The 55373-nt window shown below is 71.1% G+C and carries 54 protein-coding genes and 3 pseudogenes (1 of these 57 running past the window's edge); 23 read left to right on the top strand and 34 right to left on the bottom strand.

The window, feature by feature from the left end:
• The first annotated feature begins 136 nt into the window (after positions 1–136).
• A complete protein-coding gene (locus tag OG844_RS11810) occupies positions 137–574 on the top strand; it encodes an SRPBCC family protein (RefSeq protein WP_406389842.1) in 438 nt (145 codons plus the stop codon).
• 100 nt (positions 575–674) lie between these two features.
• On the opposite strand, the gene OG844_RS11815 is transcribed toward OG844_RS11810, so the two are convergent.
• A complete protein-coding gene (locus tag OG844_RS11815; protein ID WP_406389843.1) occupies positions 675–1913 on the bottom strand; it encodes an FUSC family protein in 1239 nt (412 codons plus the stop codon).
• A gap of 126 nt (positions 1914–2039) precedes the next feature.
• Here OG844_RS11815 and OG844_RS11820 point away from each other — a divergent pair, with 126 nt between their 5' ends.
• Together OG844_RS11820 and OG844_RS11825 are read left to right on the top strand one after the other, a co-directional pair.
• A complete protein-coding gene (locus OG844_RS11820) occupies positions 2040–2258 on the top strand; it encodes a hypothetical protein (RefSeq protein ID WP_406389844.1) in 219 nt (72 codons plus the stop codon).
• Complete coding sequence (locus tag OG844_RS11825) at positions 2255–2896, top strand: endonuclease (protein WP_406389845.1); 642 nt, start codon at positions 2255–2257, stop codon at positions 2894–2896. The genes OG844_RS11820 and OG844_RS11825 overlap by 4 nt, the downstream gene beginning before the upstream one ends.
• 13 nt (positions 2897–2909) lie before the next feature.
• Here OG844_RS11825 and OG844_RS11830 read toward each other — a convergent pair whose 3' ends face one another.
• The 7 genes from OG844_RS11830 to OG844_RS11860 form a co-directional block, all read right to left on the bottom strand.
• The gene (locus tag OG844_RS11830) at positions 2910–3659 is read right to left on the bottom strand and encodes a hypothetical protein (protein WP_406389846.1); all 750 of its coding nucleotides are present in this window, start codon (positions 3657–3659) and stop codon (positions 2910–2912) included.
• Between the two features lie 80 nt (positions 3660–3739).
• On the bottom strand, positions 3740–3934 hold the full coding sequence (locus OG844_RS11835; protein WP_329204393.1) for a hypothetical protein: 195 nt from the start codon (positions 3932–3934) through the stop codon (positions 3740–3742).
• Positions 3935–4071: 137 nt separating this feature from the next.
• On the bottom strand, positions 4072–4962 hold the full coding sequence (locus OG844_RS11840; protein ID WP_406389847.1) for a phosphatidylinositol-specific phospholipase C/glycerophosphodiester phosphodiesterase family protein: 891 nt from the start codon (positions 4960–4962) through the stop codon (positions 4072–4074).
• 240 nt (positions 4963–5202) lie between these two features.
• A complete protein-coding gene (locus OG844_RS11845) occupies positions 5203–6324 on the bottom strand; it encodes an acyl-CoA dehydrogenase family protein (protein ID WP_406389848.1) in 1122 nt (373 codons plus the stop codon).
• Positions 6321–7508, bottom strand: a complete 1188-nt coding sequence (locus tag OG844_RS11850; protein WP_406389849.1) for an acyl-CoA dehydrogenase family protein — start codon at positions 7506–7508, stop codon at positions 6321–6323. Before OG844_RS11850 ends, OG844_RS11845 begins: the two co-directional genes overlap by 4 nt.
• Positions 7505–8473, bottom strand: a complete 969-nt coding sequence (locus OG844_RS11855) for an NADPH:quinone oxidoreductase family protein (protein ID WP_406389850.1) — start codon at positions 8471–8473, stop codon at positions 7505–7507. The genes OG844_RS11850 and OG844_RS11855 overlap by 4 nt, the downstream gene beginning before the upstream one ends.
• Positions 8474–8575: 102 nt before the next feature.
• Positions 8576–9175, bottom strand: a complete 600-nt coding sequence (locus OG844_RS11860) for a helix-turn-helix domain-containing protein (RefSeq protein ID WP_406389851.1) — start codon at positions 9173–9175, stop codon at positions 8576–8578.
• Between the two features lie 294 nt (positions 9176–9469).
• Here OG844_RS11860 and OG844_RS11865 point away from each other — a divergent pair, with 294 nt between their 5' ends.
• On the top strand, positions 9470–10042 hold the full coding sequence (locus tag OG844_RS11865) for a rhodanese-like domain-containing protein (protein ID WP_406389852.1): 573 nt from the start codon (positions 9470–9472) through the stop codon (positions 10040–10042).
• A 15-nt stretch (positions 10043–10057) separates the two neighbouring features.
• On the opposite strand, the gene OG844_RS11870 is transcribed toward OG844_RS11865, so the two are convergent.
• Entirely contained in the window at positions 10058–11353 is a 1296-nt protein-coding gene (locus OG844_RS11870; protein WP_406389853.1) for an alpha/beta fold hydrolase, read from the bottom strand.
• A gap of 228 nt (positions 11354–11581) precedes the next feature.
• On the opposite strand from OG844_RS11870, the pseudogene OG844_RS11875 reads away from it, so the two are divergent.
• Positions 11582–12334: pseudogene (locus OG844_RS11875) on the top strand (aldo/keto reductase); the annotation flags it as partial.
• Positions 12335–12604: 270 nt separating this feature from the next.
• Here the strand turns inward: OG844_RS11875 and OG844_RS11880 are convergent.
• Positions 12605–12880, bottom strand: a complete 276-nt coding sequence (locus tag OG844_RS11880) for a DUF2087 domain-containing protein (RefSeq protein ID WP_406389854.1) — start codon at positions 12878–12880, stop codon at positions 12605–12607.
• A gap of 289 nt (positions 12881–13169) precedes the next feature.
• Between OG844_RS11880 and OG844_RS11885 the strand changes: the two genes are divergently transcribed.
• The 3 genes from OG844_RS11885 to OG844_RS11895 all read left to right on the top strand — a co-directional run bounded on the left by OG844_RS11885 (position 13170) and on the right by OG844_RS11895 (position 16344).
• Complete coding sequence (locus OG844_RS11885; RefSeq protein WP_406389855.1) at positions 13170–14144, top strand: acetylxylan esterase; 975 nt, start codon at positions 13170–13172, stop codon at positions 14142–14144.
• Positions 14145–14263: 119 nt separating this feature from the next.
• The gene (locus tag OG844_RS11890) at positions 14264–15418 is read left to right on the top strand and encodes a Gfo/Idh/MocA family protein (RefSeq protein ID WP_406389856.1); all 1155 of its coding nucleotides are present in this window, start codon (positions 14264–14266) and stop codon (positions 15416–15418) included.
• Positions 15415–16344, top strand: coding sequence for a PmoA family protein (locus OG844_RS11895; RefSeq protein ID WP_406389857.1), 930 nt, complete (start codon positions 15415–15417; stop codon positions 16342–16344). The genes OG844_RS11890 and OG844_RS11895 overlap by 4 nt, the downstream gene beginning before the upstream one ends.
• Positions 16345–16384: 40 nt before the next feature.
• Here the strand turns inward: OG844_RS11895 and OG844_RS11900 are convergent, their stop codons facing one another.
• Positions 16385–16828, bottom strand: a complete 444-nt coding sequence (locus OG844_RS11900; protein WP_406389858.1) for a nitroreductase family deazaflavin-dependent oxidoreductase — start codon at positions 16826–16828, stop codon at positions 16385–16387.
• A 303-nt stretch (positions 16829–17131) separates the two neighbouring features.
• On the opposite strand from OG844_RS11900, the gene OG844_RS11905 reads away from it, so the two are divergent.
• Positions 17132–18493, top strand: coding sequence for an FAD-dependent oxidoreductase (locus OG844_RS11905; protein WP_406389859.1), 1362 nt, complete (start codon positions 17132–17134; stop codon positions 18491–18493).
• A 120-nt stretch (positions 18494–18613) separates the two neighbouring features.
• Entirely contained in the window at positions 18614–19234 is a 621-nt protein-coding gene (locus OG844_RS11910) for an L-threonylcarbamoyladenylate synthase (protein ID WP_406389860.1), read from the top strand.
• A gap of 15 nt (positions 19235–19249) precedes the next feature.
• Here OG844_RS11910 and OG844_RS11915 read toward each other — a convergent pair whose 3' ends face one another.
• Complete coding sequence (locus OG844_RS11915) at positions 19250–20302, bottom strand: MsnO8 family LLM class oxidoreductase (protein ID WP_406389861.1); 1053 nt, start codon at positions 20300–20302, stop codon at positions 19250–19252.
• Between the two features lie 203 nt (positions 20303–20505).
• On the opposite strand from OG844_RS11915, the pseudogene OG844_RS11920 reads away from it, so the two are divergent.
• Positions 20506–21898, top strand: a pseudogene (locus OG844_RS11920) (basic amino acid/polyamine antiporter); the annotation flags it as partial.
• Positions 21897–22230, top strand: a pseudogene (locus OG844_RS11925) (arginine deiminase family protein); the annotation flags it as partial. The pseudogenes OG844_RS11920 and OG844_RS11925, both read left to right, overlap by 2 nt.
• Before the next feature lie 90 nt (positions 22231–22320).
• On the opposite strand, the gene OG844_RS11930 reads toward OG844_RS11925, so the two are convergent.
• The 11 genes from OG844_RS11930 to OG844_RS11980 are packed head-to-tail and all read right to left on the bottom strand — an operon-like array spanning position 22321 to position 32357.
• A complete protein-coding gene (locus OG844_RS11930; protein WP_406389862.1) occupies positions 22321–23337 on the bottom strand; it encodes a Rieske 2Fe-2S domain-containing protein in 1017 nt (338 codons plus the stop codon).
• A gap of 2 nt (positions 23338–23339) precedes the next feature.
• The gene (locus OG844_RS11935; RefSeq protein ID WP_351182283.1) at positions 23340–23564 is read right to left on the bottom strand and encodes a recombinase-like helix-turn-helix domain-containing protein; all 225 of its coding nucleotides are present in this window, start codon (positions 23562–23564) and stop codon (positions 23340–23342) included.
• A gap of 29 nt (positions 23565–23593) precedes the next feature.
• On the bottom strand, positions 23594–24532 hold the full coding sequence (locus tag OG844_RS11940; protein ID WP_406389863.1) for a PDR/VanB family oxidoreductase: 939 nt from the start codon (positions 24530–24532) through the stop codon (positions 23594–23596).
• Positions 24533–24570: 38 nt separating this feature from the next.
• Positions 24571–26196: a thiamine pyrophosphate-binding protein gene (locus OG844_RS11945; RefSeq protein WP_406389864.1), complete on the bottom strand. Its 1626-nt coding sequence runs from the start codon at positions 26194–26196 to the stop codon at positions 24571–24573.
• A gap of 9 nt (positions 26197–26205) precedes the next feature.
• A complete protein-coding gene (locus OG844_RS11950) occupies positions 26206–26994 on the bottom strand; it encodes an SDR family oxidoreductase (protein WP_406389865.1) in 789 nt (262 codons plus the stop codon).
• Positions 26995–27013: 19 nt separating this feature from the next.
• Positions 27014–27769 (bottom strand): SDR family oxidoreductase, encoded by a 756-nt coding sequence (locus tag OG844_RS11955; RefSeq protein WP_406389866.1) that lies wholly within the window; start codon positions 27767–27769, stop codon positions 27014–27016.
• Positions 27762–28283, bottom strand: coding sequence for a cupin domain-containing protein (locus OG844_RS11960; RefSeq protein ID WP_053930186.1), 522 nt, complete (start codon positions 28281–28283; stop codon positions 27762–27764). The genes OG844_RS11955 and OG844_RS11960 overlap by 8 nt, the downstream gene beginning before the upstream one ends.
• 11 nt (positions 28284–28294) lie before the next feature.
• Positions 28295–29095, bottom strand: coding sequence for an alpha/beta fold hydrolase (locus tag OG844_RS11965; RefSeq protein ID WP_406389867.1), 801 nt, complete (start codon positions 29093–29095; stop codon positions 28295–28297).
• Positions 29092–29889 carry an aspartate dehydrogenase domain-containing protein gene (locus OG844_RS11970; RefSeq protein ID WP_406389868.1) on the bottom strand — a complete coding sequence of 266 codons (798 nt, stop codon included), beginning with the start codon at positions 29887–29889 and terminating at the stop codon, positions 29092–29094. The genes OG844_RS11965 and OG844_RS11970 overlap by 4 nt, the downstream gene beginning before the upstream one ends.
• Positions 29886–30830 (bottom strand): VOC family protein, encoded by a 945-nt coding sequence (locus OG844_RS11975; protein WP_351181257.1) that lies wholly within the window; start codon positions 30828–30830, stop codon positions 29886–29888. Before OG844_RS11975 ends, OG844_RS11970 begins: the two co-directional genes overlap by 4 nt.
• A 42-nt stretch (positions 30831–30872) precedes the next feature.
• Positions 30873–32357, bottom strand: a complete 1485-nt coding sequence (locus OG844_RS11980) for an aldehyde dehydrogenase (RefSeq protein WP_406389869.1) — start codon at positions 32355–32357, stop codon at positions 30873–30875.
• Between the two features lie 291 nt (positions 32358–32648).
• On the opposite strand from OG844_RS11980, the gene OG844_RS11985 reads away from it, so the two are divergent.
• Entirely contained in the window at positions 32649–34013 is a 1365-nt protein-coding gene (locus tag OG844_RS11985) for an MFS transporter (RefSeq protein WP_406389870.1), read from the top strand.
• A 45-nt stretch (positions 34014–34058) separates the two neighbouring features.
• Here OG844_RS11985 and OG844_RS11990 read toward each other — a convergent pair whose 3' ends face one another.
• Positions 34059–35309 (bottom strand): TetR family transcriptional regulator, encoded by a 1251-nt coding sequence (locus OG844_RS11990; RefSeq protein WP_406389871.1) that lies wholly within the window; start codon positions 35307–35309, stop codon positions 34059–34061.
• Positions 35310–35357: 48 nt separating this feature from the next.
• The gene (locus tag OG844_RS11995) at positions 35358–36449 is read right to left on the bottom strand and encodes an XdhC family protein (RefSeq protein ID WP_406389872.1); all 1092 of its coding nucleotides are present in this window, start codon (positions 36447–36449) and stop codon (positions 35358–35360) included.
• A gap of 142 nt (positions 36450–36591) precedes the next feature.
• On the opposite strand from OG844_RS11995, the gene OG844_RS12000 reads away from it, so the two are divergent.
• From OG844_RS12000 to OG844_RS12020, 5 genes are all read left to right on the top strand, one after another.
• Positions 36592–37461, top strand: a complete 870-nt coding sequence (locus OG844_RS12000; protein WP_406389873.1) for an FAD binding domain-containing protein — start codon at positions 36592–36594, stop codon at positions 37459–37461.
• Complete coding sequence (locus tag OG844_RS12005; protein ID WP_406389874.1) at positions 37461–37997, top strand: (2Fe-2S)-binding protein; 537 nt, start codon at positions 37461–37463, stop codon at positions 37995–37997. Before OG844_RS12000 ends, OG844_RS12005 begins: the two co-directional genes overlap by 1 nt.
• A gap of 5 nt (positions 37998–38002) precedes the next feature.
• On the top strand, positions 38003–40390 hold the full coding sequence (locus OG844_RS12010) for a xanthine dehydrogenase family protein molybdopterin-binding subunit (protein ID WP_406389875.1): 2388 nt from the start codon (positions 38003–38005) through the stop codon (positions 40388–40390).
• 61 nt (positions 40391–40451) lie between these two features.
• The gene (locus tag OG844_RS12015) at positions 40452–41084 is read left to right on the top strand and encodes an SRPBCC family protein (RefSeq protein ID WP_406389876.1); all 633 of its coding nucleotides are present in this window, start codon (positions 40452–40454) and stop codon (positions 41082–41084) included.
• A 99-nt stretch (positions 41085–41183) separates the two neighbouring features.
• Positions 41184–41723, top strand: a complete 540-nt coding sequence (locus tag OG844_RS12020; RefSeq protein WP_406389877.1) for a MarR family winged helix-turn-helix transcriptional regulator — start codon at positions 41184–41186, stop codon at positions 41721–41723.
• Between the two features lie 18 nt (positions 41724–41741).
• On the opposite strand, the gene OG844_RS12025 is transcribed toward OG844_RS12020, so the two are convergent.
• The 4 genes from OG844_RS12025 to OG844_RS12040 all read right to left on the bottom strand — a co-directional run bounded on the left by OG844_RS12025 (position 41742) and on the right by OG844_RS12040 (position 45626).
• Positions 41742–42581: an alpha/beta fold hydrolase gene (locus OG844_RS12025; RefSeq protein WP_406389878.1), complete on the bottom strand. Its 840-nt coding sequence runs from the start codon at positions 42579–42581 to the stop codon at positions 41742–41744.
• 89 nt (positions 42582–42670) lie between these two features.
• Positions 42671–42898: a hypothetical protein gene (locus OG844_RS12030; RefSeq protein WP_406389879.1), complete on the bottom strand. Its 228-nt coding sequence runs from the start codon at positions 42896–42898 to the stop codon at positions 42671–42673.
• The gene (locus OG844_RS12035; RefSeq protein WP_406389880.1) at positions 42895–44475 is read right to left on the bottom strand and encodes an amidohydrolase; all 1581 of its coding nucleotides are present in this window, start codon (positions 44473–44475) and stop codon (positions 42895–42897) included. Before OG844_RS12035 ends, OG844_RS12030 begins: the two co-directional genes overlap by 4 nt.
• A 206-nt stretch (positions 44476–44681) precedes the next feature.
• Positions 44682–45626 carry an NADP-dependent oxidoreductase gene (locus OG844_RS12040; RefSeq protein WP_406396087.1) on the bottom strand — a complete coding sequence of 315 codons (945 nt, stop codon included), beginning with the start codon at positions 45624–45626 and terminating at the stop codon, positions 44682–44684.
• Between the two features lie 114 nt (positions 45627–45740).
• Between OG844_RS12040 and OG844_RS12045 the strand changes: the two genes are divergently transcribed.
• Complete coding sequence (locus OG844_RS12045; protein WP_406389881.1) at positions 45741–46700, top strand: GlxA family transcriptional regulator; 960 nt, start codon at positions 45741–45743, stop codon at positions 46698–46700.
• Here the strand turns inward: OG844_RS12045 and OG844_RS12050 are convergent.
• Positions 46658–47782: a saccharopine dehydrogenase family protein gene (locus tag OG844_RS12050; protein ID WP_406389882.1), complete on the bottom strand. Its 1125-nt coding sequence runs from the start codon at positions 47780–47782 to the stop codon at positions 46658–46660. The two genes, OG844_RS12045 and OG844_RS12050, sit on opposite strands and share 43 nt — an antisense overlap.
• Before the next feature lie 108 nt (positions 47783–47890).
• Here OG844_RS12050 and OG844_RS12055 point away from each other — a divergent pair, with 108 nt between their 5' ends.
• The gene (locus OG844_RS12055) at positions 47891–48850 is read left to right on the top strand and encodes a helix-turn-helix domain-containing protein (RefSeq protein WP_406389883.1); all 960 of its coding nucleotides are present in this window, start codon (positions 47891–47893) and stop codon (positions 48848–48850) included.
• Between the two features lie 12 nt (positions 48851–48862).
• On the opposite strand, the gene OG844_RS12060 is transcribed toward OG844_RS12055, so the two are convergent.
• The 3 genes from OG844_RS12060 to OG844_RS12070 all read right to left on the bottom strand — a co-directional run bounded on the left by OG844_RS12060 (position 48863) and on the right by OG844_RS12070 (position 51423).
• The gene (locus OG844_RS12060; protein WP_406389884.1) at positions 48863–50041 is read right to left on the bottom strand and encodes a GDSL-type esterase/lipase family protein; all 1179 of its coding nucleotides are present in this window, start codon (positions 50039–50041) and stop codon (positions 48863–48865) included.
• Positions 50042–50089: 48 nt separating this feature from the next.
• Complete coding sequence (locus tag OG844_RS12065; RefSeq protein ID WP_406389885.1) at positions 50090–50659, bottom strand: TetR/AcrR family transcriptional regulator; 570 nt, start codon at positions 50657–50659, stop codon at positions 50090–50092.
• 173 nt (positions 50660–50832) lie between these two features.
• Complete coding sequence (locus OG844_RS12070) at positions 50833–51423, bottom strand: TetR/AcrR family transcriptional regulator (RefSeq protein WP_406389886.1); 591 nt, start codon at positions 51421–51423, stop codon at positions 50833–50835.
• Positions 51424–51576: 153 nt separating this feature from the next.
• Here OG844_RS12070 and OG844_RS12075 point away from each other — a divergent pair, with 153 nt between their 5' ends.
• The 3 genes from OG844_RS12075 to OG844_RS12085 all read left to right on the top strand — a co-directional run bounded on the left by OG844_RS12075 (position 51577) and on the right by OG844_RS12085 (position 54818).
• Positions 51577–52596 (top strand): aldo/keto reductase, encoded by a 1020-nt coding sequence (locus tag OG844_RS12075; RefSeq protein WP_406389887.1) that lies wholly within the window; start codon positions 51577–51579, stop codon positions 52594–52596.
• A gap of 70 nt (positions 52597–52666) precedes the next feature.
• On the top strand, positions 52667–53497 hold the full coding sequence (locus OG844_RS12080) for a class I SAM-dependent methyltransferase (RefSeq protein ID WP_406389888.1): 831 nt from the start codon (positions 52667–52669) through the stop codon (positions 53495–53497).
• A 118-nt stretch (positions 53498–53615) separates the two neighbouring features.
• On the top strand, positions 53616–54818 hold the full coding sequence (locus OG844_RS12085) for a cytochrome P450 (protein ID WP_406396089.1): 1203 nt from the start codon (positions 53616–53618) through the stop codon (positions 54816–54818).
• Between the two features lie 32 nt (positions 54819–54850).
• On the opposite strand, the gene OG844_RS12090 is transcribed toward OG844_RS12085, so the two are convergent.
• A protein-coding gene (locus OG844_RS12090) for a DUF2470 domain-containing protein (RefSeq protein WP_406389889.1) crosses the window boundary here: on the bottom strand, positions 54851–55373 show its 3' portion. 191 nt of this gene lie beyond the right edge of the window; 523 of the gene's 714 nt are visible here — the last part of the coding sequence; the start codon falls outside the window, past its right edge; the stop codon is at positions 54851–54853.

Genomic DNA, 55373 nt, shown 5'->3' on the forward strand with positions numbered 1-55373 from the left:
CGTATGGCGTAATTCCGCCGTCGGTGAGGTGACTCCCGGACCCCCACCTCGCCGGGCGAAAGGCGGGACCGGGCAGGCCGACCTACGCTGAGAGTGCCGGGAGGACCGATCGCACCGCCAGAAGCCGGAGAAACTCATGGCTGTACGGCACAAACTGATCAGGAAGAGCGCGGACGCGGTCTGGGCCGTCCTGTCCGACGGGGAGCGCTACGACCGGTGGGTCGTCGGCACGTCCGACTCCCGTCCCGCGAAGGGCCGGTGGCCGGAAGTCGGCTCCACCATCGCCTATCGGGTCAGGATCGGGCCCTTCGCGCTGGACAACGAGACGGTCGTGCGCCGATGTGAACCGCCGCGGACCCTGGAACTCGAGATTGACAGCGGGCGTCTGGGTACGGCGAGGGTCGCGTTCGATGTCCGCCCGTGGGGCGACGACACCCTTCTGATCGTCGACGAGCACCCCCTGCGAGGCGCGGGTGCCGCGCTGCACAACATGGCCGTCGACGCGGTGATCCAGCTGCGCCACCGGGCCATGCTCGATCGGCTGGCCAAGGTCTGCGAACGCGGCGCGAGCTGAACCACCCTTCCGAAGGCGCGGGTGATCGGAGCCCTCTCTCCCGGACTCCGATGAACAGTCTGCATGCCGCCTTCTGAGTAAATCTCGCCCTTGCGTCCCCTCAGACCTCTGCCCGCCACTTGGTTCGCGTAGCCCCGCGCAGCCGGCGGAGCACCGACTGGATACGGGGGTGGCGCGCGTGCATCTCCGCCGAGTGGCGGTCGAGTTCCTCACCGAGGCGTTCCGTGCGCTTGCCGATGTCGAGTTCGTCGAGGATGCGGTCCACCTCGGCGAGCAGGGCTCCGTGCAGCTGCCACTGTCTGGGATATTCCTGAACGTCCTCGAGCAGCAGGTCCGCCACCCGGTCGCGTGTCGCGCGACTGCGGCCGAGTGCCTCGGCGAGGCGCTCCTCGGCCTCCTCCCCGCTGGCCGCGATCGGTGTCGTGATCATCACCGCGAAGCCCTCGATCGCGTCCGACATATGTCCGAACAACTCACGCAGGGATACGGCCACGTCCTCGGGGAATAGCGACTCCTCCGTGCGCGCCTTGGCCAGGTCGGTCAGGGTGCGAGTCAGTACACGGAGCACCACGGCGCAGATCTCCAGTGTGTCGAGTCCGGTGCGCAGCACCACGCGGTACAGCATCCCCTGCCGTACCCGGGGATTGAGCATCAGGCTCTCCTCGGCCTGCCGCAGCGAGGCGTCCACCTCCACGATGTCGTGGTCCAGCCTGCGTGCTTCGTGCAGGCGTGCGGCGGCCTCCGGCACGGGGTGGTTGCCGCCGATCTCCTCGCCCAGAGCCCGGAACATGCTGCCCATCCGCTCGCCCAGGCCGCCGATGGAGACGCCCGCCGTCTCGACCCAGACCGGCGGCGCGAACAGGAGGTTGAACAGGAGTCCGACCCCTGCGCCGATGAGCGTCTCGAGCACCCGCTCCCAGGCGGTGTCGGCGACCTGCGCGACGCCGAGGACGAGCATCGCGCTGATGGCCACCTCGGGCACGAACTCGTTCACTCTGACAAAGCGCCCGATCAGCAGCGAAGTGAAGATCGTCAGCCCCAGACTCCACCAGCTCAGCCCCACCAGGGAGCTGAAACCGCTGGCGATCAGCACCCCCACGACGACCGAGTTCACCCGTCGGATCCCGGTGGTGAGCGTGGCATAGAGGGTCACCTGGACCACGAGCAGAGCCGTGAGCGGAGCGGTCAGGGGTGCTGGATGGGGCTCGGGCAGAACCCACTGGGCCACAGCGAAGGCGATGACAGCCGCAGCGGTGGACCGCAGCAGCTGCGCGGCGGCAGGCTCGGTGGTGCGCTGCACGAGTTTGATGACGGGCGCGGGCGCAGATACTCCAGGCATTCCTTGACGGTGCCCCGAACCGGGGTGCCGCAGCGCTTCGGAGGGCAGGCAGACTCCGTACGGAGGTACCCGCGCCCCTCCAGGACCTGCGATGCGGGGCGGGCTCTGCGGGAGGATCGTGGAGGTATGGCTATCTCACACACTCCCCCGGCCTCGCTGTCATCCGCGCGCACCCGCATGCCCCCGGGCGAAACGCCTCCGGGTGAAGGGTGCATCAGCGAGGCACACGTCGAACGCGCGGACGGCGGCATCTGGGAGCACCCGGCCTTCTGGGCCGCGTTGGTGCTGCTCGGCTCGGCCGTCGTCGCCGGATACTTCATCGCGCGCATCTTCGGTTTCACATGAGTGCACGCGAGACGCTGGACGCGTTGCTGGAGCGGCACGGCAGGACGTACGCGGACGAGGCGGGTATCCGGCTGCGCGACACCCCTCAGCCCTTGTACCAGCTCCTTGTGCTGAGCGACCTGCTGAGCGCCCGTATTCGCGCCTCCGCGGCGGTGGCCGCGGCCCGGGCGCTGTACGCGAACGGAATGCGCACCCCGCAGCGGATGGCCGACGCGACGTGGCAGCAGCGCGTCGACGCGCTGGGTGAGGGCGGGTACCGCCGGTACGACGAGCGGACGGCTACCCAGCTCGGGGACGGTGCCGACCTGCTGCTGACCGCGCACGGCGGAGATCTGCGTCGCCTCCGCCGGGACGCCGATGGTGACACCGACGCACTCCGCACCATGCTGCAGCGCTTTCCCGGCGTGGGTCCCACGGGAGCGGACATCTTCCTGCGCGAGGTGCAGACGGTGTGGCCGGAGACGGCCCCCTACCTCGACGCGAAGGCACTACAGGGCGCCGAACGGCTGGGCCTGCCCGGCTCGCCGGCCGGGCTGACACGGCTGGCGGAGGGCCGGGATCCCGCGGTGCTCGCCGCGGCTCTGGTGCGGACCGCTCTGGACAAGGACGTCGCGGACGCGGTCCGGACCGCGGCCTGAGCACGCCGGAGCGTCAGCGCGGCGGACGCGGCTTGCCGGGCTTGGTCGAGCGGCCTTCCAGGAGGGCGCGTCTGATCTGGGCGGCGGTCTCCCTCGCGTGGGCCGAGGTCGACGTGTGGTCGGCCACGGAGGTGACGAACCGGTGGGTGGGGCGCAGGCACTGTCCGCACGGCGTGTCGGTGGTGACCAGGTAGCCGTCCTCGCACTGCGGGTTCGTGCAGTGGCCCGGGCTCAGCAGCGCTTCGGCGACCTCCTGCGCGGTCCAGCGGCGCCGGCCGTCCTCGTCCTTCTCGTGGAGGGCGTGCGCCCAGCGGACGTTCCACCGGCGCTCGAGGCGGTCCAGGAGCTGGTCGGGGGTCCGCCGGGCGAGTTCCCGGTGGATCAGTTCGTGGACGGACTGCGGGGTGCGGTGGCCGAGTGCCTGGACCAGCGGTTGCGGGAGCGCCTGCAGGATGTAGTTGACCGGGTCGGAGCCGGCCCGCTCGCGCCACTTGCGGCACACGCAGGGGCCGGCGAGGGGCAGCTGTCGCTGGCACCGGCCGCACATGCCGCGGCACTCGGCGCAGAGCCCTTCGTCGAGCCCGTCCAGGTGGGGGGCGGGAGCACGGCCGCAGTCGCGGCAGCAGGCGGCACAGAGGCCGCAGAGGCGTTCGTCGCCCAGCTTCGTCGTCCACTGCCGCTGCTGGCAGCGGCAGCAGAGGGCCGTGTTGCAGTACTCGTGGTGGGCGGCGCCCGATTGCCGTCCGGGTGGCGGAAAGGACATCGCTGCGTTCCCTCACTGGTCCGGTGCGGCGTTCTGCCACGATCAGCCGCCATTGTCCCGCACCCGGACCGTGCGTGGGGTCAGGGCTTCAGACCGCTGACGACGTTCGCCGTGGCGGCGATCCCCTCATGGATGGTGGGCGCCATGCTCGTACCTGCGAGAAAGAAGCCGAGCAGGGCACAGACGATCGCGTGCGAGACCTTGAGTCCGCCGTTGCGCAGGAAGATCACTGCCAGGATCAGCAGGAGCAGCACCAGTGAGATCGAAATGGCCATCGCCAACCTCCTCCGCCGCGCCGGAATTGCGGCATTCGGCCGCCAGTGTGGCGCAGCGGAGGGGCCATCCGGCGGACTGGCGTGTCCGCCGAACGGGTGTTGACGCACGGTGATCGGAGCCGCTTGCCGCGAGGCGGTCAGCGGCTGGTGCGGCCGTCCCTGTCACGGTGGCGGAGAAAGGCTTCGAGCCCCACCAGGTCGTCGGTGTTCAGATGGTCGACGCCGACGGCGAGGAGCTCCGTCCACACGGCGTCGCGCTCCGGCCCCGCCACATCGGGCGTGGCCCAGAACCGGACCCGCTGACCGCTCCCGCGGGCGGCGGAGGTGAGGGTGCGCAGCCTGTCCCGTTCGGCGGCGGGGAAGGGACCGGTGCCGAGCCAGCTGAAGCTCTGGGTCCAGTTGCTGCTGATGAGCGGGATGAAGGAGGCGGGGGCGGCGGTCCCCAGATCGTCGAGCCGGCCGTCGTAGAAGGCGTAGCGGGTGCTCTGTGCCTCCATCGGGACGCGAGCGGCGCGGTCGCCCGAGATGACGGGCGTCACCGCACCGGTGCGGACCCTGCCGTGGCTGAAGCGGGTGAGGATCTGCCGGTAGCGCCGGAGCACCGCGTCGAGTGCGAGGTAGGTGGCGGCGCCGTCGTTCTTGATGTCGATCAGCAGTTGCAGCGGGGGGCGGTATCCGGCGTACACCGAGCCGTGGTTCGCCCTGACCCGGGCCAGCAGCGGGTCGAGGTAGAGCGAGGTGAGGGTGCGGGTGGGATCGAGGCCGGCCTCCTCGTGGGCGACGAGGAGTTCGCCGTCGACGAGGAAGATGTCCGCCTCGACGCTGGTGAACCCGTGTGCCAGCGCGTCGTGGAGGGGACGCGGGTGCAGGTAGTCGTTGTGCGCGTGGGCGCGGGCCAGGGGGCGCGGGCCGTGGGGGCGGCCGGGGACGGCCGGCGCCGCGGTTGCCGACTGGGCGGGGATGAAGGCGCCTGCGGCGGCGGTGGCCAGGGCGGTGGTGACGACTCTGCGGCGGGTCAGGTGTGCCATGGGGTCTCCCTGAAGCGTTGAGCGGGCAGAGCGGGCGGGTGGACGCGACGAGTATGGAGCCGAGAGCGACTCGAAAGGCAGGTACCTGCCAAGAGTTGGACCCGTCGTCGTCCGCCCGTCGACTGCGCTGCGTCTGCTGTTACCCGCGTGATCGGGGCAGGTGGGACCGGGCGCGGGCACGACGGAGCGGGGGTACGTGAGCACGTACCCCCGCTCCTGGCGTGATCCGGACGAGGGGCTCTACGGTGCGGCCAGCTCCACCAGCTCGGCGACGGCTTCGCGGTGGCGCCCCGCCGTGCCGTACGCGATCGAGTCGGCCTTGGCCCTCTTCAGGTAGAGGTGTGCCGGGTGCTCCCAGGTCATACCGATCCCGCCGTGCAGTTGGACGCACTCCTCCGCCGCGTGCACCGCGACCTTGGAGCAGTAGGCCTGGGCCACGGCCACCGCGAGCGGTGCGTCCGGGCTGCCGGCCGCCAGCGCGTCCGCGGCGTTGCGTGCCGCCGCGCGTGCGGAGACGACCTCCAGCCAGAGCTGGGCCATCCGGTGCTTGAGCGACTGGAAGGAGCCCACCGGCCGGTTGAACTGGTGCCGTTCGCGGGTGTGGCGGACCGTTTCGGTCAGGCACCACTCGGCGATGCCGAGCTGCTCGGAGGCGAGCAGTCCGGCTCCGGACAGCAGCCCCCTCTCCACGGCGAGGGCCGCGGGCCCTGCCTCGGCGAGCTTGGTACCGGCAGCCCCGGCGAGGGTGACCGTGGCGAGTGGACGGGTGAGGTCGAGCGGAACGAGCGACTCGACGGTGACGCCGTCGCCGGCCCTGTCGACGGCGTACAGCCCCTCGGCGGTCGGCACCAGCAGCACATCGGCCGCCACCGCCTCGGCGACACCGGTCACCGTCCGGTCGAGGGTGCCGGTCGTCGCCGCGGCGGCATCGGCGGCGGGCGTGGCGAACGGCAGGGCGAGGACGGCGACCTTGCGGCCCGCCGCGAGGTCGCCGAGCAGTTCACCCACCGGACCGTCCTGCGTGTCGAGCGCGAGGAGGATCTCCGTGGCGACGACGGCACTGGTCAGATACGGAGCGGGGGCGACGCTGCGGCCGAGCTCCTCCAGGACCACGGCGGCCTCGCGGTGGGAGGCCCCCTGGCCGCCGAGCTTCTCGGGCACCAGCAGTCCCGCTGCCCCGATGCCGGCGGCGAGCGATTCCCACAGCCGCAGGTCGTACGGCGTGTCGGACTCGATACCGGCGATGACCGTCGGCGCGTCGGCCCGGTCGGCGAGCAGCGAGCGCACCGCGGACCTCAGGTCCTCCTCGGTCTCCGAGTAGAGCAGGTCGGGAGCGTGGACTGCTTCGGTCTGTGCGGTCATCGGGAGAGATCCTTCCAGGCGACGTCCTTGTCGTTGCGCGGTTCGACGGGCAGACCGAGGACGCGCTCCGCGACGATGTTGAGCAGGACCTCGCTCGTGCCGCCCTCGATGGAGTTTCCTTTGGAGCGCAGATAGCGGTAACCGGCGTCGCGTCCGGTGAAGTCGACGATCTCCGGGCGGCGCATGGTCCAGTCGCTGTACAACAGGCCTTCGTCGCCGAGCAGTTCGACCTCCAGGCCGCTGATCTCCTGGTTGAGGCGGGCGAAGGCGAGCTTCATGCCGGATCCTTCGGGGCCCGGCTGCCCGGCGACGAGCTGCTGGCGCAGCCGCTCACCGGTGAGCCTGGCGACCTCGGCCTCGACCCACAGCGTGACCAGTCGCTGGTGGAGATCGTGGGTGCGCAGTTCGGGGCGTTCGCGCCAGGTCCTCGCGACCGTGCCGATCATGCCGCCCTCGCGCGGGATACGGGCTCCGCCGATCGAGACGCGCTCGTTCATCAGGGTGGTCTGGGCGACCTTCCAGCCTTCGCCCACCGGGCCGAGGCGCCTGCTGTCCGGGATGCGCACCCCGGTGAGGAAGACCTCGTTGAACTCCGCCTCGCCGGTGATCTGGCGCAGCGGCCGCACCTCGACACCGGGGTCGGTCATGTCGCAGATGAAGTAGCTGATGCCCCGGTGCTTGGGCACGTCCGGGTCGGTGCGGGCGATGAGGATCGCCCAGCGGGCCACATGGGCGCTGGACGTCCAGACCTTCTGCCCGTCCACCACCCAGTCCTCGCCGTCACGGACGGCGCGCGTCCCGAGGGCGGCCAGGTCAGATCCGGCGCCCGGCTCGCTGAAGAGCTGGCACCACACCTCCTCGCCGACCCACAGGGGGCGCAGGAAGCGCTGCTTCTGCTCGTCGGTGCCGTAACCGAGGATCGTCGGCGCCGCCATGCCGAGGCCGATGCCGATGCGCCGCGGATCGTTGTCGGGGGCGTCGGCGGCGGCGAGTTCGGCGTCGACGACCTGCTGCAGGGAGCGCGACGCGTCGAGTCCGCCGAGGCCGACGGGGTAGTGCACCCACGCGAGACCGGCGTCGAAGCGTGCCTTGAGGAAGTCGGTGCGGTCCGTCGTGGCCGGCGGACGGGCGGCGAGCAGTTCCTGCGTACGCCGACGGATCTCTGCTGCGTCGATGGTGGTCATCGGGCACCTCCTGCCGGCAGAACGACGATGCGGCCGGTGCTCGTGCCGTCGGCGACACGCTGGACGCCGCGCGCGGCCTCGGCCATCGGGAGCCGCTCACTGACCAGGGGCTTGACGACGCCCTGTGCGGCCAGCTTGGTGAGCTCGTCGTGACAGGCGCGGACCGCGGCCGGGTCCTTGGTGTTGTAGAGACCCCAGTGGAGCCCGACGATCGAGTAGTTCTTCACCAGGGCGTGGTTGAGGCCCGGGGTGGGAATGGAGCCGCTCGCGAAGCCGACGACGACGACGCGGCCTTCGAAGGCGATGCACTTCACGGACTTGGCGTAGGCGTCGCCGCCGACGGGGTCGTAGACGACATCCGCGCCGCGTCCCGCCGTGGCTTCCTTCACCGCGGCGACGATGTCCTCGCTCCGGCGGTCGATGACCAGGTCACAGCCGAGTCCACGGGCGATGGCGGCCTTCTCCGGTCCGCCGACGACTCCGATGACCGTGGCGCCGGCCGCCTTGCCGAGCTGGACGGCGGCGCTGCCGACGCCACCGGCCGCCGCGTGCACGAGCAGCGTCTCGCCCGCCCGCAGATGCGCGCGGCGGTGGAGTCCGAACCAGCCGGTCTGGTACCCGATGTGCAGTGCGGCCGCTTCGGCGTCGTCCAGGGCGTCGGGGGCGGGCAGCAGGGCGGCCTCGTCCGCGACGACGTAGTCGGCGAAGCCGCCGTTCGGGAGAGCGGGGGTGGCGAGCACACGGCGCCCGTCCTCCGTCTCGCCGCAGATCTCCACACCCGGGGTGAACGGCAGCGGGGGCCGGACCTGGTACTGGCCGCGGCAGAGCAGCGCGTCGGGGAAGTTGATGTTCGCCGCGCGCACCTCGAGCAGCACCTGCCCCGGTCCGGGACTGGGCCGGTCCGTCTCTTCGAGCTCCATCACCTCGCTCGGCTCGCCGTTCCGGTGCACTCGCCATGCCTGCATGAGGGGCCTCCACAACACTGTCGGCATTACCACTGCTCCGGCGCATACTAAGCGGTTGCTTGCCCGTCTGGGAACACCTGGCACCGGTCGATGACAGCTCCTTCACGCCCGCTTCGGCCGCGCCCGGACATGCATGCGCTCGCCCTGCGGCCCGAACAGGCTGAGGAACTCGACCGGCTCGTCGCCCACGGGTCCGAACCAGTGCGGCAAACGGGTGTCGAACTCCGCAGCCTCTCCGGGCACCAGAACCAGGTCGTGCTCGGCGAGCTTGAGCCGCAGCCGCCCGCTGAGCACATAGAGCCACTCGTATCCCTCATGGGTGCGCTGCTCGGGCTCCTCCGTGCAGGGTGCCTCCTGAATGACCTTGTACGCCTGGAGCCCGCCCGGCCGGCCGGTCAGCGGCAGGGAGGTCTTCGAGCCGTGCACGATGGGCTTCGCCCTGACCCGCGGGTCGCCCACGGGCGGCGCCCCCACGAGATCGTCGAGCGGCACCTCGTGGGCGCGGGCGATGGGAAGCAGCAGCTCGAGGCTGGGGCGCCTGCCCCCGGATTCCAGCCGCGACAGGGTGGACACGGAGATCCCGGTGGCCTCGGAGAGTGCGGCGAGGGTCACGCCACGGTCCTTGCGGAGCCGGCGCAGCCGGGGGCCCACACCGGTGAGCACGGCATCGAGTTCGGGGTCGTCCTGACTCTGTTCCTTCATGACCCCATTGCAGAATCAGCAAACGGCTTTGTCAATCGGCCGCGGCGTCCGCCCCCGCCGGGAAGACGGGACCGCCCTCCCGCGTTACACCCTGCGGGCCGTCCACGGACGGCCGCGACCTCGCGCATTCCGGAAACGGATCAGGGCAGGGTGAGAGAGGGAGCCGCTTGCCCGACCGAACCTGGTCCGGTCGAGCCACCCCATCCTCGGATACCCCGGTGGGTATTCTGGCGCGGGGTGAGTGAGACCCCGCCGCTCTCCGCGCCCCGGTGAACGAACGAAAGGAACCCGCTCGTGACCAGTCCCGCTTCCCTCTCCCCCGCCCAGGCCGCAGCCCGGTTGGAGGAGTTCACCGTCATCGACGTGCGGGCGCCCGGTGAGTACGCCTCGGGGCATGTCCCCGGTGCCCTGAACATTCCGCTCGACCGGCTCGGCGAAGCGGTACCCGCGCTCAAGGCCGCCTCGGCCCGCGGCTCCCTGCTGATGGTGTGCGCATCGGGTGTCCGCTCCACGCAGGCCTGCGAGGTCCTCGCCCGGGCCGACATCGAAGCCGTCACGCTGACCGGCGGCACCTCCGCCTGGGCGGGCGACGGACACGGTCTTGACCGCCCGGAGGGCGGCCGGGCCGTCTGGCCGATGGAGCGCCAGGTGCGGCTCGCCGCCGGTTCCCTGGTGGTGGCCGGTCTGCTCGTGGGCAGGCGTTTCCCTGCGGCGCGCTGGCTGTCGGCGGGCATCGGTTCCGGTCTCGTCTTCTCCGCGGTGACCAACACCTGCGGCATGGCAGCGGCGCTTTCGAAGCTCCCGCACAACCGCGCGCCTCGCACGGCGGCCGACCTGGACGCGACCCTGGACGCCCTGCAGCACTGACCTGCCCGCGTCGGGCTACCGGTCACTCTCGCCCCTGACGAGTGCGAGCAGGCGGTCCAGCACGCGTGGCCCTCCCGCCCGCAGGCCGTCGTGCTCGAACTCACTGGTCACCCAGGTACGGAGGCCTCTGATCGCGGCGGCCGTGCGCAGCGCGTGCTCCGTGTCCACGTACATGTCGTCGTGGTAGACCGCCGCGGCGACCGGAACCTCGTTGGCTGCGAGCCGCTCGGGGTCGTACAGGGCGGGCCAGTCCGTCCGGGCTGCAAGCAGTTCGGCGGTCTCGCGAAGGGGGCGCAGCGCTGGATCGACCTCGAAGTGCCAGGGGTGGATGCTCTCGCCGGTGAAGAACACGGGACCGTCGCCCACCGACGCGGCGTCGAACTGCGGGAACTCGGCGCGGACGCGTTCGGCGGCCCAGTCGGTCGGCCGGGCGCCCTGCCCGTAGATCGCCTCGTGCATCACGGCGTACAGCGGGTGGCCCGCGAAGGACGTGGCCGTACGCATGGCCTCCTGGAAGGTGTCGGAGAGTTCGATGCCGTGCGGGCCGCCGACGAAGGCGTTCTCCAGGAGGTGGTGGAGCTGGTGACTGCCGTTCCCGCCACCCAGCAGGATACCGAGGGACTGGAACCCTTCGGGTGTCAGGCGGTGCCCGCCGCTCGTGGGGCGGTGCTCGGAGAGGTACGCGGCGATCGCGCGGGCGCGGTCGATGTCCTGCGGGTAGCCGGCGTAGTGGGCCGCGACCTTCCGCTCGATCCGCGGATACGCGGCCCGGTAGACGTCATCGGCATGGGCGTCCAGGGAGGGCAGCCCGCCGGTGATCAGGACGGCCCTGAGCCCTTCGGGGGCGGCGGACAGATACCGGACGGCGCAGAAGCCACCGAAGGACTGGCCCAGAACGGTCCAGGGTGCGCCGCCGGTGAGCCGGGGGCGGATGAGCTCGCAGTCCCGGACGATGCTGTCGGAGCGGAAGTGCGCCAGGTAGTCGGCCTGCTCGCGCGGCCCCCCGCGCAACGGGAGAGTCTGCCGGTTGGCCGGGGTGGAGAGTCCCGTACCGCGCTGGTCGAGGAGCAGCACGCGGAACTCCCGCACCGCCCGCCCCAGCCACGCCTCCGTCCCGATGAACCTGCGGGCACCGAAGCCGGGACCGCCCTCCAGGTACACCAGCCAGGGCAGGTCCTCGTCCGACCTGCCGCCCGCCACGACCTCCCGGCCGAAGATCTCGATGGTCTCGCCGCCGGGATCCTCGTGGTCGAGAGGGACCGTGAACCGACGGTCGGTGAGGACGAGGCCGGGGTGGCGATAGCTGTTCAAGGGTGCTCCTGGATCCGGTGTTTCCCGGACAGTTCAGCACATGACCCCGGCACGGACGGCCCCGGGCCGCGTCGCTGCGGCACCTGCCGTCCGCTCGGGACACCAGGACCTCGTTCGCCTGTCCGCGCTTACCATTAACCCGCGTACGCAATTATTGTTGACGCACGTAGTCATCGCACGCGGATCGACACAGCCCGGCGCAGCCGCAGCGCCGCACAGTCCGGTGCGGTTCCCGACGACGAGACCACCGCAGCGGTGTCCGCCGCGCTCGACGCGGGCTACGGCTCCATCGACACCGCCGCCGTGTACGGCAACGAGGCACGCGCGGGCCGCGCCCTGGCCACCTCCGGGATCCCGCGTGAGGAACTGTTCGTCACCACGAAGCTGTGGAACGCCGACCAGGGGTACCACTCGGCGCTCGCCGCATTCGACGCGAGTGCGGCGAAGCTGGGCCTCGACTACGTGGACCTCTACCTCATCCACTGACCCACGCCCGCCCGCGACCTCTACCCGGACAGCTGGCGTGCCCTGGAGAAGCTGCTGACCGACGGCCGGATCCGGGCAGCCGGAGTCTCCAACTTCCAGCCCGCCCACCTGCGCCGCCTGATCGAGGCCGGCTGCCTCGTCCCGGCCGTGAACCAGATCGAACTGCACCCGGGCCTTGAGCAGAAGGAACTGCGCACCCTGCACGCCGAGCACGGCATCGCCACCGAGGCGTGGAGCCCCTTGGCGCAGGGCGCGCTGCTGGACGACGGCGCACTGGTCGCGATCGCCGAACGCCACGGGAAGTCGACCGCCCAGGTGGTCCTGCGCCGGCACCTCCAGCTCGGCAACGTCGTGATCCCCACGTCGGTCACACCCGCCCGCATCCGGGAGGACATCGACGTCTTCGACTTCGGGCTCTCGTCCGCGGACATGGAAGCGATCGCCGGCCTCGACCGGGGCATGCGCACAGGCCCGGACCCCGACACCCCCGACTGAGCCCGGAACCGGTCCGTCAGTCGACCAGAGCCCGCAGGAAGGCGCGGAACACGCGCCCCAACGCCCCCAGGGCGCCCATCTCCACAGCGGTCTCACCGATGTCCGCAGCCGCCTCCGCCCGGTCCGCCCGGTGTTCCGCGGACCGGCACCTGCGGCAGGTCCCGCCCCTCGGCCGACGATGTCTCCCACACCGGGCGCACGTGCCCGAACGTCTCCCCATGCGGAGATCCTCTCACCTGACGCACCGCCGGCCGCGGTCCGGTACGGCCCTCAGCGGCCCCGCCGGTAACTGCTGCCGTCCTTCGGGCGGACCAGCAGCCCGGCGACCACCAGATAGCGGCGCAGGGCCGAGCAGTCCTCGTGCACGGTGAGGAGCGCCTCGTTGACCTCGCGCTCGGTGTAGGCACGGTCGCGCTCGAAGAGCGTGTCGGCGAGATGGACCAGCAGCTGTTCGCGGCGGGCCACCTTCCGGGGGATCGCCGTCAGGCGACCGTGCGAGAAGAGCGCTGCCACCTGGTGCGAACTGCGGTTTTCTGTATCGGGCATGCCGGAAGCGTGGCAGGCGCCGGCTGGTCGGGCAACGCGATTTCGGCGTTGACGGCCGGCCGGCGCCCGTGTCGCGGCCCTGCAGCCGGCGCGGTGTCGCTGCCCTTCAGCGCGCGCGACGGCGGCGGCGCCGCCCCCCGCCTCGTAGACCATGGACACGGTGCCGTTCTGCGTACCGAAGCTCCGGGCCGCGCTGCGCCCGTTGTGGAAACAACAAGTTCTTGACTGACGCCCAGCCGGTCGTACGGTGTGATCATCCCTATCGACTTCGCGACAAAGGCGGTCCCGCATGGCCCTGTTCGATCTGCCCCTGGACGAACTGCGCACCTACAGCAGCGGTTCGGCGGAGCCGGCCGACTTCGACGCCTTCTGGTCGGCCACCCTCGAGGAGGCCAGAACCCACGACCTCGATGCCACATTCGAACTGCGCACCGACACCGGCCTGACCACGGTCGATGTGTACGACGTGACGTTCGCCGGTTTCGGCGGCCATCCGGTCCGGGGCTGGCTCGTCATGCCGGCGGGCACGACTCGACCGCTGCCCGTGGTCGTGGAGTTCATCGGCTACGGGGGCGGGCGCGGGCTGCCGCATTCGTACCTGCTCTGGGCGTCGGCAGGCATGGCCCACTTCGTGATGGACACCCGGGGCCAGGGAAGCGGCTGGGCCCCGGGCGACACCGCCGACCCCGTGGGGAGCGGGCCGTCACTTCCGGGGTTCATGACCCGGGGCATCGAGGACCGGGACGCGTACTACTACCGGCGGCTGATCACGGACGCGGTACGTGCCGTGGAGGCGGCCCGCTCGCACCCGCTTACGGACGCGGCCCGCACCGCCGCGATCGGCGCGAGCCAGGGCGGCGGGCTCGCCCTCGCGGTCGGCGGGCTGATACCCGACCTGGCGGCCGTCGCCCCCGACGTCCCGTTCCTCTGCGACTTCCCCCGTGCGATCAGCCTGACCGACAGGCTCCCCTACCGCGAGATCGGCAACTACCTCAAGACGCACCGGGGGCGCGCCGACCAGGCGAGGGCGACGCTGGCCTACTTCGACGGGGTGCACTTCGCGGCCCGCGGCCGAGCGCCCGCACTGTTCTCGGTCGCTCTGGAGGACCAGACCTGCCCGCCGTCCACGGTCTTCGCCGCCTTCAACGCGTACGCGCACCCGGACAAGGAGATCGAGGTGTACGACTTCAACGACCACGAGGGCGGCGGACCGTTCCAGCAGGCGGTGCAACTCAAGCGGCTGCCTCGGCTGTTGAAGGCCTGACCTCCGCGTACGCGGCGCCGGACACTTGACCCGGCTCGCGTACGGAGCCTAGGTTTCCCCGGAGAGAAAGCGCTTGCTATCACTCGCCATCCGACAGGTGATCCTCCAGGGGGTACGTCATGCCCAGCCGCCCTTCCCACCGGGGACCTGTCCGGGTCGCGATCGTCGGCACGGGCGCGATCGCGCGGGGCAGTCATCTGCCCGCGCTGACCGCGCTCGCCGCCGACCAGCCGCTGGAGATCGTCGCCGCGGTCGATGTCGACGCGGCGTCGGCCGAGGCGTTCTGCGCGGATGCGGGCATCCCCCACCCGTACACGGACCTGTCCGTCATGCTGGCCGAACAGCGGCCCGACCTGGTCACGCTCTGCACCCCGCCCCGGTTCCACCGCGATCAGACCGTTGCCGCGCTGCGCGCCGGGGCCTGGGTGTGGTGCGAAAAGCCGCCCTGCCCCTCACTGGAGGACTTCGACGCGATCGAGGCAGCCGAGGGCCCCGAGGACGGCGGGCCGTACGCCGCCATCGTCTTCCAGCACCGATTCGGTTCGGGTTCCCGCCATGTGCGGGAGCTGCTGGCCGACGAGGCGATGGGCAGGGCCCTGGTGGCCCACTGCCAGACGACCTGGTACCGCGACGAGGCGTACTACGCCGTTCCCTGGCGCGGGAGTTGGAGCAGCGAGGGCGGCGGCCCCGCCATGGGGCACGGCATCCACCAGATGGATCTCCTGCTCGATCTGCTCGGCCCGTGGACGGAGATCCGCGCGATGGCGGGGCGGCTGGTGCACGACGTCGAGACAGAGGACGTCTCCACCGCGCTCATCCGCTTCGAGAGCGGCGCGATGGCCACGGTCGTGAACAGCGTGCTCAGCCCGGACGAGGTCAGCCGGATCCGCATCGACTGCGAGCACGCCACGGTCGAGCTCACCCATCTGTACGGGCATCGCAACGCGGACTGGCGGATCACGCCCGCGCCGGGAGTCCCCTCCGCGCAGGCAGCCTCCTGGCAGGACTTCGGAGCGGATGTCCCCAGCTCGCACGAGGCACAGCTGCGCGGCCTGCTGGAGGATCTGCGGGCCGGGCGCAGGCCCCGCAGCAGCGGCGCAGACGGCCGCAAGAGTCTGGAACTTGTCACTGCCCTCTACAAGGCCGCCTTCACCGGGGCCACGGTCCGGGCCGGCGAGACAGGTCCCGGCGATCCCTTCTACCACGCCCTGCACGGCGACGCCCCCGGCTGGGCTCCCCGGCCCACGACAGAACCCGTGGAGGTCACCGCATGACGAAGACCGTGGAGCTCGTCCACGTGCACGGCGACCACCTCGCCGTGTCCGTCGCCGGCAGCGGGGTCGAACTCCTGCGGTACGTGTACCGGGCCGAGGCCCCCTGGGAGGCCCCGAAACCGTACATCCACCCCCTACGGACGCTGTCCGGCCGGGTGGTGACCGACTACCGCCCCCACGACCACCGCTGGCACAAGGGTCTGCAGATGACCGCCTCGCACCTGTCGGGCCAGAATCTGTGGGGCGGCAACACCTATGTGCACGGTGAGGGGTATCTCGCCCTGCCGGAGCGCGTCGGCTCGATGGCGCACCGCGGATTCGACGAGGTGTCGGTGCACGACGGCGGGGCCGGCATCACCGAGCGGCTGACCTGGCATCCCCACGGCGGAGAGGTCTGGGCCGAGGAGGTCCGTCGCATCGAGGTGCACGATGTCGACGCGGCGACCGGGAGCTGGGCGCTGACGTGGTCCTCCGAGGTCACCAATCGGCGCGAGGAGCCGCTGCGCCTCGGCAGCCCGACGACGCACGGCCGTCCGGGCGCGGGGTACACCGGGCTGTTCTGGCGGGGGCCGCGCGCCTTCCGCGACGGGCAGATCCTGGCGCCGGACGCCGAGGGCCCGGACCTCATGGGGGAGCAGGCCGACTGGCTCGCCTACAGCGGTGAGCACGACGGTGTGGACGGCCACGCCACGCTCGTGTTCGTCCACTCCCCCGAGAACGACCACACCGGCGCTGGCGGAGCCCATCCGGCGCACTGGTTCGTGCGGAACACACCCTTCGCCGCCGTGGCCCCGTCGTTCGCCTTCCATGACGAACTGGTCCTGGCACCCGGTGAGACCATGACCCGCCGCTACCGGGTACTGGTCGCGGACGGCGCCTGGGACCGCGACCGGATCGCCGCCCGGGTCGGGGCACTGCCCTGGTAGGCGTCCGGCCGCCGGGAGTTCTTCCCGGGTATCGGCGCCGCTACCGCTCTCCGGCAGGGGCCAGGACGAACACGGGGATCTCGCGGTCGGTCTTGGTCTGGTAGTCGGCGTAGTCGGGGAAGGCCTCCACGGCGCGGCCCCACCACAGGTCCTTCTCCGCGCCGGTGACCTCACGGGCGACCATGTCCTGCCGCACGGTGCCGTCCCGCAGCTCCACATGGGGATCGGCCACCACGTTGTGGTACCAGACGGGGTGCTCGGGGGCGCCACCGAGAGAGGCGACCGCGGCGTAGTGGCCGTCGTGCTCGACCCGCATGAGGGGTGTCTTGCGGATCTTGCCGCTCTTGGCACCGCGCGTGGTCAGGAGGATGACGGGCTTGCCGTGCAACGTCGTCCCCTGCGTGCCGCCCGAACTCTCGATGAGCTCGACCTGCTCACGCACCCACGGCGTCGGACTCGGCTCGTACTCGCCCTCGATCGGCATGACACGTGCTCCTCTCGTCGAAGTCCCTGCGTCGTACGTCCCTCATGCTTCCCCGGAAGGTCCGGGGCACGCGGGGACACCGGCGGACGGGTCGCGTCCGGGTGCCTCCACGGGGCTCACGAGGTATCCGCCCACTTAATCGCACACCTTTGATGCCTATATACACACTTATATCCGAATTGCACACTTGCCCCGCTCCAGGGTCGCTCATGCGCAGGGCATACCGTGGGGCGGAGCGTAGTAAGCCATGCCTTACTCCGCCGCACTCTGCCCCTGACCACCCGCCCGAAGGAACAACACTCCATGACACGCCCCGTCCGCGTCGCCATCGTCGGAGCCGGTCCCGCCGGAATCTACGCAGCGGACGCGCTGCTCAAATCCGAGGCCGCCCAGGACCCGGGTGTATCGATCGACCTGTTCGAGCGCATGCCCGCCCCCTTCGGCCTGATCCGATACGGCGTGGCCCCGGACCACCCGCGGATCAAGGGCATCGTGAAGGCCCTGCACCAGGTCCTGGACAAGCCGCAGCTGCGGCTGTTCGGCAACGTCGACTACCCCAACGACATCGGCCTGGACGACCTGCGGACCTTCTACGACGCGGTGATCTTCTCCACGGGCGCCGACGCGGACCGCGCCCTGGACATACCGGGGATCGACCTCGACGGGTCCTACGGCGCCGCCGACTTCGTCGCCTGGTACGACGGGCACCCCGAGGTGCCGCGCACCTGGCCCCTCGAGGCCGAGAAGGTCGCCGTGCTGGGCGTGGGCAACGTGGCCCTCGACGTGGCGCGCATGCTCGCCAAGACGGCGGACGAGCTGCTCCCGACGGAGATCCCCGCGAATGTGTACGAGGGCCTCAAGGCGAACAAGGCGCTCGAGGTGCACGTCTTCGGGCGTCGGGGTCCGGCCCAGGCCAAGTTCAGCCCGATGGAGCTGCGCGAGCTGGACCACTCCCCCAACATCGAGGTCATCGTCAACCCCGAGGACATCGACTACGACGACGGCTCGATCGCGACCCGGCGGGAGAACAAGCAGGCCAACATGGTCGCCTCCACACTGGAGAACTGGGCGATCCGGGACACGGGCGACCGTCCGCACAAGCTGTTCCTGCACTTCTTCGAGTCCCCGGTGGAGATCCTGGGCGAGGACGGCCGCGTCGCCGCCCTGCGTACCGAGCGGACCGAGCTGGACGGCACCGGCAACGTCCGGGGCACGGGCAGCTTCACCGACTGGGACGTGCAGAGCGTCTACCGCGCAGTCGGCTACTACTCGGAGGAGCTGCCGAAGCTGCCGTTCGACGTGTCCTCCGGTACCGTCCCGCACGCCGCGGGACGGGTCCTGAGCGGTGAGGAGCCGATGGCCTCGGTGTACGTCACCGGGTGGATCAAGCGTGGTCCGATCGGCCTGATCGGGCACACCAAGGGCGACGCCAACGAGACGGTCGCCTGCCTCCTGGAGGACCACACCGCCGGACGGCTGCCCGCCCCCGAGCAGCCCGAGCCCGATGCGGTCGTCGAATTCCTCGAGCAGCGCGGCGTCCGCTACACCACCCGCGAGGGCTGGCACCGCCTGGACGCCCACGAGCAGGCGCTCGGGGCGGAGCAGGGCCGCGAGCGGATCAAGGTCGTCGAGCGCGCCGCCATGCTGGAAGCGTCCGGCGCCTGACAGCGAGCAGTGCGCCCCCGGAGCTCCTCGGCGAGCTCCGGGGGCGCGGTGCTGTCCGGTCGCTCCGGCCGGTACCGACGGCTGCCGAGCGGGACCGCCCCGAGCCCTTAGACTCGGCGAATGGCGAAGTATTTCGACGTACACCCCGAAAATCCTCAGCGACGCACTGTCAGCAGCGTGGCCGACAGCATCCGGTCAGGGGCGCTCGTCGCCTATCCGACGGACTCCTGCTACGCCCTGGGATGCCAGTTGGGCAGTCGCGACGGCATCGGGCGGATCCGGTCGATCCGGAATCTCGACGATCGCCACCACTTCACCCTGGTGTGCCAGAACTTCGCACAGCTGGGGCAGTTCGTGCAGATCGACAACGACGTCTTCCGGGCCATCAAGGCGGCGACGCCCGGCAGTTACACCTTCATCCTCCCCGCCACCAAAGAGGTGCCGCGGCAGCTGCTGCACCCGAAGAAGAAGACGGTCGGCGTCCGGATCCCCGACCACGCCGTCACTCAGGCGCTCCTCGCCGAACTCGGTGAGCCGCTGCTCTCCAGCACGCTGCTCCTGCCCGACGAGGAGGAGCCGATGACCCAGGGCTGGGAGATCAAGGAACGCCTCGACCACGTGGTGGACGTCGTGCTCGACTCCGGCGACTGCGGCACCGAGCCGACCACGGTCGTCGACTTCTCGAGCGGCGAACTCGAGATCGTACGCCGCGGAGCGGGTGACACCGCGCGGTTCGAGTAGCCGTCGACGCCCCGGTCACTCCGCGCTGCCGGCGGTCCCGCCGGCAGGCGTGGTGCCCGGCCCGCTCATCCCTGCCGTCCGCGCGAGCCGCCGCAGCGAGTCCTCGAGAGCCTCACGGTCGTACGTGCTCGTGGTGACCAGCACTTCGTCCGCGCCCGTCTCCTTGATGACCAGCTCGAGTTCGGCCGCGACCGTCTCCTCCGTGCCCGCGAGGTGGCCGCGCAGCCCGCTCTCGAACAGCTTCCGCTCCTTCTCGGTCATCGCCAGTCGCTCGATCCGCTCGGCCGGGGCGAGCGGCGGGAACGTGCCGTGGGTGCGCGCGTGCGCCACGGACCAGGCCTCGGGGACCAGGAGCCGCCGGGCCTCCTCGGCCGTCCCGGCGACGGCGATCGTCCCCGCCACGACCACGTAGGGTTCCCTGGCCCAGGCGGAGGGCCGGAACTCATTGCGGTAGACGTCGACCGCGTGCAGAAGCTTCTCCCGGCCGCGGAGGTCTCCCACCACCAGCGGAAGCCCGGCCGCGGCGGCGATCGACGCGCCCTCGCCTGTCGCGAGGACGTACGGGGGTATGCGCAGCCCTTCGGCGGGCCGGGCGTGGACCTGGGGATGGGCCTGCTGGGTGCCGTCCAGCCAGCCGAGGAGTTCGGAGAGCTGCCCCGCGAAGTCGTCGGCGTCCTGCTTGTCCCGGCCCAGCGCCCTGCGGATGCCGTCGGTGAAGCCGACCGAGCGCCCGAGACCCATGTCGATCCGCCCGGGGAACAGCGAGGCGAGTACGCCGAACTGCTCGGCGACGACGAACGGCTGGTGGTTGGGGAGCATCACTCCGCCCGTGCCCACCCGGATGACGGAGGTGGCGGCCGCGACGGCGGCGGCCAGGACGGTAGGCGCGGATCCGGCCACGCCAGGCACACTGTGGTGCTCCGAAACCCAGAAACGGTGAAACCCGAGAGATTCGACCACTCCGGCCAGCCGGACGGTGTCGCGCAGTGCCTGCGGACCGTCGTATCCCTCCCGGGTGCGGGAGCGGTCCAGGAACGAGAAGCGGGTCGCTGCGATCGAAGGGCTCACGCATGATGCAACGCTCGCGGCACAGCAGGATTCCCGCACAAGGGGACCGACCCGGCCGCGGATTCCGGCCACCCAACAGACGCAAGGTCCTTTTTGTCGCTAAAGTCCGTAACGCCTTCAGCGGCATCGAGCGACTGGGCGATGGGTGCCAGGTGGCTCTTCCGTCCGCCGGTTCTCGTACCTGTCTCGCACGAGGGGAAGACATGCCAAGCTCCGCCACCGGGACCGATGCCGTCCAGGGCTCCGGCACCGCGGTCAAGATGACGCTGCTCACGCTGACCATGATGGTGGTCGGTTCGATGGTCGGCGCCGGATTGGCTCACTGCCGTCCCGCTTCGCGCAGGAGACCGGGGTCGCCGGGGCGCTGATCGCCTGGGCCATCGCGGGTACGGGCATGCTGATGCTCGCGTTCGTCTTCCAGACGCTCGCCGTGTGCCGGCCGGATCTCGACGCCGGTGTCTACGCCTACGCCAAGGCCGGGTTCGGCGAGTACCTCGGCTTCTTCTCCGCCTTCGGCTACTGGGCCAGTGCCTGCGCCGGCAACGTGACCTACTGGGTCCTGATCATGTCGACGGTCGGAGCCGTCTGGCCCGCGCTCGGCGACGGCGACACCGTGCTCGCCATCGTGCTGTCCACGTTCGGCCTGTGGGCCTTCTACCTGCTGATCCGCCGGGGCGTGAGGAGGCCGCCGCGATCAACAGGGTGGTCACCGTGGCCAAGGTGGTCCCGATCATCGTCTTCGTCGCCATCGCGCTGTTCTGCCTCGACACGAGCGTCTTCGCCGACAACTTCGCCGGCGCGGACTACGCGGGCTCCCTGTTCAACCAGGTGCGCGGCACCAGGCTGGCCACGGTGTTCGTCTTCCTCGGTGTGGAGGGCGCCAGCGTCTACTCACGGCACGCCGAGCGCCGCGAGGACATCGGACGGGCCACGGTGCTGGGCTTCCTCAGCGTCTTCGCCTCGGTCACGATCGTGTCGTACGGCATCCTGCCCATGGCCGAGATCGCCGAACTCCGCCAGCCGTCCATGGCCGCCGTGCTGGAGGCGGCTGTCGGTACCTGGGGCATGGTCTTCGTCAGCGTCGGGCTGATCATCTCCGTGCTCGGCGCCTATCTCGCCTGGACGCTGATGGCAGCGGAGGTGCTTTTCGTGGCCGCCAAGGACGACGACATGCCGCGCTTCCTGCGCCGCTCGAACTCCGCCGATGTGCCCGTGCCCGCACTGCTGATGACCACCGCCCTGTCCCAGGTGGTCCTCGTCATCACCCTGTTCTCGGACGACGCGTTCACCTTCGCACTCGACCTGACCAGCTCCTTGTCCCTGATCCCGTTCCTGTTGGCGGCGATGTTCGCCGTGAAGATCATGGTGCGGCCCGATGAGCTGACAGCCGGAACAGGCCGCGGGCGTGACCTCGTCGTCAGCGTCGTGGCGACGCTCTACACCGCGTTCCTGCTGTTCGCGGCAGGCATGAAGTTCGTGCTGGTCTCCTTCATCATCTACGCCCCGGCCACGATCCTGTTCGCCATGGCCCGACGGGAGCAGCAGCGACAGGTGCTCTCGCCGGCGGAACTCGTCATCTTCGCCGTCTCCATCGCCCGCCGACACGTCACCGGGCGTGGAGGTCACCCGACGAGGGGTCGAGTCCGTTCGTCGATGTGGTCGCCCGGAGTCTCGGCCTGCCGGCTCTGCGGGTGATCGAGACGGGCGGCGACGTGTACGCCTCCGAGCGCCAGCAGTGGGACAGCGGGAACAATGCCGTCGCCCTCGAACCCGGGGTCGTCTTCACCTACGACCGCAACACCCAGACCAATGACCTGCTGCGCGCGTCCGGGGTCGAGGTCCCGATCGTCGGTGCGGAGCTCGGCCGCGGCCGCCGGGGTGGCCACTGCATGACCTGTCCCCTCATCCGCGAGCCCGTCGACTTCTGACGGACCCGGCCCGGGCAGCGGCGGGCCGGGCGCCGGGTTCGGGGTCGTCCCCGCCCGTCGCGCCCGGCACCGGCCGCTGTCGCGGCGCCCTCAGGCGCCCACCGACGACTGTGCCTCGGCCGCCGCACGGTACAGCCGGCGCAGCCGCACCACACCCAGGTCGTGCTGGTACAGGTTCTCCTGCTGGTCGGCGTCGACCGGCATGGCCTCCAGCATGACGCGGTCCTGCTCCAGGACGTCCCAGTGGCGCTTCTCGATCAGCGTCCGGTAGAGGAAGCGCCAGGACGCGCGCTGCCAGTCCTCGACCCTGCGGTAGCGCCAGAAGAAGACACCACTGCGCCGCTCGTCCACCGGGCAGACCATGCCCACGATCCCGAACGGTCCGCCGGGTCCGGCCGACGGCGGGTACGGGATGGACAGGTCGACCCAGTCCACGCCGGTGCGGCAGAGCTCCACCCAGTCGAAGTTGACGCCGCGCTGGTCGGTCTTCTCGAAGAAGTAACCGCGCCCTGTCTCCCGGATGCGGAACTTGGCCGTCGTGTCACCGTCGAACATCGTGTGCGAGTCGTGGTGGAGGAAGGCCCCGTGCATCGGGTCGAGCAGGTTCTCGACGGCGTAGCGCCACGGCGATTCCCACTCGGCGTAGCACAGGAACGCGTCCACCTCGGGGTCCGTCAGCGGTTCCGGGAGCGTCAGTTCGGCCGGCTCCGGGTGCTCCTCGTCGCCGAAGTAGGCGAGGATCGCGCCCGCGACCTCGCGCACCGGCAGCGAGGTGACCAGCTTCTTGCCCTCCAGGCTGCAGCCGGGCAGCCCGGGGACGGAGGAGACCGTCCCGTCGGACTGGACCTCGACGCCGTGGTACCAGCAGGCGACCCGGTCGCCGAGGTGCTTGCCGAGCGACAGGGGTGCGCCGCGATGCGGACAGCGGTCGGCGAGCATGGACAGGACGCCGTCGGAGCGGCGGAACAGCAGCCACTGCTCGCCGAGCGCGGTCACCTTGCGCATAGCGCCGGGGGCGACGAAGTGCGAGGGGACGACGGGGTGCCACTGGTTGCGCAGGCCGGTGGCGTAGATGTGGTCCGCCGTGGCGGAGGACGTCAGCGTCATGGTCAGGCTCCCAGTCGGTTCATCTCGGCACGGAAGGATTCCTCGGTCCACGGCGTGCCGTCGCCGGCGTGGACCTGGCGGGCGTTGAGTCCGCGCACCACGTCGGCCAGCTCGTGGCCCTCCTTGGTGAAGACCTCCTCGAGGGTCGCGGCGAGCTTGTACTCGTACGGGGTCGGCTCGTGCGTACGGGACTGGTGGACGTCGAGGTACGGCCAGGTGTCGGTCACGGTGTCTCCTGAAAGTGCGGGGGAAGGTGTCACAGGTCGAGGACGAGCCGGCTCCGTGAGGCGCACCGCGAGACGCAGATCATCATCGTGGCGCACATGGCACGTTCGGCCTCGCTGAGCAGGAAGTCGCGGTGGTCGGGGGTGCCCTCGATCACCCGGGTCTCGCAGGACCCGCAGATGCCGTCACGGCACGAGTTCGGTGGGTCGATCCCGGCAGCCTCGGCGGCGTCGAGGATGGAGGTGCCGGCGCCGACGGTGAGGGTCACGCCCGAGGTGCGGCACTCGACCTCGAACTCCTCGTCGCCACCCGTGCGTTCCACGGTCGGCGCGGCGAACCGCTCCAGGCGCAGCCGGTCCTCGGGGCAGCGTGCCTCGACGGCCGCGAGCAGGGGCTCGGGTCCGCAGGAGTACACCAGCGTGCCCTCGGGCAGTTCGGCGAGCGCGGCATCCAGGTCGATGTGACCGAGTTCGTCCTGCGGGACGAGCATGACGTCACCGCCGAGCGCGGCGAGTTCCGAGGTGAACGCCATCGACGCCCGCCCCCTGCCTCCATAGACCATCCGCCAGGCGGAACCCTTGCGGGCCGCCTCCCTGGCCATCGCCAGCAGTGGAGTGATCCCGATGCCTCCGGCGACGAACAGGTAGGCGTCGGCCTCCTCCAGTGCGAAGTGGTTGCGCGGCTCGGAGACCGTGACCGGCTGCCCGGGGCGCAGCTGTGTGTGCACGAACCGCGAACCACCCCGCGAGGCGGGCTCGTTGAGCACGCCGATGCGGTAGAGGTCCGGCACGTTCGGATCGCCGCACAGGCTGTACTGGCGTACCTGGCCACCGACATGGACGTCGAGGTGCGCGCCCGGCGTCCAGGCGGGCAGGGGTTTGCCGTCGGGGTGGGTCAGTTCGACGGAGAGTACGCCCTCCGCCTCCCAGGTCATTCGATGGACGACCAGCTGCAGCGAATGTTCGCTCATGGCCTGTTGCCTCCTTACCGGCAGTACGCGCGACCGGGCTACTGACCCGGGATCCTCACGGGTGGGGTGAACGGGACCTTCATCGGTCCGAGAGCCGTCAGATCGACCTCGACGAGCGTCGGCCCCTCGGAGGCGATGGCCTCACCGAGCACCGGGCCGGCGTGCTCCACCGCGGCGATCCGCAGATACGGCAACCCGCAGGCCCTGGCGAGCAGTTCGAAGTCGGGGGTGGCCAGGTCGACCCCGGAGCGGCGCTCGCTGTAGCGGTCCTGCATGTTGCGCAGCACTCCGTAACCGCCGTCGTTGAAGACGATCAGGGTCAGCCGGGGCCGTTCCTGGGCGAGGGTGAGGAGTTCGCCGAGGTGGACGGCGAGCCCGCCGTCGCCGGCGATGACGACGGTGGGTGCGTCGGGCCGCGCGAGCGCCGCGCCGATGCCCATGCCGAGTCCTTGTCCGATGCCGCCGCCGCGCGGGAAGACGTTGTCGCGCGGGTCGTACATCTCCAGCAGCCGGTTGCCCCAGCTGCTGGAGGGGATCGTGACGTCGCGTGCCACGACCGCCTCGCGGGGCAGCGCCGCGCGAATCGCGTCGCAGATCGCGGCCTGGGGTCCGATGTTGTCGTGCAGGAGCGCCCGCACCTCGGTGCGTACGGCGCCGACGCGGTCCGTCCAGCCGTTCTCGGCGGGCCGGGCGTGCGGCAGCAGGGCGGTCAGGGCGGCGGCGGCGTCTCCGTGCAGCGCGTGGGTGGCGGGGTACACCCGTCCGAGCGCGTCCTCGTCGATGTCGATCTGGATGTGCGCCTCGGGGAGTTCCAGCGTGTAGTCGGCTGTCTCGTTCGAGCGGAAGTGCGTGCCGATGGTGAGCAGCACGTCCGCGTCGGCGAGCAGGGCGCGGACCGCGGGGGTGGTGGCGAAGTTGCCGATGACCTGCTCGTGGTCCTCGGGCACGGCACCGCGCCCGGAGTTCGAGGTCAGCAGTCCCGCTCCGGTCGCCTCCAGCAGCCCGGCGAGCTCGACGCCGGCAGTTGCCGCGCCGCCGCCCGCCCAGACCAGCGGGCGTCGGGCGGATGCCAGAAGGGCGCCCGCGGCGGCCAGTTCGCTCTCGGCCGGAGCCGGTGCGACAACTGCGGGGAGCTCCTCGGGCTCGTCGGTCTGCGCCGCGAACTGGAGGTCGATCGGCCACTCCACACTCGCCGGTCCGCCCGGCGCGGTGAGCGCCGCACGGGCCGCCTCGCGCAGGACGCGGCCCGCCTGCTCGGCGTCCGGCACGCTCGCTGCGTGGGCGGAGACCGCCCTCAGCATGCCGAGCTGGTCCTTGGTCTCGTGGATGAATCCCCGTCCGCTGCCGAGGAATTCGCTCTCCACCTGGCCGGTGATGTGCAGGACGGAACTGCCCGCGCTGAGCGATTCGATCAGCGATCCGGCCGCGTTGCCGGCTCCCGTGCCGGTGGAGGTCAGTGCGCAGCCGAGCGTGCCGCGGGCACGTCCGTAGGCGTCGGCGGCGTTCACGGCGGACGCTTCGTGCCGCACGGGCACGAAACGCAGTTCGCGGTCGACGGCCTCGACGAGCGGCAGGTTGTGCACGCTGATGATGCCGAAGACGGTGTCGATGCCGAGTTCCCGAAGGACGGCGACGAGGAGATCGCCTCCGTTGTCGTAACGCATGGTGTCTCCTCAGAGGATGGAGCGGCCGACGCCGCCGCAGACGTCGATGCTGGTGCCGGTGATGTACGAGGCAAGGGGCGAGAGCAGGGTGAGGACGGCGAACGCGACCTCTTCGGCCCGGCCGAGCCGGCCGAGTGCGATGCCGCGGTCGGCGGCCAGTTCCGCCTGCCAGTCCTCGTAGCTCCTGCCGGAGTCGGAGGCCGCGTAGCGCCTCGCCCACTGGCCGGTGTCGATGAGGCCGAGGCAGACGGAGTTGACCCGGATGCCCTCGCCGGCGAGTTCGACCGACAGGGACTTGGAGAGGTTGAGGATGCCCGCCCGGGCGGCGCTCGTCGTGATCAGCCGGGGCTCGGGCTGCTTGGCGAGCACCGCGTTGATGTTGACGACGCTCGCCGCGGCGGAGACGGCGAGGTGCGGGCGCGCGGCCTGCAGGGGGTTGAGCACCCCGGCGAACTTCAGCTCCAGCTCGTCGCGCCAGTCCTCGGCGGTGGAGTCTTCGAGACCCTTCATCCGGGACTGTCCGGCGTTGTTGACGAGTCCGTCGATGCCGCCGAACTCCTCGGCGGTGCGGCGGACGAAGTCGCCCACGGCGACGGCGTCGCGGACGTCGCAGACTCCGGTCAGGAGGCGGTCGTGTCCGGTGCCGAGGTCGGCGGCCACCTTGGCGAGCCGGTCGGCGTCACGGCCACATGTGGCGACGCGGGCTCCCTCGTCGAGGAGGGCGCGGACCGTGGCCAGGCCGACGCCCGAGCTGCCGCCGGTGACCACAATGGTGCGGTCGGCGAGTCCCAGATCCATAACTCGTGTCTCCTGCAGTTCAGTTCATGGTGAAGCCGCCGTTGACGGCGATCACCTGTCCGGTCAGGTAGCGGGATTCCTCGCCGAGCAGGAAGGAGACGATCCCGGTGAGGTCGTCCGGCTGCTGCGGCCTGGATATGGCCCGGTTCATGCGGTAGAGGTCGTGCCGTTCGGCGGGCACGGTCGTGGTCGCCTCGCACTCGGTGAGCCCGGGGGCGACCGCGTTCACGGTGATCCCCCTGTCACCGAGTTCGCGTGCCATGGCCCGGGTGAGTGCGATGACCGCACCCTTGGAGGCGATGTAGTGCGCGAGGCGGGGGGATCCGTACAGCGCGGCGTCCGAGGCGATGTTGACGATCCGCCCCGGTGTCGCGAAGAGCGGGTACAGGGCCTTCGCCACCAGCCAGGGGCTGCGGGCGTTGACCGCCATCAGCCGGTCCCACACCTCGATGTCGATGTCCTGGAACTCCTTGCCGCCCACACCGTTGGCGAGGGCCGCGTTGTTGACCAGGCCGTACACGGGGCCGATCTCGCGTACGGCGGCGGCCAGCGCGGCAACCGAGGCGGGGTCGGCCACGTCGCAGCGCACGAAGCGGGCGTCGATGCCTTCCGAGCACAGTTCCGCGACGGCGTGCTCACCCCGTTCCCGTTCCAGTTCGGCGACGACGACCCGGAAGCCGTCGGCGCCTGCCCGGCGGGCCATGGCCAGTCCCAGGCCACGGCCCGCACCGGTGACGACGACAGTGCGTGCGTCGGCCGGGGGCTGGTCAGCCACGGGTGACGCCGTGCATCGGCGAGTACTCGGGGTAGGTCGGCACCTGCGGCTTCTGGGTGCCGATGACGACGCAGAACAGGGCGTCGGTGTCGCCCTCGTTCTTGAGCGAACGGGTCACTCCAGCGGGGACCACGATCATGTCGCGGTAGCCGAGGGTGCGGTACTCGGCCTCGTCGGGCCCGCGGTGGATGCCGACCTTGACCTCGCCCTCCAGGACGAAGAAGGCCTCTTCGACGTCGTGGTGGGTGTGGGCCGGGCCTTCGGCGCCGGGCGGCAGCAGCATGTTGGAGAAGGTGAACCCGCCGGACGGGAGGATCCGGCTGTCGCTCTCGTGGTTGCCGGTGGCACCCGAGCCGACGTAGCGGATCTGGCCGCGACGGAACTGCGCGCCGGCCTTCTCCTGGAAGGAGAGGGTGTCGAAGTCCGCCACCCGGGAGGCCTTGGTGGCGATGAGGGAGTCGGTGTACGCGGAGAGGTCGTCGCCGTTGTCGTACGCGTCGGTGGTCAGAGGCATGGTGAAGGCTCCTACTCGGGGATGGATGCGGTGATGCGGAGGTGGGAGAGCACCCAGGCGTTGAAGTGGCCCGGCTGCTCCTGGTTGGCCAGGTGACCGGCGTCCTTGACGATCACGTAGGCGGTCCTGTGGATGGCTCCGGCGATGGCCTGGCTCGCGTCGGTGCCGGTGACCCGGTCCTGCTCGCCGCAGAGCACGAGGGTGGGCGCGGCGATCGAGGGGAGTTCGGCGCGCAGGTCGGCGGCGGCCATGGACTCGGCTGCGTACGCGTAACCCGGCAGCCGCACCGATGCGGCCATGGTGTCCACGACCCGGCGCACGAGTTCGTCGGGGGCGTCCGCGGACACCAGCCGCGGTCCCCGTCCCTCGGCGAAGGCGCGCGGGCCGAGTTCGGCGAGCTCGGTGGCCCGGGCCCGCATGCCCTTCGCCTTCGCCTCGTCCGTGCCGGAGCCCGCGCTGGAGTCGGCGACGATCAGCGAGGCGACGAGCTCGGGGTGGCGGGCGGCGAGCCGTAGCGCGATCACACCGCCCCAGGACACTCCGAGGACGTGCGCGGTCGAGGCGCGCTCACGGATGAGAGCGGCTGCCGCGTCGGCGTAGTCGTCCAGGCCGAGCGGGCCCTGCGGGTCGGGCGACTTGGCGTAACCGGGTGCGTCCCAGGCCACGACCCTCGCGTACGAGGAGAGTTCGTCGAGCTGCGGGGCGAACGCGGCCGACGACGACCCGATCCCGTGCAGGCACAGCAGCAGGGGGCCTCGGTCACCGGCCTCTTCGACATGGACGTCGGGGTGGACGTCGGCGCGGGCGTTCACAGGATCTGGCCCGTCCGTCCGGCGAGGGCGGCGAGGCTGCGCAGGACCGCGTACGGCACCACCTGGCTGGTGGCCGGATTGCCCGGGTCGGGCAGGTGGGCGACCTCGAAGCGGTACGCACCGTGCGCGCCGGACGCCTCGATCAGATGCCGTGTGCGGTGCGCCGCCGGGTCGGCGACGACCTGGACCCGCACAGCGTCCAGGTCGCCGACGGCCAGCGCGACCGACGCGGCCACGTTCGTCGATTTGGGGAACTTGACCGGGACCTCGCGGGCGGTGCCGGACATGACCACGACCGGTCCGGTCGCCGACCGCATCCGGGCCAGCAACTCCGCGTCCATCCAGGGCTGTTCGAGGGTGGAGGGCAGCTTCGTGGTGGTGAGGCGCACGTCGTCGAGCGGCCCCAGGGAACGTGCCGCCTGGAGCAGGTCGAGACCGCCGACGGCACCGCCGGTGAAGTACACCCGGCCGGGTCCCGCCGCGAGCAGCCGCTTGGCGAGCTCCTCGTCGGTCAGCGCACCGGTGGAGGCGACGAGCAGGTCGGTGCCGGACTCCAGCACCCGCTCGCCCCACTCACGTACGACACCCTGGCCCGCGGCCTCGACGATCAGGTCGCAGGTCTCCAGGGCCTCCTCGAAGGTGGCCTGCCGCGCCGGTGCGGTTTCGCCGAGCGGGCGGTTGTCGACGACGCACACCAGCTCGGCGCCGCCCACCCGGCCTTCGGCGAGGGCGGTGCCGACGACACGGCCGATCGCGCCCCAGCCGACGATGCCGACCTTGCGTACGTTGCTCATGCGGTGGCCTCCTGGGCGTCGAGGGGAGCGAGCGGGCCGGGGTCCGGCGCGCCCGCCATGTGGCAGCGGATCTCCTTGGACGGCGGTCCCGCCGTTCCCCACAGGTCGGACAGGTCGGGCACCCGCCGCCACACCCGGGCGATCCAGGCGTCCTCGACGATCTGGGCCACCTCGGAGGTGTACTCGCAGACCAGCCCGGACGGGTCGGTGAAGTAGGAGAAGGTGTTGTTCCCGGGGCCGTGCCGGCCGGGACCCCACTGGGGGGTGATGCCGTGGTGGCGGAGCCGGCCGAGGCCGCGCATGAAGTGGTCGACCGAGGTCATCTCGTACGCCACGTGGTTGAGCGAGGTCCACTCGGCCTGGTTGAAGGCGATGCAGTGGTGGTCCGCGTTGCAGCGCAGGAACGCCATCTGGTGCTCGGACCAGTCGGAGACGCGCAGTCCCAGTACCTCGCAGTAGAAGGTGACGGCGGCGTCGATGTCGGTGGTGTTGAGCACGGCGTGCGTCACCCCGACGGGCACGGCACCGTCCCTGCCGCGCGGGACGACGGCCTCGACCTGGGCGCTGATCTCGATGAGACGCCCCTCGGGGTCGGTGAACCGCAGCCCGTAGCCGCCGCCCGCCTGATGCAGCGGACCTGGCCCGAAGACGGGGACGATGCCGCGTGCGTCGAGGCGCCGCGCGGCCTCGTCGACCTCGGCGGGGGTCGCGACGGCGAACGAGAGGCGGCCGAGGCCGACCTTCTCCCGCTCCGCGAGGTGGAGGACGTGGTGCTCGTCGCCCGTGCCGCGCAGCCAGCGGGCGCCGGTGTCGGACTCGACGGTCTCCAGGCCCCAGACCTCTTCGTAGAAGTCGGCGGTCTCCGTGAAGGCCGGGGTGTGCAGCTCGACGTAGCGCAGTGAGCGGAGCCGGGCGATCGGGCCGGGGGGTGGTTGGTGCATCGGTCTCTCCAGACGGACGGGCGGGCGTCGGTGCGTGCCGGGTCAGCCGGCCCAGGGAAGCGGGTGGCCGGAGGTGCCCCAGTACAGGGACTTCTGGCGCTGGTAGGCGCGGATCGCGTCGCGGCCCTTCTCCGTTCCGAGGCCGCTGTCCTTCCATCCGCTGAACGGGGTGGAGGCGCTGAACTGCTTGTACGTGTTGATCCAGACCGTGCCGGCCTCGATCCGGCGGGCGAGCTGCCAGGCGGCTCGCAGGTCTCGGGTCCAGATTCCGCAGGCCAGCCCGTAGATGGAGTCGTTGGCCTGGCGGACCAGGTCGTCCTCGTCGTCGTAGGGCAGGGCGACCAGGACGGGCCCGAAGATCTCCTCCTGGCAGGTGCGCGAGGTGTTGGACAGGCCGTCCAGGACCGTCGGCAGGTAGTACGCGCCGTCCTGGTACCGCTCGCCCTCGGGCGCCGAGCCTCCGCACAGGACCCGGGCGCCCTCGGAGCGGGCGAGGTCCACGTAGGCGGCGACGGAGTCGCGGTGGCTGTGGTGGACCAGGGGGCCGACCTGGGTGCCCGGTTCGGTACCGGGTCCGACGCGCAGCTTGCGGACGCGCTCGACGAGTTCGCCGACGAAGGAGTCGTAGATCTCCCGGGCCACGAAGAGCCGGGAGCCGGCGATGCAGGACTGCCCGCTGGAGGAGAAGATCCCGAACATCACGCCTGCCAGGGCCTGCTCGATGTCGGCGTCGGCCCGCACGATCGTCGGTGACTTGCCGCCGAGTTCCAGGGAGACGGGGATGAGCTTCCGGGCAGCGAGCGTGGCGATGGACCGGCCGGTCTCCGTACCGCCGGTGAAACCGATGCGGGCGACGAGGGGGTGGCGCACGACGGCGTCACCGACCACCCGGCCGCTGCCCGGGAGTACCGACAGCAGGGCGGTGGGCAGGCGGAACTCGTCGAGGGCCTGGGTGATCAGACGGCCGAGGGCGAGGGAGACGAGGGGGGTCCAGGCAGCCGGCTTGAGCAGGACCGCGTTCCCGGCGGCCAGCGCGGGCGCGATCTTCTGCGCGTCGCTGGCGACAGGAGAGTTCCAGGGGTTGATCGCGCCGACGACGCCCAGCGGTTCGTACGCGCTCATCGTGACGTACGGGCCACGGGACGGCGTGACCGAGTCCTCTGCGCTCTCCAGGGCCGCCGCGATGTAGCGGAAGGTGCCTGCCGCGCTGAGCGCGAGGGCGCGGGTCTCGGTGAGCGTCTTGCCGGTGTCGGCGGTCTGCAGTGCGGCGAGGTCGTCCGCCGCCTGCTCGGTCAGCTCGGCGATGCGGTGCAGCAGCCGGGCGCGCTCGTGGGCGAGCAGGTCACGCCAGCCCGGGTCCGCGACTGCCTTCGCAGCGGCTTCGGCCGCTTCGTCGACCTCGTCGGCCGAGGCGGTGTGGATGGTGGCGAGGACGCGGCCGGTCGCCGGGTCGACGGTGTCGAGCAGCTCGCCCGCTCCGCGTCGCCACTGGCCCGCGATCAGGATGTCGGTGGGGATGTGCGGCACGGGTGTACCTCCGGGCGGGGGGCGGGCAGGGGCTGGGCTGCGGGTGGGGAGCACGGGGCGCGTTCCACCACCCGGAACCGTCGAAGTGCTAGAAATCTAAGCGCTTAACTATTCTTCCGCAAGAGCCCAGGGCGAAATCGTTGCCTTCCATGCCTTGAGCACGCCCTCCATGGCGTCGATGATGAACACCAAGTTGCCGGAAGCGAGATTCCTAAGCTCTTAACCATTGACCGCTTAGATACTGGAACCTACTGTCTCCGCAACTGCTCTGCCCGCGGAAGGAACCCCTCCATGACGACTGTGGCCGGCAAGCCAGCCCTCGGCTCCATAGCCGCGAGACTCGAACGACTGCCGCAATCGCGCTGGCACGTCAAGGTCCGCTTCCTGATCGGCGCCGTCACGTTCTTCGAGGCGTTCGACCAGTTGCTGGCCGCCTCCGCACTGCCCGTCCTGATGAAGGAATGGAACCTGACCACCGGCCAGGCCACCTTCGCCGTGACCTCCGCCTCGATCGGCATGCTCCTCGGCGCCATCGCCGCGGGCTGGCTCGGAGACCGGATCGGCCGAGTGCGCACCGTCGCCCTGGGCGTCGCGATCACCGGTCTCGCCAGCCTCGCCGTCGCCTTCTCGGGCAGTATCGAGACCTTCTCGGCCTTCCGGTTCGTCCAGGGTCTCGGCATCGGCGGTGTCGTGCCCGTCGCGGCCACGTACATCAACGAGATCGCCCGCTCCGACAAGCGGGGCCGCTTCGTCCTGCTGTACGAGATGATCTTCCCTGCCGGACTGGCGGCAGCCACCCTGCTCGCCGTCTGGGTGGTCCCCAACTTCGGATGGCGCGCGATGTTCGTCATCGGCGGCCTCCCGGTGCTGATCGCCGCCGCACTTCCGCGCCACGTCACGGAGTCCCCGCGCTGGCTGCTGGCCCGTGGACGTACGCAGGAGGCCGAGGAAGCCATCAGCCTCATCGAGGCCGAGGTCGCCCGCGCCACCGCCGAGCCGCTGCCCGCACCGGCCGCCGGCGCGCCCGACGAGTCCTCCCAGGGCCGTCTGCGCGACCTGTTCCAGGGCCGCTACCTGCGTCGTACGGCGGTCCTGTCAGGTCTGTGGTTCGTCGCCTACTACGTGAACCACGGCATCTCCACCTGGCTGCCGTCGCTCTACACGAAGCAGTTCGGCCTGGATCTGACCACCGCACTCGTCTACACCCTGCTCAGCAACATCACCGGTCTGCTCGGCACGTTCATCATGGCCCTGGTGATCGACCGCATCGGCCGGAGGCCCGCACTGATCAGCGCGCTCGTCGGCACCGTGCTCTCGCTCGGCGTGCTGGCCCTGCTCGGTGCGACCTCGGGCGGCCAGGTCGCCGTGTTCGCCTCATGCACGACGTTCTTCCTGTACGCGATCAACGCGGGTCTCTACCTGTACTCCCCCGAGCTGTACCCGACGGCCAACCGGGCCAAGGGCGCGGCGTTCGGTGGCCTGTGGAACCGGTGCGGCGTCATTCTCGGCCCCATAACGGTGGGCGCGATCATCGGAGCGGGCGGCAGCCTCGGGCTCGTCTTCGCGCAGCTCGCCGTGGTGGCCGCGGTGGGCGCCGCGATCGCCTGGTTCGCGATCGAGACCAAGAACAGGACGCTGGAGGAGCTCAACTCCTGACACGCCCGGCGTTCCATGTGCGGGGCCGGTGTCCCGGAGCGGTGATCACTGCTCCGGGACACCGGCCCCGAGCGTTTTCCCCAGAGCGCCGAGCAGCCCCGACAGCCGGTGCCGGTCCGCAGGACCGAACCCGGCGAGCAGCTCGTGCTCCTGGGCGGACCGTGCGGCAGAGACCCGGTCGGACAGCGCGTTGCCCTCCGGGGTGAGGCACAGCCGGACGATCCGGCGGTCGTCGGTGTCGCGCTCCCGCCGGATCAGGCCCACCGCCTCGAGCCGGTCCGCGTGCTGGGTGAGGCCGCCCGCGCGGACGGCGCCTGCGGCCGCGACCTCGCCCATCGTCCGGCGGTAGGGCTCACCCGCGTCCCGCAGGGTCGCGAGCACCTCGTAGGCGGGCAGACTGATGCCGTACTCGCGGACGGTCCTGCCGACGAGCTCCTGATGACGCCGGGCGCACTCGCTCAGCCTGTCGAACAGGGACGGGGCGGAGTCGTCCTCGCCGGGGGGTGTCGGCGCGGACCGCCGGGTGTCCGGGCGCCTCACCTCCGGACTTCCGGCTTCGGGGCGGGTGGTCTCCGGGCGCCCGGGGCGGGTGGACGCAGCCTCGCCCGCACCTTCCGCCCCGCGTTCCTGTCTGCGGGCGTGATGGACGGCGTCGCCGAAGGCGGTGGTGAGGACGTCCGTCAGCGCGGGAGCGAGGTCCCCGGTCGGGACGGATACCGCCGGATCGTGCGCGAAGACGTATCGTTCCATGATCACGCCGAAGAGAACGCTGCGGATCATGGCGATGCGCACCTCCGCCTCGGCCGAGTCGCCGAGCAGCCGTGCGAGGGGTTCGCCGACCTGCTTCTCCAGGATCGTGCGCAGCAGTTCGGCACTGGGCGGGTGGCTGACCGCCGAGCGGATCAGGGCGGGCCAGGGATCATCGGCCGGCAGCCGGTCCCACCGATCCAGGTAGGCCTGGGCAAGGGCAGCCGGCAGATCTCCCGTGGCGTCGGCCCCGAGCACATCGCCGGTGACACCCGCTCCGCTCCCGACCGCCTCGCGGAACAGACCGTCCTTGGTGCCGAAGTACGCCATCACCAGGCCCGGTGTCACCCCCGCTTCGGCCGCGATGGCCCGGACGCCGACGCCCTTGTAGCCGTGCGCGCCGAACAGCCGGCGGGCGGCATCGAGGACCGCGCGGCGATTGCCTTCCGGGTCGTGGGAACCGGGACGGCGCGGCGCGGCCGCCGGCTGCCCGGTATCGGGTACGGGGCTTCCGGCCGCTCGTCGACGGCCCTTGCTCTCTGGATCCACAGGCCTCACATTAAACGAGTGTTCATAAAAACAGTCGTTCAAAAATGGTCACACCATGTGTACAGGACCGGTTCGGACGGTGAGCGGAAGGCCGCTGCCGCCACGCCGTACCGCGATGATCTCGGCCATGATCGACACGGCGGTCTCCTCGGGTCCCCGGCCGCCGAGATCCAGCCCGATCGGCGAACGCAGCCGCGCGATGTCCGCCTCGGTGGTGCCGGCCGCACGCAGCCGTTCGAGCCGGTCCTGATGCGTTCGGCGGCTGCCCATGGCGCCGACATATCCGGCCCGGCTGCGCAGAGCGAGCGCCAGGACCGGTACGTCGAAGCGATGGTCGTGGGTCAGCACGATCACCGCGGTCCCCGGGGCGACCAGGTCCTCCTGGGTGCGGAACCAGCGCTCGGGCCGGTCGGTGACCACCTCTTCGGCGCCGGGAAAGCGCTCCGGTGCCGCGAAGGCGGGCCTGGCGTCGCAGACCGTCACGCGGTGTCCGAGTATGGCGCCGATGTCCGCCAGGGGGCGGGCGAACTCGGCCGCGCCGAAGATCAGCAGCCGCGGCCTGGGCGCGAACGACTGCACCAGCAGGTCGCGCTCCGGCACGCAGGCAGCACCGTCGGCTGCAGTGTTTCCGCTGGTCACGAGCCCACTCGCGGCCCGCCCCAACATGCCATCGGCGGCGAGGACAGCCGCTCGGTCCGTATCCGGGTCACCCAGAGAACCGGTCACCGTCCCCCCGCCGACGGCCAGTCCGCCGCCGTCGAGGGGCGTGACCAGGGCCACCGGCACACCGGCCGCCAGATCGGCGGCGACACGACCGAGCGGCACCTCGGGCCCCACCTCGCGGATCAGCACCTCGATCGTGCCGCCACAGGTCAGGCCCACCGCGAAGGCGTCCTCGTCGCCGACACCCCAGCGCTCGACCGTCGGTGCGGCGCCCGCGAGCACCTCCTCTGCGATCGCACAGACAGCGGCTTCGACGCAGCCGCCGGAGACGCTGCCGACGATTCGGCCGTCCTCGGACACGAGCATCGACGCGCCCGGCGCGTGCGGCGCCGAGCCCCAGGTCCGCAGGACGGTCGCCATGGCGAAGCGGGTTCCGGAGCGCTGCCAGGCGACCGCCTGGTCGATGACGTGTCGCATATCGCTCACCTCGGACTGGGAAATATCGGACAGCCTCTTGCCAAGAAGAAACTTTAGTGTAAATCATTTTAGGTACTAGATAGATCTGTACGTGTCGAACGCAACGGCGCGACGACGACCAGAGAGGACCGGTGGCAGCAGGTTGAAACCCTCATCCTTCGACTACACCGCCCCCAGCACCGTCGGCGAGGCGGTCGCCCTCCTCGCCGACGAGGAGCGGGAGGCCAAGGTCGTGGCGGGCGGCCAGTCCCTGATTCCCATGCTGAACATGCGCCTCGCCAGACCCGAGGTGCTCGTCGACATCACCCGCATCCCGGAGCTCGGGCGTCTTCACGTCGACGCGGAGGGCAACCTCCGCATCGGGGCAGCCGTGCGACAGGCCCGCGCCGCCGCCGACCCCGCGGTACGGGACGGGTGGCCGCTGCTGGCCGCCGCGATCGAGCAGATCGGCCACCCGCAGATCCGCAACCGCGGCACCGTCTGCGGCAGTCTCGCCCACCACGACCCGGCCGCCGAACTGCCCACCGCTGCCCTCGCGCTGGACGCCCGGTTCGTGATCACCGGGCCGCGCGGCACGCGTACCGTCATCGCCGAGGACTTCTTCGTCGCGACCTTCTCCACCGCCGTAGAGGTGGACGAACTGCTCACCGAGGTCGTGTTCCCTCCGCTCCCGGCGGATCACGGCTGGGCCTTCGAGGAACTGACCCGCAGACACGGCGACTTCGCCACCGTCGGCGTGGCGGTCGTTCTGGGACGGAGCGCCGGGAGGGACACCGTCCGGACCGCCCGTGTGGTCTTCAGCGGCGCGGCCCCCGTCCCCGTACGGCTGGCCGCCGCCGAGGACGCGCTCGTCGGCAGCGATGCCGGCGGGCAGGCCCTCGCCGCCGCGGCCGACGCCGCGCTGGCCGGGCTCGCCCCCTCCGACGACATCCATGCCACCGCCGAGTACCGGCGCGAAAGCGCCGCCCATCTCCTCGTCCGCGCCTGCACCACCGCCTGGGAGCGCTGCTGATGACCCCGTCCGTCCCCACCCCGCTCGCGGCCGGCCCTCCGCCGCTCGCCGAGCCCTCCGCCTGGCACGAGATCTCCCTCACCGTGAACGGCCGGCCGGTCACGGCCCAGGTCGAGTCCCGGTTGCTCCTCAGTGACTTCCTGCGCGACCGGCTCGGTCTCACCGGCACGCATGTCGGCTGCGAGCACGGGGTCTGCGGGGCCTGCACCGTCCTCGTCGACGACGAACCGGTGCGTACCTGCCTGATCCTGGCTGTGCAGTGCCGGGGCGCCGAGATCCGCACGGTCGAGGGCCTCGCCCCCGGCGACGCCCCTCTCACCTCCGTACAGCGGGCCTTCCACGAGTGCCACGGCATGCAGTGCGGCTTCTGCACGCCCGGGTTCGTGATGACGGCGACCGCCCTCACCGAGCAGTCCGAGCGCCCGGACGAGGAGCAGGTCGCCGACGCACTCAGCGGGCATCTGTGCCGGTGCACCGGCTACCGCAACATCCGCCGTGCCGTGTGCCAGGCACTCGACGAGCGATTCGGGGAGTGACCCGCGTGTCCCACGATTCCCACCCGCACCCGCACGGCGACGGGAGCTGGATCGGCCGTTCCGTCCCGCGCGTCGAGGACGACCGGCTGCTGCGCGGCAACGGCCGCTACGTCGACGACATCGCCCTGCCCGGCACCGTCGAGGCCGCGTTCCTGCGCAGTCCGCACGCCCACGCCCGCATCGACTCCGTCGACGTGAGCGCGGCGCTGGCCGCGCCCGGCGTCGTCGCCGTGTGGACCGGCGACGACGTGGCGGACCTTCCGGCGATGCTGAACAAGGAGGAACTGCGCACCCCGCCGGGGCTCGCCGAACTCCTGGACCCGGTCGTCCGCATGACTCCCATGCCGCTGCTCGCCGCCGACAAGGTCCTCTACGTCGGCCAGCCCGTAGCCGTGGTCTTCGCCGAGAACCGCTACCTCGCCGAGGACGCCCTGGAACTCGTCGACGTGCGCTACTCCCCGCTGGCCGTGCTCGTCGACCCCGAGCTCTCCCTGACCCCGGACGCCCCTCTGCTGCACGAGGAGCTGCCCGACAACACGGCGGTCACCGTCGCCACCCGTGTCGGCGACCCCGACGCTGCGTTCGCCCGCGCGCACGCCGTGGTGAGCGAGCGGTTCGAGGCCCACCGGTACGTCGCCTCCCCGATCGAGACCCGCGCGATCTCGGCCCAGGTGGAGCCGTACAGCGGCCGGCTGACCGTCTGGTCGGGCACCCAGACGCCCCACCGACTGCGGGACGCGATCGCCCACACCCTGGGACTGGAAGCCGCAGCCGTGCACGTCATCGCGGCGGACGTCGGCGGCGGTTTCGGACAGAAGGGCATCCTCTACGTCGAGGAGCTCATCGTCCCCCATGCGGCCCGCCGCATCGGCCGCCCCGTGCTGTGGCGCGAGGACCGCAACGAGAACCTCACCGCCTCCTCCCACGCCCGTGAGCAGATCCACCGCATCGAACTCGCCGCGGACTCCGAGGGCCTGATCACCGCCGTACGGGACCGGATCACCGTCAACTTCGGCGCCTACAACATGACCGGCCTGGTCGTGCCGTACAACTCGCTCTGCCATCTGCTGGGCCCCTATCGCATCCCCAATGTGGACATCGACGTGGTCGGGGTGCTCACCAACACCACGTTCGCCACGCCCTACCGGGGAGCCGGACGCCCGGAGACGGTCTTCGCCATGGAACGCGCGATGGACCGGCTGGCCGCGGAACTGGGCATCGAGCCGGAGGAGTTGCGGGCACGCAATCTCGTCGGGCCCGACGCGATGCCGTACGCGACCGGACTCGTGGACCGCTCGGGAAGACCGCAGACGTACGACTCCGGGGACTATCCCGAACTGCTGCGCCGCGCCGTGGCCAAGGCCGATGTCGAGGGGGTACGCGCCCGGCAGCGCGAAGGTGCCCGGGGCGGAAAGCACGTCGGCATCGGATTCGCCATGTACATCGAGGCAACCGGCCTCGGACCGTTCGAGACCGCCCGTATCGACGTCGCCCCCAGCGGCAGGGTGCGCCTCGCCATCGGCGCCCCCTCCCAGGGACAGGGGCACCGCACCTCCATGGCACAGATCGCCGCGGACGCCATCGGGGTGCCGTTCGACGTCATCGACGTGGTCGGCGGGGACACGGAGGCCACCCCGTTCGGTGTCGGCACCATCGCCAGCCGGGCCCTGGTCAACGCGGGCAACGCCACCCACCGGGCCGGCCGGCTGGTCCGCGAGAAGATCGTCGAAGCGGCGGCGCGCCGTCTCGGCGTCGAAGCGGACAGCCTCGGTCTGAGCGACGGCGTCGTGGTGTCCAAGGAGCCGGGCGGCCCGTCCATCGGTCTGGCAGAGCTGGCCGGGAGGGCCCCGCTGCCCGGCACCCCCGAACCCACCGACGGGCGGTACGGCACCGAGATCAGCGAGACCGTGCACTTCCGCCCACCGGGCTTCGCGGTCTCGGCCGGAGCACACGCGGCGGTCGTCGCGGTCGACGCGAACACCGGCGGCATCGAGATCCTGCACTATGTCGTCGTCCACGACGCGGGCAACATCGTCAACCCGATGATCGCGGAGGGTCAGGTCACCGGCGGCATCGCTCAGGGGATCGGCGGCGCCCTGTACGAAGAGATGGTCTACGGCCCCGACGGCCAGCCCCGCACCGGCACGTACATGGACTATCTGGTGCCCACGTCCTCGGAGATACCCGACCTCGACATGGACGAGACCTTCACCCCCAGCCCCATGAACGATCTCGGGGTCAAGGGGCTCGGCGAGGGCGGCGCGATCGCCCCGCAGGCGGTGCTGGCCGGTGCCGTGGAGGACGCGCTGCGCCCCTTCGGTGTGGTCGTACGCCGAGGACCGCTCTCCCCCAGCCGGGTCCGTGACCTGATCCGTACGGCCGACCGCGCTTGAGCCCGAACTTGTTCCGCACCTGAATCCGGCCCCGGCCGGCAGCTCCTCCGATTGGACACCCATGCAGCTCGACCACTCCTTCACCGTCCCGGCGGGTCCCGACGACGCCTGGAAGCTCTTCCTCGACCTCGGCCGGGTCGCACCGTGCATGCCCGGCGCCGTGCTGGACACCCTCGACGGTGACTCGTTCACCGGCCGGGTCAAGGTCAAGGTCGGTGCGGTGCAGATGAGTTACCGCGGCGAGGGCACCGTCAGCCGCGACGGGTCCGCCCGTTCGATGCACCTCGACCTCAGCGGGAGCGAGACCCGGGGCTCGGGTACCGCGTCGGCCACGGTCACCGCGACGCTGGCCGCCGACCCGCTCGGGACCCGGGTGCGGGTACGGACGGACCTCGACATCACCGGCCGTCCCGCGCAGTTCGGCCGGGGCATCATGACCGAGGTCGGCGACCGCATCGTCCAGCAGTTCGCCACCCGTCTCGAGGAGCTGCTGCGGGACTCCGAGGGCTCCGCTTCCGTCACGGCGACGACGGGTGCCGCGGTGCCGTCCGCCCCCTTCCCGCCCGAGCCCGAGGCGGTGGACCTCGGGGCGGCGGTGCTGCCCGTGCTGCTCAGGAAGGCGGCCGTGCCGACGGCGGCGGTACTGGTCACCATCGTGGTGATCCAGCTACTGAGGCGGCGTTCGCGCAGGTGATGCGGGCTGCGCGGCCCCTCCCCCGGTCCGGCCCATCGCCTCAGCGGTAAGATTCTCAGTGCCGTGAGAAGCTGGCGGGCGCTGTACGAGGGGATGGGCATGGCTGCATCGAAGCCGGTGGACCGGGACGCCGTCGCGAACGTGATCGAGGACTGGGCGCGCGAACGCCCCGAGCTGGACACCAGTCCGCTCGAGGTCCTCGCGCGCCTCCACCGTTCCTTTTTGCGCTACAGCACCAGGCTCACGGCATCGATCGAGCGTCACGGCCTCTCCGTGGCCGGCTTCGACGTGCTGACCGCTCTGCGGCGGTCCGGAGCTCCCTACCGGCTGACGGCCGGGCAGCTCGCGGACACCGGGCTGGTTTCATCGGCAGGGGTGACGTTGCGGATCGACCGCCTGGAGAAGGACGGTCTCATCGTCCGCGAGCGGGACGCCGACGATCGCCGGGTCGTCTACTCCCGTCTGACCGACAAGGGTCTGTCGACGGTGGACACCGTGTTCTCGGAGCACCTCGACAACGAACGCCGGATGCTCGGCGGGCTCTCGCCGTCCGAGTGCCGCCAGCTGGCGCGACTGCTGCGCAAGCTCGAGGTCTCGATCATCCACTCCGACGAGGAACCGACCGACGCCACGGCGTGATCAACGGTGCGGCGTCCGTCATCCGAGGAATGCCGCGGTGGCCGCCACGAACGTGCCGGGATCGTCGAGCCACGGGAAGTGCCCGGCCCCGGGCTGAACGACCAGCTCGGCGTGCGGGAACAGACCGGCGAACTCGGTCACCGCGGGCGGAGGGGAGTTCAGGTCGACCTCTCCCGCCAGCAGGAGGACCGGCGCGGTGAACCGTGCGAGCGCGGCCCGCGTGGTGTCCGGATCGAAGGCGCCCTCGGCAGCGAACACGCCCGCCGCCTCCGCGTTCTTCTGACCGGCCTCCGCAGCCCGGAACGCCCTGGCCGCTTCGTCCCAGCGGCCGTGGAAGAACGGGGCGATGGCTTCGAACGCTTCGGAGGTCGCGTTGCCGGCGACGATCGCTTCCAGGGCGACGAACGCCTCGGGGAACCACGGCTCGTCCCGGCGGAGTTGGGCCGTCCCGCGCCGGAGTTCCCCCGTGATCGTGATGCCGACGGCCATGACGCTCGGCGCGATCAGCGCGAGCCTGCCGATGTGCCCCGGGTGGCGCTCCGCGTACAGCGCGGCCAGATTGGCGCCGGCCGAGTGTGCGAGGACGTCCACCGTGTCGAGACCCAGGTGGGCGCGCAGGGATTCGACGTCGTCGACGAGCCGGTCGCAGCGGTAGGAGGAGACGTCCTCGGGTACGGCCGACTGCCCGGTTCCGCGCAGGTCCAGCATGATCAGCTGCCGGTGCGCGGCGAGGCCCCCGAGGTTTCCGAGATACGCGGAGTCCTGCATCGGTCCGCCGGGAAGGCAGAGCACCGGAGCGCCCGCTCCGAACGCATGGAAGGCACGTTCGGTCCCGTCATGCGCGGTGAAGGCCGTCATGGTCAGGACCCTGCCAGCGGCGTACGGGCGGAGCAACCGGATATCCCGCCGTCGGCGAACGCTTGCGCGCGGGGCGAGGCGAGCGCGCGCTAGGCGCACGCACGGCCCGGGTACTCGTCGTCCTCCGGTGCCCCGGCCGCACGCATTCTGCGCAGGACCTCACGCAGGTCCGAGTCGGCCACCTCGGCAGGCATGTTGAGCTCCCTGTCGAAGACCATGCTCGTCCCGTCCGTGTTCCAGATGACCCACCGGGCGGTGGGCGCCGGCGTCTGCCACAGCCCTGCCCACCGTTCGGGCGCTTCCGTTCGCTCACTCATTGCTTTCCCGTCTCCTTGGTGTCACGGCCGGCCACGTACGTGGCTACGACCTCGATGTCTCCGATCCGCGAAGGGTCGACGCGCCTCGGATCGTCCCCGAGCACCACGAGGTCGGCCCGTCTGCCCGGGGTGAGGGGGCCGGCGGTGTCGTCCCACCGGCAGGCGTGGGCACCCGCGACGGTGTAGGCGCGCAGGGCCTCGTCGACGGTGATGCCCTCCTCCGGTCCGATCAGCAGGCCGGAGGTGGAGGCCCGCTCGACCATGAACTGGATCGCGCGCAGCGGCGAACCGTCCGTGACGGGCCGGTCGGAGCTGCCCACGAGCGTGACGCCGTGGTCGAGGAATCCCCGGCCCCGGTACATCCATGCCGCCCGCTCCTCCCCCATGACGGCCGCGTAGTCGTCGCCGAAGTAGCGCAGGAAGTTGGGCTGGATCACGGCGCTCACGCCGAGACGGGCGAAGCGCGGCAGCTGGTCGGGCCTGATGAGCCCGGCGTGCTCGACGCGGTGACGCGCGTCCGGCCGGGGCCTCAGCCGTTGCGCCCGCTCCAGCGCGTCCAGCGCCAGGTCGGCGGCACGGTCGCCGATGGCGTGGACGGCGAGCTGCCAGCCGGCGAGGTGGCCGTCCACGATGAGCTCCGTGAGACGGTCGGGGTCGTCCTGGAGCTGCCCGGTGTGGGTCATCCCCTCGTACGGGGACGTGAGCGCCGCGGTGCGCGCCATCATGCCGCCGTCGGTGTAGATCTTGAGCGCGCCGAGCGAGAGCCAGTCGTCGCCGAACCCGGTGCGCAGGCCCAGGTCCAGGGCGCGCGGAATGCCGTCGTCGCGGTGCGCGGCGCGTGGTCGCAGGGTGTCGCCCGCGGCCATGAGCTGAACCCTCAGGGGCAGCCGGCCCTGTTCCCGGAGGAGTTGGTACGCCCCGGCTTCGACGGGGCTGTTGCCCAGGAGGCCGCCGCCGATGCCCGCTTCCGCGCACGCGGTGATGCCCTCGGCGAGGCAGCCTCGGGCCGCGTACTCGATCGCGTCGGCGAGCTCCTCCTGGGAGTACGGCAGACGCAGTCTCCGGGCGGCGGTCATGGCGCTCTCCGCCAGGAAGCCGTCCTGTTGCGCCACGTCGGCCGGAAGGAGCTCCAGGACCGCGCTGTTGACCACGCAGGCGTGTCCGGAGTCGTGCATCAGGAACACCTTGCGTCCCTGGCTGACCCGGTCCAGTTCCGCGGCGGTCAGATGGCGCCCCAGGGCCCGTTGGTCGTACCCGGCGATGTCGACCCAGGCACCGGGCGCAGGTGTCCGCGAGACGGCCTCCGCGACGACGGCGAGGACATCCTGGACCCGCTCGCACGGGGCGACACTGGGCGTGCTCGCCCTGAGGCCGGTCCATGCCAGGTGTACGTGACTGTCGATGAACCCGGGCAGCACGGTGGCGCCCTGGAGATCGACGACCTCACGTGCGGGGAGGGCGGCCACCTCGTCGTCGAGTCCCACGATCAGGCCGTGCCAGATGCCCAGTTCGTGGGCGACGGGGCGGTCCGGGTCCATGGTGAGGATGTGCGCGTTCGTCAGCCTCGTACAGAGCATGGGCAGTCAGTCACCGGTCGTCGCAGTTCCTGGCCATCTCATCGTCCGTGCCCGGCACTTGGGCAGGGCTGTCCGCCGCTCGGATGGCAGGCGACCGGTCGGAACTTAGGTAACGCTAACCTGATCTGGGCGGCCTGTCGACGGGGCGGACCGGTCGGGCGCGCGGCCGCGCCGGACACCGGTCCGGCTACGGCCGCGCCGCCAGGTCAGACGTCCTGGGACTCGACGACCAGCACGATCTTGCCGGTGGTCCGGCCGGTCTCTCCGAGGGCATGGGCCTTCGCCGCTTCGGCGAGCGGGAAGGCGGCCTCGACGTGGGCACGCAGGGAGCCCGCTTCCACGAGGTCCGCGATGGCCTCCATACCGGCCCGGTCCGCCTCGACGAGCATCGTTTCGACCCGTACGCCCAGCTCGGCCGCACGGGCCGCCTCGCCCGGGTCGGTCCCCGGCAGCAGGGAGACGAGGATGCCGCCGGGGCGCAGGACTCCGAGGGAGCGGGCGCGGGTGTCCCCGGACAGGGGGTCGAGGACGACGTCGATGTCCTGGACCACTTCGGCGAAGTCGACATGGCGGTAGTCGATCACCTCGTCGGCGCCGAGCGAGCGCACGAAGTCGTGCTTGGCACCGCTCGCGGTGCCGATGACGTGGGCGCCGCGGGCCTTGGCGATCTGGACGGCGAGGTGGCCGACACCGCCGGCGGCCGCGTGGACGAGGACCCGCTGCCCGGCACGGACCCCGGCGGTGTCGACGAGTGCCTGGTAAGCGGTGAGAGCGGCGAGCGGGAGAGCCCCGGCCTGGATGTGGTCGATGCCGGCGGGCTTGTGGGCGAAGGCCCGCGCCGGCCCGCTCACGTACTCGGCGTGGGAGCCGAGTCCGTACGGGTACGGAAGCATTCCGAAGACCTCGTCACCGGGCTTGAAGAGGGTGACGCCGAAGCCGACGGCCTCGACGGTCCCGGAGACGTCCCAGCCGAGCACGAGCGGCAGCCGGTCGAGGAAGAGACCGCCCTCCCGGTGCTTCCAGTCGGTGGGGTTGACGCCGGCCGCGCGGACGGCCACCAGGATCTGGCTCGGCCCGGGGACGGGCCGCGGCAGGCGGACCTCCTCGAGGACGTCCGGGGTTCCGTAGGTGTTCTGGCTGATGGCGCGCATGGTGGCTGCGGCCGGGGCAACGCTGTGCGCTGTGCTGTGACTCATGTGTCCAGCATCGCGGCGGCTTCTGTTGAGTACCATGGCATGATTGCCACCTTTCGACAGGATCCTGCCATGGGACGTCCACACCGCGTCGTCGTGCTCGCACTGGACGGCGTGTACCCGTTCGAGCTGGGTATCCCGAGCCGGATCTTCGGGGCCGCCGGCGGCCGGTACGAGGTCGTGACCTGCACCGTCGACGGACGTCCGGTGCACACCAACTCCGACTTCTCGGTCACCGTCGAGCAGGGACCGGAGGCACTGGCCACGGCCGACACCGTCGTGATCCCGCCCTTCGACACCTCGCGCATCACCCGGGAGGTACCGCCGCCGGTCGCGGCGGCCCTCGCGTCCGTACCGAAGGGCACCCGCATCGTGTCGATCTGCACGGCCGCCTTCGTCCTCGCCGCGACCGGGCTGCTCGACGGCCGGCCGGCCACGACGCACTGGGCCGTCACCCGGCTCTTCCGGGAGTGGTTCCCGCACATCGCGCTCGATCCGGACGTGCTCTTCGTCGACGACGAAGACGTTCTGACGTCGGCGGGTGCGGCCTCAGGAGTGGACGTGTGCCTGCACCTCGTGCGCAAGGACCACGGCAGCACCGTCGCCAACCACGTCGCGCGCGCCTGCGTCGTTCCGCCGTGGCGGGACGGCGGGCAGGCGCAGTACATCGAGCAGCCGGTTCCCGGGGCGTCCGCGAACAGTACGGCCGCCACCCGCCAGTGGGCGTTGGAGCACCTGTACGAGCCCTTGAGTCTGACCGAACTCGCCGGGCACGCGCGCATGAGCCTGCGGACCTTCGCCCGCCGCTTCGGCGAGGAGGTGGGGATGAGTCCGGGGCGTTGGCTGATCCAGCAGCGGGTCGTGCGGGCACGTCACCTGCTCGAATCGACCGATCTTCCCGTGGACGACATCGCCGCGCAGGTCGGCTTCGGCACCGGCACGTCGTTGCGGCAGCACCTGCACACGGCCATCGGCGTGACTCCGCTCGCCTACCGTCGTACGTTCCGCGGCGTACCGGCGGACGCCCGCTGAGAGGATCGGTCCGCTTCGTCGGGCAGGTCGAGCCGGGTGAGGTGCTCGGGCGTCAGCGCACGCAGGAAGCTCCCGGCGTCGAACGCCTCACCGGCCGCGGCCACGCCCGTTGCCTTGCACCGCCCGTCGAGGATCCGCGCGACCGCTTCCACGACGAGCGGTGCCGTGACGGCGTAGATGTCGCGCCCGCCGGCGACGGCACGGCGTGTCTCCTGGCCCCGGCGGACGACCGCCTCGACGAGGAAGGTCTGTGCGGAGCGTCCGCTGCCGTCCGCGGGGACGGGCGCCGGGGTGTCCTCCGCACGGAGGTCCTGCAACGGCGCGAGGTTCATCACCGCGCGTACCTCCGGTGTCCGCACGTGGCGCGGGAGGGTGACCTGTTCGGCCGCCGGGAACGCACTGGCGTCCTGGGTGCCGAGCGGCTCCGGGAAACGCCACGGGAAGACGTCCGGGGAGTAGCCGAAGGGCTGGAGCCTGCCTCCCGTGTAGGTGAGGTGCTGCCCCGCGTTGCTCTCTCCGGTGAGCCGTGTGCCGGGCGTCGGGTGCCAACTGTCGAGTCCGTACGCAAGGGTGATTTCGTCCGCGTCCGGCCAGTCGCCCAGGGCCGCGGTGGCGAGCAGGTCGCCCAGACCGCCGTAGAAGGCCAGGGACGGTACGAGGACGACGCCGGCTTCCCGCGCCCCGTCCGCGTACGTGTCGAACAGGGCGGCGGTGACACCCTGTTCGGCGGAGACGTCCAGGTACGGGAGCCCCGCGCGGAGCGCCGCGTCGGCCACGGCGGGAGCAGTCGCGAGAAACGGTCCGGCGCAGTTGACGACCGCGGCGGCGCCGTCGAGCGCACGGTCGAGGGAAGCCGCGTCCTCGGTGGTCGCCACACGTACGGGCGCGTCGGGGGCCAGGTCCCGCAGCGCGTCGAGTCTGCTCCGGTTCCGCCCGACGAGGAGTGGTGTCATGCCCCGGCGCAGCAGCTCGGCCACGACGAAGCGGCCGGTGTGTCCATAGGCACCGATGACAGCGACCACCGGCAGCACGGAACGGTCGCCGGCTGACGGTGCGGCAGGTACGGAAGAGGTGTGGCTCATCGCTGTCTCCTTGTGTCCGACGGGCAAAGTGCCCCTCGGACACCATGTTCCGCGCCCGCCCCGCATAAGGCCAGTGGCTGAAACGCCTAAGGGCGTACAGTTTCGGACATGCGAAACGTGGTGATGGCCCTCACCGAGGGCAGCATGCTCTTCGAGGCCGCCGCGGCCTGCGAGGTCTTCGGCACGGACCACTCCGACCTGGCCCGCCCGTGGTACTCCTTCACCGTCTGCGGGGCCGACGGGGCACGGGTCGGGAGCTGGTTCCGGGCCGAGACCGCCCACGGGCTGGAGGCCCTGGGCGACGCGCACACCGTGGTCGTCCCGGCGTGGCGTGGCGTGGACATGGACCCGCCGGGGGATCTGGTCGACGCCGTCCGTGCCGCCCACGCGGCGGGGGCTCGGATCGTGTCCCTGTGCACCGGCGCTTTCGTCCTGGCCGCGGCCGGACTCCTGGACGGACGCCGCGCCACCACGCACTGGGCCCATACGGACGTGCTCGCCGCGCGGTATCCGCACGTCAGGGTCGATGCCGGGGTGCTCTTCACCGATGAGGGCAACGTCCTCACCTCGGCGGGGAAGGCCGCCGGCATGGACCTGTGTCTGCACATCGTCCGTTCCGACTACGGGGCGACGGTGGCCAACGCGCTCGCCAGACACCTCGTCACCCCGCCCCATCGGGACGGCGGCCAGGCGCAGTTCATTCCCGCGCCGGTGACGCACGGCCGCGACCACCCGCTCGCCGACCTGCTTCCCTGGGCGCTCGCCCGGCTCGACCAGCCGCTCACGGTGGAGGACCTGGCCCGGCAGGCGGGGATGAGCAGCCGCAACCTGGCCCGGCACTTCCACGCGGTCACCGGAACGGCGCCGTTGCGGTGGCTGCTCAGTCAGCGCGTGCGCCAGGCACAGGAGTTGCTGGAGTCGAGCGACGCCGGCATCGAGCGGATCGCGGTGTGGACGGGCATGGGGACGGCCGCAACTCTGCGGCGGCACTTCACTCGCGTCACGGGGCTGCCGCCCGAGGCGTACCGGCGGGCCTTCGGCTCCCCGGGGCCCCGCCGGTCGGGCTGAACAGCAGTCGGTTCAGGCGCTGTTGTCCGCGAAGGCGCCGGTGCCGGCGAAGGTCGCGGCGGCGAAGCGCTCGCCCATGCGACGGTGCGACGCGGCGTCCGGGTGGAGCTGGTCGGGCAGCGGCAGTTCGGCGAAGTCCGCCTCGCCGTAGAGCTCGCGGCCGTCGAGGTAGTGCAGGTTGGGGTCATCGGCGGCCCTCGCGGTGGTGATGCGGACGAGTTCCCGCCGGATGATGTCGAGCGTCAGGCGGGTGGAGTCCCCGGGGTCGCCCATGGCGAGGAAACTCAGCTTCCCTTCCCCGATGTTGCTGAAGTCCGGGGCGGCCGGTCCGGGAGTGTCTTCGTGGATCGGGCAGAGGATGGGCGACACGACCAGCAACGGCGCGGCCGGGTGCCCCTCCCGGATGGTGTCGAGGAAGCCGTGCACCGCCGGGCCGAAGGCACGCAGGCGCATCAGGTCGGCGTTGACGAGATTGATGCCGATCTTGACGCTGATCAGGTCTGCGGGGGTGTCCCGCATGGTCCGCGCGGTGAACGGGTCGAGCAGCGCGCTGCCGGCCAGGCCCAGATTGATCAGTTCCACGCCGCCGAGGGACGCGGCGAGTGCGGGCCAGGTGCTGGTGGGGCCCGCGGCATCGGATCCGTGACTGATCGAACTGCCGTGGTGCAGCCACACCTTGCGGCCCCGGTCCGGTGCGGGCTCGATGGGGGCGTCGGTGCGCAGCGCGACCAGTTCGGTGGTCTCGTTGTGCGGCAGCCAGATCTCGACGTCCTTGTCGCCGTCGGGCAGATCGGCGAAACGGAGGGTGCCTGCCCTGCCGGGCTCGCGCACGACCGAACCGGTGGTCATGTCGATGATCAGGGTGTTGCCACCGGCCACACCGGCCCGGCCGGCCAGGCGGCCGTCGACGAGCAGGTCGTACATGCCGTCCGGGCGGGGCGGAGCACCCACGTAGACGCGCTTCGTCGGCAGGGTGTCCAGTTCGACGGCGGTCGCCCGGGTGCGGAACACCAGCCGTACGCCGGAGGGCTGGGCCTCCGCCATCATCAGTTGCCCGTCGGCGCACTGGGCGCGGGCCCAGGCGGGAAGCCGGTGCGGCAGAAGGCCCTGCGCGGTGTGTTCCAGATCGAGGGCCCCGCGGATGATGTCAGCGGTGAGGGGCGTGGTGATCCAGTTGGGCTCGGTGTCCATGTCTCAGCCTGTTGATCGAAGTGCTCGGGTGCGTCGGGGCAGGGAGCCTCAGGGTGCGGGCCAGTTCCGCAACAGGGCGTCGAGGGCGTCCATCATCCGGGTCCAGGTCTCCTGGGTGTCCGGGGCGCTGTGGCTGAAGCCTCCCCCCATCTCCAGGCTGACGTAGCCGTGGAAGAAGCTGCCCAGCAGCCGGACCGCGTGGGTCTGGTCGGGTTCCTCCAGGTCGTAGCCCCGGAGGATCGCGCGTGTCATCTGCGCGTGCCTGCTGCCGGCACTGGCGGCCGCCGCCTCCGGATCGAGCCTCAGCTGGGCCGCGGCGTACCGGCCGGGGTGCTCGTGGGCGTAGTCGCGGTAGACGTTCGCGAGGGCGGCCAGGGCGTCCTTGCCGGCCCGTCCCGCCAGGGCTGCGGCGCCACGGTCGGCGAGCTCCTCCAGGGCGAGCAGCGCGATCCTGGTCCTGAGGTCCTGGGAGTTCTTGAGGTGCGAGTACAGACTCGCGACCTTGACATCGAACTGCCGGGCGAGCGCGGAGACGGTCACCTGCTCGAAGCCGACCTCGTCGGCCAGTTCCGCCCCGGCCCGGGTCAGGCGTTCCGCGTTCAGCCCTGCGCGCACCATGCGTTTCCTCCCGTTGGGCAGAATCCATGATGCATTTACCTAATACCTTTAGGCAAATCAGGTAGGTGCCTACCGGCCGGTGGATCATGTTCTGGTCATACGCCCGTGCATGAGGGGTGGAGAGCGCTCGCAGGCCGCCCTCCGGAGAACCAAGGACGGCCCGAGGCCGATGGTCACTGCGGCCGGCGCAGCCCCGCGACGAGGAGTGCGACCAGTCGGCGGGCGTCGTAGCGGGGATCGCGGTCCGCCCCGATGCAGAGGTTCCCGACACCGCGCATGAGCGCGTAGGCCTCCAGATCGGACCGCACCTCGCCAGCCGCGGCCGCGGCGTCGAGCAGTCGGGTGCACACGGGCACGAGGCGGTCGAGGAAGTACGCGTGCAGCGTGTCGAACCCGGCGTCGTCGGACTGCAGTACGGCAGCGAGCCCGTGCTTCGTCACCAGAAAATCGACGAAGAGGTCGATCCATTGCCCCAGTGCGGCGTGCGGACTCCCGGCGGCCTCCAGGAGGGCCGGGCCGGCCTCGGCACAAGCGTCGACCTGGTGTCGGTAGACGGCGATGATGAGGTCAGCCCGCGTCGGGAAGTGGCGGTAGATCGTACCCATCCCGACCCCGGCCCTGGCCGCGATGTCACGTACCGGCGCCTCCACCCCTGACGCGACGAACACCGCGGCGGCCGCGTCGAGCAGAGTCTCCTCGTTGCGCCGGGCGTCCGCCCGCTTGGACCGGGCCGCGCGCCCGGGCCCCTCGTCGTCGTCCTTCACCGCGCCACTCCGTCCACTGTCGGGCTTGCCAAAGCGGAACGCCGTTCCGTATCGTTAACGGAGCAAGGTTCCGCTTACTCATCATGTCAGAGCAGCGGCCCGGCAACCAATCCGCGCTGCTGCCGCGCTCCCCCGCCATGGAGGAAAACGATCATGCAATACCGCACCTTGGGTCGTACCGGCGTACAGGTCAGCTCCCTCACGCTCGGCGCGATGAACTTCGGCAGGATCGGGCGCACCACCCAGGACGAGGCCACCGCTGTCGTCGATGCCGCACTCGAAGGCGGGATCAACGTCATCGACACCGCCGACATGTACAGCGACGGCGAGTCGGAGGAGATGGTCGGCAAAGCCATCGCCGGCCGCCGCGACGACATCGTGCTGGCCACGAAGGCGAACATGCCGATGGGCGACGAACGCAACCACCAGGGCAGTTCGCGGCGCTGGTTGGTCACCGAGCTGGACAACAGCCTGCGCCGTCTCGGTGTCGATCACGTCGACCTCTACCAGATCCACCGGTGGGACCCGCGCACCGGTGACGAGGAGACGCTGTCGGCGCTGACCGACCTGCAGCGCGCGGGAAAGATCCGCTACTTCGGCTCCTCGACCTTCCCCGCCTACCGCCTCGTACAGGCCCAGTGGGCCGCCCGCGAGTTCCACCTCGGCCGTTACGTCACCGAACAGCCCAGCTACTCGATCCTGCAGCGCGGCATCGAGACCCACGTACTGCCCGTGACCGAGCAGTACGGACTCGGTGTGCTGGTGTGGAGCCCGTTGGCCTCCGGCTGGCTGTCGGGTGCGGTGCGCGAGGGCCGGGAGATCACCACCAGCCGCTCCACGGTCATGCCTGAACGCTTCGACACCACCATCCCCTCCAACCGGGCCAGGCTCGATGCCGTCGAGCGGTTGGCCGGACTCGCCGAGGAGGCCGGCCTGACCATGATTCAGCTCGCGCTCGGTTTCGTGACCGCGCATCCGGCGGTGACCAGTGCGATCATCGGCCCCCGCACGCTGGACCACCTGCACGCGCAACTCGCCGCCGCTGACACCGTGCTCTCCGCCGACGTCCTCGATGCGATCGACGCGATCGTCGCTCCCGGTGTCGATCTCGCCGCGCACGAGAAGTTCGACACCCCGCCCGCGCTCCTCGACCCGTCGCTGCGGCGCCGTTGATCGTCCGAGGGCCTTCCACCCGTTCGTCCGGTACCCCTCGGGAACGGGCCGACATCGCTAGCCTGCTCACATGCCCGACGACACCGACCGCCCACCACGCGACGACAGGCCCGAGGAGTCCCGGCGGGTACACCTGGGCGGGATCTTCGACGAGGACGCGGAGCTGTACGACCGGGCCAGGCCCGGATATCCGCCGGAGCTGTACGACGGCCTCGCGGAACTCGCCGGTGCCCGCCCCGGCAGCCGCGTGCTCGAGGTGGGCTGCGGGACCGGCCAGGCGACGGTGCCACTGGCCGGGCGCGGCTGTCGGATCACGGCTGTCGAGGCGGGCGCGCGCATGGCCGCGGTCGCCCGCCGCAATCTGGCCGGGGCCGCTTCGGTGGAGGTGGTGACTGCCCGGTTCGAGAGCTGGCCGCTGCCGCCGGAGCCGTTCGACGCGGTCGTCTCGGCGACGGCGTTCCACTGGATCGACCCCGCGGTACGGGTGACCAAGGCCGCAGACGCGCTGCGTCCGGGCGGCGCGCTCGCCGTGGTGCGCAGCCAGCATGTGCGGGGCGGCACCGAGGACTTCTTCGTCGACGTCCAACGCTACGAGCGCTTCGACCCCCGGACGCCCCCCGGGCTGAGGCTTCCCGCTGCCGCCGACATCGACGGGTCGGACCACGCGAGGGAGGTGGAGCGAAGCGGCCGGTTCGGCCCCACGGCCTTCCGGCGCTACGAGCAGGACCTCACTTACACCACATCGGACTATGTGTTGCGGACCTACTCCGGCCACCGAGATCTTCCGGAGGCAGCCAGGAACGGGCTGCTCGGGTGCATCGCGGATCTGGTCGAGGGACGGTACGACGGCCGGGTGACGAAGCGTCATCTCATCGACATGGGGGTGTCCCACAGACGATGACGGCCCCGGTCACCACCCGCCGCCCACCGCGGCGTGCTCCGAACCCACTCATTCTTCAGTCTGGAGAGCCCTGTTGAACACGTCACCGGTGAACTCCGCGGTGGACCAGCCGCACCGTATGGACCCGGCAGGCGGCTGCCCGCACGCGGCAAACGCCCGACTCCTTGCCCAGGGTCCCGTCACTCCGGTGACCCTTCCGGGCGGGGTGGAGGGCATGGCGGTCCTGGGGCATGACGCGCTCAAGGAGTTCCTGTCGCACCCCGATGTCGCCAAGAACGCCCAGCACTTCGCGGCGCTCCAAGCCGGTGAGATCGCCGACGGCTGGCCGCTGAAGACGTTCGCCACGGTGCAGGGGATGACCACCGCCGACGGCGCCGATCACCGGCGCCTGAGGTCTCTGGTGAGCAGGGCGTTCACCACCCGCCGCGTCGAGGAGATGCGCCCGCGCGTCGAGGCGTTGACTGCTTCTCTCCTGGACGACCTCGAAGGGGCGGCCGCCGGTGACGGTGTCGCCGATCTGCGTACGCACTTCGCGTTGCCGTTGCCGATGGGTGTCATCTGTGAACTGCTGGGCGTGGACGCCGGACATCATGACCGGCTGCACCACCTGTCCAACCAGGTCGTCGCCACGGACATCGGCCCCGCGCAGGCGATAGCGGCCAACCGGGAGATGGTCGAGGTGCTGGCAGCGGTGGCCGCCGCCCGGACGGAGGATCCGGGGGACGATCTCACCAGCGCGCTGATCGCGGCCCGTGAGGAGGACGGTGACCGGCTCGGCCCGCTCGAGCTGATCGGCACCCTGATGCTCATGATCATCGCCGGGCACGAGACGACGCTCAATCTGATCACCAATGCCGTACGGGCCCTGTGCACCCACCGGGATCAGCTCGCCCTGGTCCGGGCGGGCCGGGCGACGTGGTCGGACGTGGTCGAGGAGACGCTGCGCTGGGACAGTCCGGTCAGCTACTTCCCGTTCCGCTACCCGATCCGCGACCTGTCGCTCGGCGGCACCGTGATACCCAGGGGGACGCCGGTGCTGGCCGGTTACTCCGCGGCGGGCCGCGACACCCAGGCCCACGGGCCGGACGCCGCACGCTTCGACGTCACCCGCGACGGCGAGGCCCGGCACCTCTCGCTGGGCCATGGCGCGCACTACTGCATGGGCGCACCCCTGGCCCGGATGGAGAGCACGGTCGCACTCGAGCAGCTGTTCTCGCGCTTCCCCGACCTCGATCTCGCCGTCCCCGAGCCCGAACTGCCGCGACACGCGTCCTTCGTGGGCAACAGCGTGCGGACGCTGCCGGTGCGGCTGCACGGCTGAGGCGGGGCCGCCCGAGCCTCAGGGACGGGTCTTCAGGAGTGGGAGGCACCCCGGCAGTGGCGGGCGTGGGCGAGCAGGGCCTCCACCTGGACCCCGACCTCCGCGGCGTCGCGCACCGGGGCCGGGAAGAGGAGTCGGGCGTCGCGGTGGCCCTGGGCGTACTCGTAGCGGAGGGTGAAACCGTACCGGTCCATGGCGTACGGGCGGACGTCGACCACTCCCCGGCGCACCGCGGGGGCGGCCAGGCGGGCGAGCCTGGCCACCACGTCGTGGTGCTCGTCGTCCAGATGGCCCAGCATGGCCGCCTCCTGGAGCGCGAGGGCGTCCGGCTCCGCACGGAACACCTCGTCGATCCCCACGGGTTCGACGCGCCCGTGCCACTGGATGCCGACGCGCGCCGGGTCCAGATCCAGGACCAGGACGTTCCCGTGTCCCCGGTCCGACCTCGTCAGCCAGCCCGACAGCGTGACCCGGGCGCGGATCCGGTCCCGTGCCCGGACGGGCGCGACGTCACTGAACTCCACGAGCGCGCCCAGCGCGTTGTGCGGAGCACAC

This window comes from Streptomyces sp. NBC_00887, assembly GCF_045207585.1.

Bases quoted from the DNA above. Each gene is read 5' to 3' on its own strand.
- OG844_RS12040 (WP_406396087.1), bottom strand. From the start codon at position 45,626: ATGCGCGCCATCAGCCAGAACACCTACGGAACCCCGGACGTCCTCGAG.
- OG844_RS11880 (WP_406389854.1), bottom strand. From the start codon at position 12,880: ATGCCCGATACAGAAAACCGCAGTTCGCACCAGGTGGCAGCGCTCTTC.
- OG844_RS12045 (WP_406389881.1), top strand. From the start codon at position 45,741: ATGGGACGTCCACACCGCGTCGTCGTGCTCGCACTGGACGGCGTGTAC.
- OG844_RS11835 (WP_329204393.1), bottom strand. From the start codon at position 3,934: ATGGCCATTTCGATCTCACTGGTGCTGCTCCTGCTGATCCTGGCAGTG.
- OG844_RS11940 (WP_406389863.1), bottom strand. From the start codon at position 24,532: ATGAGCGAACATTCGCTGCAGCTGGTCGTCCATCGAATGACCTGGGAG.
- OG844_RS11825 (WP_406389845.1), top strand. From the start codon at position 2,255: ATGAGTGCACGCGAGACGCTGGACGCGTTGCTGGAGCGGCACGGCAGG.
- OG844_RS11850 (WP_406389849.1), bottom strand. From the start codon at position 7,508: ATGACCACCATCGACGCAGCAGAGATCCGTCGGCGTACGCAGGAACTG.
- OG844_RS11930 (WP_406389862.1), bottom strand. From the start codon at position 23,337: ATGACGCTGACGTCCTCCGCCACGGCGGACCACATCTACGCCACCGGC.
- OG844_RS11905 (WP_406389859.1), top strand. From the start codon at position 17,132: ATGACACGCCCCGTCCGCGTCGCCATCGTCGGAGCCGGTCCCGCCGGA.
- OG844_RS11845 (WP_406389848.1), bottom strand. From the start codon at position 6,324: ATGACCGCACAGACCGAAGCAGTCCACGCTCCCGACCTGCTCTACTCG.
- OG844_RS12005 (WP_406389874.1), top strand. From the start codon at position 37,461: ATGACCCCGTCCGTCCCCACCCCGCTCGCGGCCGGCCCTCCGCCGCTC.
- OG844_RS11810 (WP_406389842.1), top strand. From the start codon at position 137: ATGGCTGTACGGCACAAACTGATCAGGAAGAGCGCGGACGCGGTCTGG.
- OG844_RS12055 (WP_406389883.1), top strand. From the start codon at position 47,891: ATGCGAAACGTGGTGATGGCCCTCACCGAGGGCAGCATGCTCTTCGAG.
- OG844_RS12060 (WP_406389884.1), bottom strand. From the start codon at position 50,041: ATGGACACCGAGCCCAACTGGATCACCACGCCCCTCACCGCTGACATC.
- OG844_RS12025 (WP_406389878.1), bottom strand. From the start codon at position 42,581: ATGACGGCCTTCACCGCGCATGACGGGACCGAACGTGCCTTCCATGCG.
- OG844_RS12050 (WP_406389882.1), bottom strand. From the start codon at position 47,782: ATGAGCCACACCTCTTCCGTACCTGCCGCACCGTCAGCCGGCGACCGT.
- OG844_RS11860 (WP_406389851.1), bottom strand. From the start codon at position 9,175: ATGAAGGAACAGAGTCAGGACGACCCCGAACTCGATGCCGTGCTCACC.
- OG844_RS11970 (WP_406389868.1), bottom strand. From the start codon at position 29,889: ATGAGCAACGTACGCAAGGTCGGCATCGTCGGCTGGGGCGCGATCGGC.
- OG844_RS11830 (WP_406389846.1), bottom strand. From the start codon at position 3,659: ATGTCCTTTCCGCCACCCGGACGGCAATCGGGCGCCGCCCACCACGAG.
- OG844_RS11910 (WP_406389860.1), top strand. From the start codon at position 18,614: ATGGCGAAGTATTTCGACGTACACCCCGAAAATCCTCAGCGACGCACT.
- OG844_RS11995 (WP_406389872.1), bottom strand. From the start codon at position 36,449: ATGCGACACGTCATCGACCAGGCGGTCGCCTGGCAGCGCTCCGGAACC.
- OG844_RS11950 (WP_406389865.1), bottom strand. From the start codon at position 26,994: ATGGATCTGGGACTCGCCGACCGCACCATTGTGGTCACCGGCGGCAGC.
- OG844_RS11885 (WP_406389855.1), top strand. From the start codon at position 13,170: ATGGCCCTGTTCGATCTGCCCCTGGACGAACTGCGCACCTACAGCAGC.
- OG844_RS12075 (WP_406389887.1), top strand. From the start codon at position 51,577: ATGCAATACCGCACCTTGGGTCGTACCGGCGTACAGGTCAGCTCCCTC.
- OG844_RS12015 (WP_406389876.1), top strand. From the start codon at position 40,452: ATGCAGCTCGACCACTCCTTCACCGTCCCGGCGGGTCCCGACGACGCC.
- OG844_RS11960 (WP_053930186.1), bottom strand. From the start codon at position 28,283: ATGCCTCTGACCACCGACGCGTACGACAACGGCGACGACCTCTCCGCG.
- OG844_RS12080 (WP_406389888.1), top strand. From the start codon at position 52,667: ATGCCCGACGACACCGACCGCCCACCACGCGACGACAGGCCCGAGGAG.
- OG844_RS11975 (WP_351181257.1), bottom strand. From the start codon at position 30,830: ATGCACCAACCACCCCCCGGCCCGATCGCCCGGCTCCGCTCACTGCGC.
- OG844_RS12035 (WP_406389880.1), bottom strand. From the start codon at position 44,475: ATGCTCTGTACGAGGCTGACGAACGCGCACATCCTCACCATGGACCCG.
- OG844_RS12030 (WP_406389879.1), bottom strand. From the start codon at position 42,898: ATGAGTGAGCGAACGGAAGCGCCCGAACGGTGGGCAGGGCTGTGGCAG.
- OG844_RS11945 (WP_406389864.1), bottom strand. From the start codon at position 26,196: ATGCGTTACGACAACGGAGGCGATCTCCTCGTCGCCGTCCTTCGGGAA.
- OG844_RS11840 (WP_406389847.1), bottom strand. From the start codon at position 4,962: ATGGCACACCTGACCCGCCGCAGAGTCGTCACCACCGCCCTGGCCACC.
- OG844_RS11895 (WP_406389857.1), top strand. From the start codon at position 15,415: ATGACGAAGACCGTGGAGCTCGTCCACGTGCACGGCGACCACCTCGCC.
- OG844_RS11890 (WP_406389856.1), top strand. From the start codon at position 14,264: ATGCCCAGCCGCCCTTCCCACCGGGGACCTGTCCGGGTCGCGATCGTC.
- OG844_RS11855 (WP_406389850.1), bottom strand. From the start codon at position 8,473: ATGCAGGCATGGCGAGTGCACCGGAACGGCGAGCCGAGCGAGGTGATG.
- OG844_RS11900 (WP_406389858.1), bottom strand. From the start codon at position 16,828: ATGCCGATCGAGGGCGAGTACGAGCCGAGTCCGACGCCGTGGGTGCGT.
- OG844_RS12065 (WP_406389885.1), bottom strand. From the start codon at position 50,659: ATGGTGCGCGCAGGGCTGAACGCGGAACGCCTGACCCGGGCCGGGGCG.
- OG844_RS11985 (WP_406389870.1), top strand. From the start codon at position 32,649: ATGACGACTGTGGCCGGCAAGCCAGCCCTCGGCTCCATAGCCGCGAGA.
- OG844_RS11815 (WP_406389843.1), bottom strand. From the start codon at position 1,913: ATGCCTGGAGTATCTGCGCCCGCGCCCGTCATCAAACTCGTGCAGCGC.
- OG844_RS12085 (WP_406396089.1), top strand. From the start codon at position 53,616: ATGGACCCGGCAGGCGGCTGCCCGCACGCGGCAAACGCCCGACTCCTT.
- OG844_RS11820 (WP_406389844.1), top strand. From the start codon at position 2,040: ATGGCTATCTCACACACTCCCCCGGCCTCGCTGTCATCCGCGCGCACC.
- OG844_RS12020 (WP_406389877.1), top strand. From the start codon at position 41,184: ATGGCTGCATCGAAGCCGGTGGACCGGGACGCCGTCGCGAACGTGATC.